A 57,671-nucleotide genomic window follows, 5' to 3' on the forward strand; every position below is an offset into this window, starting at 1 on the left:
GTTCCGGTCCCGGGCCCGGCGCGGGATGCCCCAGTTCTGGGCCCAGACCCGGTGCCGGACCGCCTGGTCCCACCGCCCGACACCACCACGCGGCCCGCCCCGCAGACGCCGAGCACGCCCGCCCCACCTCCCGGCCCCGGTCCCGTCTCCCGCCCCACCGCACCAACCGTTCGCAGGCCCGCGGCGCCTTGAGCCCCGCGGGGAGCGCCCAACCGCTCCGGCGCCCCCGCTGCAGCGGCTCGGCCGCCAAATCCGGGCTGGCGTCCGCCAGATGCTCGGAACTGTGCGGTTCCGGCATCGCCTGACGTCCCACCAGACGAACGAGCAGGCCCTCCTCGACGACCAGGTTGTGCGGTCCGCCGCGCGGGGGCGTGGAGCGTAGTCATGCCTGTGCGGTCCGTACAATCGGTGCTCGCAGCTCCACCGGCGCCGGAGGCTAATCCGGTACGGAGTCGCATCACCGGCGCGATAGGCTCGGTGACACGACTTTCTCGATGTTCAGGCACGTTTCAGGGAGCGGGTGCACACAGTGTCCGGTGGAGAGGTGGCCGGGATCCTGGTGGCCGTCTTCTGGGCGATCCTGGTCTCCTTCCTCGCGGTGGCTCTCGCGAGGCTGGCCCAGACGCTCAGGGCGACCACCAAGCTCGTGGCGGACGTGACCGACCAGGCCGTCCCGCTGCTGGCCGACGCCTCCGCGGCGGTGCGCTCCGCGCAGACCCAGATCGAACGGGTCGACGCGATCGCCTCCGACGTGCAGGAGGTCACCTCCAACGCCTCCGCGCTGTCCACCACCGTCGCCTCCACCTTCGGCGGCCCCCTCGTCAAGGTCGCCGCCTTCGGCTACGGCGTGCGCCGTGCCCTGAGCGGCCGCAAGGACGAGGCGCCCGCCCGGGCGCCGGGGCGCACCGTGATCGTGGGCCGTACCGTCCCGGGCGCGCGCCGCGACCGGCGCAGCCGCGGGACCTCCCGGGGAAAGAGAGACTGACCCAGCGATGTTCCGCCGTACGTTCTGGTTCACCACCGGCGTCGCAGCCGGCGTGTGGGCCACCACCAAGGTCAACCGCAAGCTCAAGCAGCTGACGCCCGAGCACCTCGCCGTCGCCGCGGCGAACAAGGCGCTCGAGGCCGGTGGCCGGCTGAAGGACCGCGCGGTGGACTTCGCGCTCGAGGTCCGCGACAACATGGCCCGGCGCGAGGCCGAACTCGGCGACGCGCTCGGGCTCAACGCCCCCGTCGACCGCGAACTGCCCGCCCCCCGGCACTACGCCGTCATCGAGAACCGCAGCAGACCCCCGTACGCCGAGGGCCTGACGTACAAGACGTACCCGTACAACCGGAATGAGGACCACTGATGGAGTCGGCCGAGATCCGCCGCCGCTGGCTGAGCTTCTTCGAGGAGCGCGGGCACACCGTCGTCCCGTCGGCGTCGCTCATCGCGGACGACCCGACTCTGCTGCTCGTCCCGGCCGGCATGGTGCCCTTCAAGCCCTACTTCCTGGGCGAGGTCAAGCCGCCCTTCCCGCGCGCCACCAGCGTCCAGAAGTGCGTGCGCACGCCGGACATCGAAGAGGTCGGCAAGACCACCCGGCACGGCACGTTCTTCCAGATGTGCGGCAACTTCTCCTTCGGCGACTACTTCAAGGAAGGCGCCATCAAGCTCGCCTGGGAGCTGCTCACCACGCCCCAGGACAAGGGCGGTTACGGCCTTGAGCCCGACCGTCTGTGGATCACCGTGTACGAGGACGACGACGAGGCCGAGCAGATCTGGCGCGACGTCATCGGCGTGCCGGCCGAGCGGATCCAGCGCCTGGGCAAGAAGGACAACTTCTGGGACATGGGCGTCCCCGGCCCGTGCGGCCCCTGCTCCGAGATCAACTACGACCGCGGCCCCGAGTTCGGCCCCGAGGGCGGCCCCGCCGTCAACGACGAGCGGTACGTGGAGATCTGGAACCTCGTCTTCATGCAGTACGTGCGGGGCGAGGGGCCCGGCAAGGACTACCCGATCCTCGGCGAACTGCCCAGCAAGAACATCGACACCGGCCTCGGCCTCGAGCGGCTCGCCATGATTCTGCAGGGCGTGCGGAACATGTACGAGATCGACACCTCGATGGCCGTGATCGAGAAGGCCACCGAGCTGACCGGCGTCCGCTACGGCGACTCCGAGGACTCGGACGTGTCCCTGCGCGTGGTCACCGACCACATGCGCACCGCCACCATGCTCATCGGCGACGGTGTCACCCCGGGCAACGAGGGCCGCGGCTATGTGCTGCGCCGCATCATGCGCCGCGCCATCCGCAACATGCGCCTGCTCGGCGCCACCGGCCCGGTCGTCAAGGACCTGATCGACGTCGTCATCGGCATGATGGGCCAGCAGTACCCGGAGCTGATCACCGACCGCGAGCGCATCGAGAAGGTCGCCCTCGCCGAGGAGAACGCCTTCCTCAAGACCCTCAAGGCCGGCACCAACATCCTCGACACCGCCGTCGCCGAGACCAAGGCCGCCGGCTCCACCGTGCTGCCCGGCGACAAGGCCTTCCTGCTCCACGACACCTGGGGCTTCCCGATCGACCTCACCCTGGAGATGGCCGCCGAGCAGGGCCTGTCCGTGGACGAGGAGGGCTTCCGCCGCCTGATGAAGGAGCAGCGGGAGCGCGCCAAGGCCGACGCCCAGGCCAAGAAGACCGGCCACGCCGACCTCGGCGCCTACCGCGAGATCGCCGACCGGGCCGGCGCCACCGACTTCATCGGCTACACCGACACCGAGGGCGAGTCCACGATCGTGGGCATCCTCGTCGACGGCGTCTCCTCCCCGGCCGCCACCGAGGGCGACGAGGTCGAGGTCGTCCTGGACCGCACCCCGTTCTACGCCGAGGGCGGCGGCCAGATCGGCGACACCGGCCGGATCAAGACCGACGCCGGTGCCGTCATCGAGGTCCGCGACACCCAGAAGCCGGTCCCGGGCGTCTACGTGCACAAGGGCGTCGTCCAGGTCGGCGAGGTCACCGTCGGCGCCAAGGCCCACGCCGCCATCGACGCCCCCCGGCGCAAGGCCATCGCCCGCGCCCACTCGGCCACCCACCTCACCCACCAGGCCCTGCGCGACGCCCTCGGCCCGACGGCCGCCCAGGCCGGTTCGGAGAACCAGCCCGGCCGCTTCCGCTTCGACTTCGGCTCGCCGTCCGCCGTGCCGCAGACGGTGATGCTCGACGTCGAGCAGAAGATCAACGAGGTGCTCGCCCGCGACCTCGACGTCCACGCCGAGATCATGGGCATCGACGAGGCCAAGAAGCAGGGCGCCATCGCCGAGTTCGGCGAGAAGTACGGCGACCGGGTGCGCGTGGTGACCATCGGCGACTTCTCCAAGGAGCTGTGCGGCGGCACCCACGTCCACAACACCGCCCAGCTGGGCCTGGTGAAGCTGCTCGGCGAGTCCTCCATCGGCTCCGGTGTGCGCCGCATCGAGGCCCTCGTCGGCGTCGACGCCTACAGCTTCCTCGCCCGCGAGCACACGGTCGTCAACCAGCTCACCGAACTGCTCAAGGGCCGCCCCGAGGAGCTGCCCGAGAAGGTCTCCGCGATGCTCGGCCGGCTGAAGGACGCCGAGAAGGAGATCGAGAAGTTCCGCGCCGAGAAGGTGCTGCAGGCCGCCGCCGGTCTCGCCGAGTCCGCCAAGGACATCCACGGCGTCGCCGTGGTCACCGGCCAGGTGCCGGACGGCACCACCGCCGACGACCTGCGCAAGCTGGTCCTCGACGTGCGCGGCCGCATCCGGGGCGGACGGGCCGCCGTGGTCGCCCTGTTCACCGTGAACAACGGCAAGCCGCTCACGGTGATCGCCACCAACGAGGCCGCCCGCGAGCGCGGTCTGAAGGCCGGTGAGCTGGTGCGCACCGCCGCCAAGACCCTCGGCGGCGGCGGTGGCGGCAAGCCGGACGTCGCCCAGGGCGGCGGCCAGAACCCGGCCGCCGTCGGCGAGGCCGTCCAGGCCGTCGAGCGCCTGGTCGCGGAGACGGCCAAGTAATGCGCAGGGGACGCCGTCTCGCCGTCGACGTCGGGGACGCCCGCATCGGGGTCGCCTCCTGCGACCCCGACGGGATCCTCGCCACACCGGTCGAGACCGTCCCCGGCCGGGACGTGCCGGCCGCGCACCGGCGCCTGCGGCAACTCGTCGAGGAGTACGAGCCCATCGAGGTCGTGGTCGGTCTCCCTCGCTCCCTCAAGGGGGGCGAGGGCCCGGCCGCCGCCAAGGTGCGCGCCTTCGCCCAGGAGCTGGCCAAGGGCATCGCCCCCGTCCCGGTGCGGCTCGTCGACGAACGTATGACGACCGTCACGGCGAGCCAGGGACTGCGCGCCTCGGGCGTGAAGTCCAAGAAGGGCAGATCGGTCATCGACCAGGCAGCGGCCGTGATCATCCTGCAGCAGGCCCTCGAATCCGAACGGGTGTCAGGCAATGCACCCGGCGAGGGCGTCGAAGTGGTCATCTGATCGCGATACGGTAACGTTCCGCGCGATGCGGCGGTGTTCGAACAGCCGCCGCACAGAGAGAGGCGGAAGACAGCCGCGGTCTTCAGGTGGCCCGGCGGTCACCGCCTCGCGGCTCTAGGGGATCGATGACTGAGTATGGCCGGGGCCAAGGCTCCGAACCGTGGCATCCGGACGACCCGTTGTACGGGGACGGCGGATGGGGAGGGCAGCAGGCCGATCAGGGCTCGCAGGCTCCCTACGCCGGCCAGCCGCAGCAGCATTACCCGCAGCAGTCGCACACGCACCAGCAGTACGGAGACTGGGGCACCGCCGAGCAGAACGGATACGGCGGACACGAGCAGAACGGATACGGCGGACAGCAGTATCCGCAGTACGACCAGCAGTACGCCCACCAGCAGCAGCACCAGCAGCACTACGACACCGGCGGCTGGCACACCGGCACCCACCCGCAGGACCCCTACGCCGCCACGCCGCAGGACCCCTACGGACAGGGCGGCGGCTACCCGGGGCAGCAGTCCGGCTACGGGCAGCAGTCCGACTACTACGGCAGCCCGGAGGCCTACCCTCCGCCCGAGCCGCCCAGCCGCAGGCGCGCCGCCCCCGAACCCGAGCCCGAGCCGCCGACCGACTGGGATCCCGGACCCGACCAGGGCGAACACGCCTTCTTCGCGGGCGGCGGTGACGACGAGGACGACGAGCCGGGCGACCGCCGCCGCCGGGGCGGCAAGGGCGGCAAGGAGAAGAAGCGCCGCAGCGGCTGCGCCTGCCTGGTGGTGGCCCTGGTCCTCGGCGGCGGTCTGGCCGGTGCGGGCTATTACGGCTGGCAGTTCTACCAGGATCGTTTCGGCAGCGCCCCGGACTTCGCGGGCGACGGCAACGGGCAGAAGGTGACCGTCACCATCCCCAAGGGCGCCACCGGCGCGGTCATCGGCCAGCAGCTGAAGAAGGCCGGCGTGGTCAAGAGCGTCGACGCCTTCGTGGCGGCGCAGGCGGGCAACCCCCAGGGCAAGTCCATCCAGGACGGCGTCTACACGCTGGAGAAGCAGATGTCGGCCGCGAGCGCGGTCGAGCTGATGCTCAGCCCGGAGAGCCGCAACAACCTGATCATCCGCGAGGGACTGCGCAACGCGCAGGTCTACGAACTCATCGACAAACGCCTCGAACTCAAAGCGGGCACCACCGCGAAGATCGCCAAGGAGAAGGCGGACCAGCTCGGCCTCCCCGGCTGGGCTAAGGGCCACAAGAACGTCAAGGACCCGCTGGAAGGGTTCCTCTTCCCGTCCAGCTACGGCGTCTCCAAGGGGCAGAAGCCCGAGGACGTCCTCAAGAACATGGTCGAGCAGGCCAACAAGGTCTACGAGAAGCTCGGCGTCGAGGCGAAGGCCAAGGGACTCGGTCTCAAGGACCCCTGGCAGCTCGTCACCGTCGCCAGCCTCGTCCAGGCCGAGGGCACCAGCCACAGCGACTTCCGCAAGATGGCCGAGGTCATCTATAACCGGCTCGAGCCCGGCAACACCGAGACCAACGGCATGCTGGAGTTCGACTCCACGTACAACTACATCAAGAACCAGAGCAAGATCGACCTCTCGCTCTCCGAACTCCGCAACTACGACAACCCGTACAACACGTACTACTACAAGGGCCTGCCGCCCGGCCCCATCGGCAACCCCGGTGAGGAAGCGGTCAAGGGCGCGCTCAACCCGACCGACGACGGCTGGTACTACTTCATCTCGCTCGACGGGAAGACCAGCGAGTTCACCAAGACCAACGCCGAGCACCAGAAGCTGGTCGACAAGTTCAACGCCTCGAGGAAGAACGGATGACCTCACCGCGCCGGGCTGCCGTCCTCGGCTCCCCGATCGCACACTCCCTCTCCCCGGTGCTGCACCGCACCGCCTACGCCGAGCTGGGGCTCGAGGGGTGGACGTACGACCGCTTCGAGGTCGACGAGAAGGCACTGCCCGGATTCTTCGAGACGCTGGGGCCCGAGTGGGCGGGCCTGTCGCTGACCATGCCGCTGAAGCGGGCGGTGATCCCGCTGCTGGACTCGATCAGCGACACCGCCGCCTCGGTCGACGCCGTGAACACCGTCGTCTTCACCGCCGACGGCCGGCGGACCGGGGACAACACCGACATCCCCGGCATGGTGGCCGCCCTGCGCGAGCACGGCATCGACACGGTGGACCGCGCCGCCGTCCTCGGCGCCGGCGCCACCGCCTCCTCCTCCCTCGCCGCCCTCGCCCGGATCTGCACCGGCGAGGTCACCGTCTACGTGCGCAGCGAGGCGCGCGCCGCCGAGATGCGCCGGTGGGCCGAGCGGCTCCAGGTCGAGGTGCGCATCGCCGACTGGGCCGACGCCGAACAGGCCCTGCACGCCCCGCTGGTGATCACCACCACGCCGGCCGGGGTCACCGACCCGCTCGCCCGCGCCGTCCCGGAACGCCCGGCCGCCCTCTTCGACGTCCTCTACGACCCCTGGCCGACCGCCCTCGCCGCCCGCTGGTCGGCGTACGGCGGGGCGGTGATCAGCGGGCTCGACCTGCTGGTGCACCAGGCCGTCCTCCAGGTCGAGCAGATGACGGGACGGTCCCCGGCGCCGCTGGAGGCGATGCGAAAAGCCGGCGAGCGGGCGCTGGCGAACCGCTAAGATCCACTCGCTGTTCCGCAGGGGGCGGAGCAGGGGAGGGGAGCGACGTCCATGTCCACCGCGTCCACCGGCATCGAGCTGGCAGGCTGGAAGACCCAGATCGTCGAGTCACTGCTGGGCTTTCTGCCCGACTGGGTGCAGATCACGGTGTACGCCCTGGTGGCGCTCGCCGTCCTCGCCTACTGGGTCCTGAAGATCAAGCGCAAGATCGCCCAGCGGCGGGCCGCCCGCTCCGGGCAGCCGGTCCCCGCCGCCGCTCAGCCCGGCCAGGGCCGGGGCACTGACTACCTCGGTCCTTACGCCCCGCAGAACGCGCAGCCCGCGCCGCCCGCACCGGCCCAGCAGCAGAGCGGGGCGGACTTCCTCGGCGCCTACGCCCCGCAGCGGCGCCCGCAGGACGGCTGACGCGGGCGTCCGTCCGTCTGATGGACCGGCGACCGGGCACCCGGCCCGGACGTGGGAGGATCGGAGGTGGCGGGCCGGGGCAGCGCGCACCCCGTTCACGCCACAGCCGCGCGCGAGGACGCGCGTGCGCAGGGCAGTACACCGGGCGCGAGCACTGAGGAGCACCGTTGAGCAGGTTGCGCTGGCTGACCGCGGGGGAGTCCCACGGTCCCGCACTCGTCGCGACGCTGGAGGGTCTTCCCGCCGGCGTGCCGATCACCACGGACATGGTGGCGGACCATCTCGCGAGGCGGCGGCTGGGCTACGGTCGCGGTGCCCGGATGAAGTTCGAGCGCGACGAGGTGACCTTCCTCGGCGGCGTACGGCACGGCCTCACCCTCGGCTCCCCGGTCGCGATCATGGTCGGCAACACCGAGTGGCCCAAGTGGGAGCAGGTCATGGCGGCCGACCCCGTGGACCCGGAGGTGCTGGCCGGCCTCGCGCGCAACGCGCCGCTGACCCGCCCCCGGCCCGGCCACGCCGACCTGGCCGGCATGCAGAAGTACGGCTTCGACGAGGCCCGTCCGGTGCTGGAGCGCGCCTCCGCCCGGGAGACGGCGGCCCGGGTCGCGCTGGGCGCGGTCGCCCGCTCGTACCTGAAGGAGACGACCGGCATCGAGATCGTCTCCCACGTGGTCGAGCTGTGCTCGGTCAAGGCACCGCAGGGCGTCTACCCGACCCCGGCCGACGTCGAGAAGCTCGACGCCGACCCGCTGCGCTGCCTGGACGCGGACACCTCGAAGGCGATGGTCGCGGAGGTCGACCAGGCGCACAAGGACGGCGACACGCTCGGCGGCGTGGTCGAGGTGCTGGCCTACGGCGTCCCCGTGGGCCTCGGCTCGCACGTCCACTGGGACCGCAAGCTGGACGCCCGGCTGGCCGGGGCGCTCATGGGCATCCAGGCCATCAAGGGCGTCGAGATCGGCGACGGCTTCGAACTCGCCCGTGTCCCCGGCTCCAAGGCGCACGACGAGATCGTCAACACGCCCGAGGGCATCCGGCGGGTCTCCGGCCGCTCCGGCGGCACCGAGGGCGGCCTGTCCACCGGCGAGCTGCTGCGCGTCCGCGCCGCGATGAAGCCGATCGCCACCGTCCCGCGTGCCCTGAGGACGGTGGACGTCACCACCGGCGAGCCGGCGCAGGCCCACCACCAGCGCTCCGACGTCTCCGCCGTCCCCGCGGCCGGCATCGTCGCCGAGGCCATGGTGGCGCTGGTCCTCGCGGACGCGGTCGCGGAGAAGTTCGGCGGTGACAGCGTCACCGAGACCCGCCGCAACGTCCGCTCCTACCTCGACAACCTGGCCATCCGATGAGCGCACCGCTGATCGTGCTGGTCGGCCCGATGGGCGTGGGCAAGTCCACCGTGGGGCGCATCCTCGCCGAGCGGCTGGGCACCGGCTTCCGGGACACCGACGACGACGTGGTCGCCGCCGAGGGCCGCTCCATCTCCGACATCTTCGTCGACGACGGCGAGCCCGCCTTCCGCGCCCTGGAGAAGCAGGCGGTACGCAGGGCCCTCGCCGAGCACGAGGGCATCCTCGCCCTCGGCGGCGGCGCCGTGCTGGACGCCGACACCCGCGCCCTCCTCGCCGGGCTGCGGGTCGTCTACCTCTCCATGGACGTCGAGGAGGCGGTCAAGCGCACCGGCCTCAACGCCGCCCGCCCCCTGCTCGCGGTCAACCCGCGCAAGCAGTGGCGCGAACTGATGGAGGCCAGGCGGCACCTGTACGAGGAGGTCGCCACCGCCGTCGTCCCCACCGACGGCCGCACCCCCGACGAGGTCGCCCAAGCCGTCCTGGACGCACTGCAGTTGCCCGCACCCACCGGGGGAGCGACCCCCGGGCCCCGGCAGGAGGAAGCCATGCCAGCCCCCGTCACCCGGATCCACGTCGGCGGCACCGCGGGCACCGAACCCTATGACGTCCTGGTCGGCCGTCAACTCCTCGGCGAGCTGGCCGGACTGATCGGCACCAAGGCCAAGCGGGTCGCCGTCATCCACCCCGAGGCGCTCGCCGAGACCGGCGAGGCGCTCCGCGCCGACCTGGCCGGACAGGGCTACGAGACCATCGCCGTCCAGGTGCCCAACGCCGAGGAGGCCAAGACCGCCGAGGTCGCCGCCTACTGCTGGAAGGCGCTCGGCCAGTCCGGCTTCACCCGCACCGACGTCATCGTCGGCGTCGGCGGCGGCGCCACCACCGACCTGGCCGGCTTCGTCGCGGCGACCTGGCTGCGCGGCGTCCGCTGGATCGCCGTCCCCACCACGGTCCTGGCCATGGTGGACGCGGCCGTCGGCGGCAAGACGGGCATCAACACCGCCGAGGGCAAGAACCTCGTCGGCGCCTTCCACCCGCCCGCCGGCGTCCTGTGCGACCTCGCCGCCCTCGACTCCCTCTCGGTCAACGACTACGTCTCCGGCCTCGCCGAGGTCATCAAGGCCGGCTTCATCGCCGACCCGGTGATCCTCGACCTCATCGAGTCCGACCCGCAGGCCGCGCGCACCCCGGCCGGTCCGCACACCGCCGAGCTCATCGAGCGCTCGATCCGGGTGAAGGCCGAGGTGGTCTCCTCCGATCTGAAGGAGTCCGGCCTGCGCGAGATCCTCAACTACGGCCACACCCTGGGCCATGCCATCGAGAAGAACGAGCGCTACAAGTGGCGCCACGGCGCCGCCGTGTCCGTCGGCATGCACTTCGCCGCCGAACTCGGACGCCTGGCCGGCCGCCTGGACGACGCCACGGCCGACCGCCACCGCACGATCCTCGAAGCGGTGGGCCTGCCGCTGCACTACCGCTACGACCAGTGGCCCAAGCTGCTGGAGACGATGAAGGTCGACAAGAAGTCCCGCGGGGACCTGCTGCGTTTCATCGTCCTGGACGGCCTCGCCAAGCCCACGGTGCTGGAGGGTCCCGACCCGGCCGTCCTGCTCGCCGCATACGGCGAGGTCGGCGAGTAATCGACCCCGATCAGCCCGGCATGACGGGCACTCAGGGCCGCCCTCGCCCGTTCACACCATGACGACCGGGGGCGGTACCGTTCGGTACGCAGCGGGGTCACCCCCTGCTGTCAGCGCCCCAACGCCTGTACGAGACGGAGTGGCACCGGATGCAGCATGCAGTGGGTTCTCCGCTGCCGCCGCCCCATCAGCCGGGGCAGGGACCGGCCACCGGCTGGTCACCGGCCGCACACCACCCGGGTCCGCACCAAGGGCCCGCACCCATGCCCGCGCCGCCACAGGCGCCGGGCGGCTGTCCCGTGCCCCCGCCGCCACCCCCCGCGGGTGCTCAGCACCCCTCGGCGCCGCCGCCCGACACCACCGGACATGTGCCGCTGCCCCCGGGCGGCCCCGTCGCCGTACCGAACCCGCCCCAGGCCACCGCGCCGCCCGACCCGACCGCCACCACCATCGCGGTGCTGCTCATAGGCCCCGCCGGTGCGGGCAAGACGAGCGTGGCGAAGTACTGGGCCGACCACCGGCGCGTCCCCACCGCCCACATCAGCCTGGACGACGTGCGCGAATGGGTCCGCTCCGGCTTCGCCGATCCGCAGGCCGGGTGGAACGACAACTCCGAGGCGCAGTACCGGCTGGCCCGCCGCACCTGCGGCTTCGCCGCGCGCAACTTCCTCGCCAACGGCATCTCGTGCATCCTCGACGACGCGGTGTTCCCCGACCGCCCGGTCGTCGGCCTCGGCGGCTGGAAGCGCCACGTGGGCCCCGGGCTGCTCCCGGTCGTCCTTCTCCCCGGACTGGAGATCGTCCTCGAACGCAACGCGGAGCGCACGGGCAACCGCCGGCTGAGCGACGAGGAGGTCGCCCGCATCCACGGCCGCATGGCCGGCTGGTACGGCTCCGGTCTGCCGATCATCGACAACTCCCAGATGGACATACCGGAAACGGCAAAGGTCCTGGACGAGGTCCTGGCCCGGGCCATCGCAAGTCCCCTGAAGTGGTAAGCGCACCCGGCGCGGGTGCGGGCCGGGGGTGGGTGTCGCTCACCGGCGCTGGCGGGGTGCCGCTGCGCCCTCCCTCCCCCACACTCGACTTCGCTCGAGCGGGGGGACCCCCATCGCCCCAGGCGGCACGAAATCCCGCTGCTGGGTCGGCACGACGGCCCCGGCTAGGCGCGCACGACGGCCCCGGCTAGGCGCGCACGACGGCGCGCGCTGGGTGGGCACGGCTGCCCGCAGCGAGGTGGAGCGCGACGGTCCCTGGCTGGGCGGCGCACGAAAGCGCGCAGCTGCGTGGGTGGCGAAGCCGGGATGGAGCCGCCGGCGGTGGTCGGCGTGAGGGGGTGTGGTGGTGGGGCGGAGGGGGCCGCTTACCAGAGCCCCACGCCGGGTGCCTGTGGCAGCGCAGGAAGGGGCGCGACTGCGGCCCCCTCCGTCACGCCGCCGCACCCCCGACCCACCACCCGGCGCCGACCACGCACCCGCAGCCGGGACACCTCCCGCACCCGAACCTGCAGCGCACCCGGGACCCCGCACCCGAACGTGCAGCCGCACCCCCGACCCACCCCACCCCGCTCACCCCCCACTCGGCCCCGCTCGACCGGCGACATTCGGGCGGAGTGCATACGCTCGGTGCATGTCAGAGGTGTACGCGGTCCGCCGTACCCGGCTCCGGGAATGCTGCAATGCGGGCGGCAGCGCGGCGGCGCTGGTGTCCCGGCCCGCCAATGTGCGCTACCTCGCCGGCCCCGCCCCCGAGGGCGCCGTCCTCCTGCTGGGCCGTACCGACGACGTCCTCGTCTGCCCCGGCACACCCGACGACCGTGCCCCCGGCACCCCCGGGTCCCGCCCCGACGAGAACCTCCCCGTCCGCCTCGCCCCCGGCGCCAGCGCCGACCCCGCCCTGACAGCCGCCGCCCTCGCGGCCTCCCAGGGCGCCGACTCCCTCGCCGTCGAGGAGCACCACCTCACCGTCAGCCGCCACCGCGCCATCCGCTCCGCCGCCCCCACCCTCCGCCTCGCCGACATCGGCGGCGCCGTCGAGCAGCTCAGGGTCGTCAAGGACGAGGAGGAGATCTCCTGCCTCCGCATCGGCGCCGAGATCGCCGACCAGGCCCTCGGCGAACTCCTGGAATCCATCCTCGTCGGCCGCACCGAACGCCACCTCGCCCTGGAGCTGGAGCGCCGCCTCGTCGACCACGGCGCCGACGGCCCCGCGTTCCCCACCTCCGTCGGCACCGGACCCAACGCCGGCCGCCGCGGCCACCGCCCCACCGACCGCCGCGTCGAGGAGGGCGACTTCCTCTCCGTCTGCCTGGGCGCCACCTATCGCGGCTACCGCTGCGAGATCGGCCGCACATTCGTCATCGGCACCGCGCCCGCCGACTGGCAGATCGAGCTCTACGACCTCGTCTTCGCCGCCCAGCGCGCCGGCCGGGAGTCCCTGGTGCCCGGCGCGGCCTGCCGCAGCGTGGACCACGCCGCCCGCCAGGTACTGGACTCCGCGGGCTACGCCGACGCCCTCCATCCGCTCACCGGTCACGGTGTGGGACTCGAAATCGACGAGGACCCTCAGCTGGCCCCGTCGGCCATGGGTAAACTGGACGCTTGCGTGCCGGTCACCGTCGAACCGGGGGTCCACCTCCCGGGCCGGGGCGGTGTCCGGATCGATGACACGCTCGTCGTCCGCCCCGAGGCGGATGGCGGACCCGAGCTACTCACCATTACGACCAAGGAGCTGCTCGCGCTCTAGCCCTCACGCTGTGCGCATGTCCGCCCCGGGGTCGTCCACGTCAGTCCAGTCCAGGAGAATCCTCAACCGTGGCTTCCACGAACGACCTCAAGAACGGCATGGTGCTCAAGCTCGAAGGCGGCCAGCTCTGGTCCGTCGTCGAGTTCCAGCACGTCAAGCCCGGCAAGGGCCCGGCCTTCGTGCGCACCAAGCTGAAGAACGTGCTTTCCGGCAAGATCGTCGACAAGACCTTCAACGCCGGTGTCAAGGTCGAAACGGCCACCGTCGACAAGCGTGACATGCAGTTCTCCTACATGGACGGCGACTACTTCGTCTTCATGGACATGGAGACCTACGACCAGCTGCACGTGGACCGCAAGGTCGTCGGCGACGCCGCCAACTTCCTCGTCGAGGGATTCGAGGCCACCGTCGCCCAGCACGACGGCGAGGTGCTCTTCGTCGAGCTCCCGGCCGCCGTCGAGCTGACCGTCGCCGAGACCGAGCCCGGCGTCCAGGGCGACCGCTCCACCGGTGGCACCAAGCCCGCGACGCTGGAGACCGGCCACCAGATCCAGGTCCCGCTCTTCATCACCACCGGTGAGAAGATCAAGGTCGACACCCGTACCAGCGACTACCTCGGCCGGGTGAACAGCTAACCGTGGCTGCCCGCAACACGGCCCGCAAGCGTGCCTTCCAGATCCTCTTCGAGGGCGACCAGCGCGGCGCCGACGTCCGGACCGTGCTCGCCGACTGGGTCCGGCACTCGCGCACCGACCCCCGGCAGCCGCCGGTCAGCGAGTACACGATGCAGCTCGTCGAGGGCTACGCGGACCACGCGAAGCGGATCGACGAGCTGATCTCGCAGTACGCGGTCGGCTGGACGCTGGACCGGATGCCGGTGGTGGACCGCAACATCCTCCGACTCGGCGCCTACGAGCTGATCTGGGTCGACGAGACGCCGGACGCGGTGGTGCTGGACGAGATGGTGCAGCTCGCCAAGGAGTTCTCCACCGACGAGTCGCCCTCGTTCATCAACGGCCTGCTCGGCCGGCTGAAGGAGCTGAAGCCGTCGCTGCGCCGCGAGGCGTGAGCGGCACCGCAGGGCGCACCGCGCACCAGGCACCGCAAGGCGCACCGCGCACGAGCACGACAAAGCCGCCGGGGTGGGCGGAACCGACCGGTTCCGCCCACCCCGGCGGCACGTTTCTGCTCAGGCCCGCGACGACTTACGCGTCCTCGTGCGTGGCCACCGCGCGACGCGCGTCCGCGTCCAGGACGCCCCAGCTGATCAGCTGCTCGGTGAGGACCGAGGGCGACTGGTCGTAGATGACGGCGAGGGTGCGCAGGTCGTCCTGGCGGATCGAGAGCACCTTGCCGTTGTAGTCGCCGCGCTGGGACTGGATCGTCGCCGCGTAGCGCTGCAGCGGGCCCGCCTTCTCGGCCGGCACCGTGGCCAGCCGCTCGAGGTCGAGGACCAGCTTCGGCGGCGGCTCGGCGGCACCGCCAGGGGTCGTGCCCGGCAGCAGCTCCTGCACCGGGACGCCGTAGAAGTCCGCCAGCTCCGCGAGGCGCTGAACGGTCACCGCGCGGTCGCCGCGCTCGTACGAACCGACCACGACCGCCTTCCAGCGTCCCTGGGACTTCTCCTCCACGCCGTGGAGGGAAAGGCCCTGCTGGGTGCGGATCGCCCGGAGCTTCGCCCCGAGCTGTTTGGCGTATTCGCTGGACATATAGCTCCCCGGCACTGGGTCGACGCGGCGGGAGGGGTTCCTGCCGCGCAGCTGGTAACTCACTGTGAGGTTACGCAGAGTTACTCTCGTGCGTCAAGCCGAATGGTCCACACCGACTCTTCCGTGCTAACGAAGATCGCTTACGCCGAACGGGTGATCGCGGCCGCCTCCGGGAGTGACCAGGGGGCCGCCGGGGGTTTCGGGGCGACCTGATACGGTGGGTGACGCAATCCCGACGTCCTTTAAGGTCCGTCCCGTGAGGCGGAGAAGGAGGTCCGTTTCGTATGGACAAGCAGCAGGACCCGTCGTCCGATGCGCAACCTGCCGCACGAGCCGTACTCGAGGCTCCTGACATCGCGCGCGTCCTGACCCGCATCGCCCACGAGATCGTCGAACGCGCCAAGGGCGCCGACGACGTGGTGCTCCTCGGCATCCCCACCCGCGGCGTCTTCCTCGCCCAGCGGCTCGCCGCCAAGCTCGAGCAGATCACCGAGCGCAAGGTCCCGGTCGGCTCGCTCGACATCACCATGTACCGCGACGACCTGCGCATGCACCCGCCGCGTGCGCTGGCCCGCACCGACATCCCCGGTGACGGCATCGACGGCCGTCTGGTCGTCCTCGTCGACGACGTGCTCTTCTCCGGCCGCACCATCCGCGCCGCCCTCGACGCGCTCAACGACATCGGCCGCCCCCGCGCGGTGCAGCTCGCCGTGCTCGTCGACCGCGGCCACCGTGAACTGCCCATCCGCGCCGACTACGTCGGCAAGAACCTCCCCACGTCGCTGCGGGAGACGGTCAAGGTCCAGCTCGCCGAGGAGGACGGTCGCGACACCGTGCTGCTCGGTGCCAAGCGGACCGGTCAGTAGCCAGCAGAACAGCAGAGCCGGCACCGCGTGCCCCGGTGTGCCCGCGTACGACCGCCCGGCTGTCCGCCCAGGCCCGGTTCTGCCCTGGTTCTGCTCCGGTTCTTCCTGAATCTCCCGAATGAACTGCCTTACGGAGCCTGACAGATGCAGCGTCATCTCATCTCGGCCGCCGACCTCACCCGCGACGACGCCGTCCTGATCCTCGACACCGCCGAGGAGATGGCCCGGGTCGCGGACCGGCCCATCAAGAAACTGCCCACCCTGCGCGGCCGCACCGTGGTCAACCTCTTCTTCGAGGACTCCACCCGCACCCGGATCTCCTTCGAGGCCGCCGAGAAGCGGCTGTCCGCCGACGTCATCAACTTCTCCGCCAAGGGCTCCAGCGTCTCCAAGGGCGAGTCGCTGAAGGACACCGCGCAGACCCTGGAGGCGATGGGCGTCGACGCCGTGGTCATCCGGCACGGAGCCTCCGGCGCCCCCTACCGCCTGGCCACCTCCGGCTGGATCGACGCCCATGTCATCAACGCCGGCGACGGCACCCACCAGCACCCCACCCAGGCGCTGCTCGACGCCTTCACCATGCGGCGCCGGCTGATCGGCCCGGACGCCGGGATCGGCCAGGACCTCTCCGGCCGCCGCATCACCATCGTCGGGGACGTCCTGCACAGCCGGGTCGCCCGCTCCAACGTCGACCTGCTGCACACCCTCGGCGCCGAGGTCACCCTGGTCGCCCCGCCCACCCTGCTGCCGGTCGGCGTCGACACCTGGCCCTGCGAGGTCTCCTACGACCTCGACTCCACGCTGCCCAAGTCGGACGCCGTGATGATGCTGCGCGTCCAGCGCGAGCGGATGAACGCCGCGTTCTTCCCCACCGAGCGCGAGTACTCCCGCCGCTACGGCCTCGACGGCGACCGCATGGCGCGGATGCCCGAGCACGCCGTCGTGATGCACCCCGGCCCGATGGTCCGCGGCATGGAGATCACCGCCGAGGTCGCCGACTCCCCCCGCTGCACCGTGACCGAGCAGGTCACCAACGGTGTCTCCATCCGGATGGCCGTCCTCTACCTGCTGCTGGGCGGCAACGAGCCCGCCGTCACCCCCGCCCGTACCACCGAGGAGAAGTAAGACAGATGAGCAAGACCCTGATCCGTGGTGCGAAGGTGCTCGGCGGCGAGGCGCGGGACGTCCTGATCGACGGCGAGACCATCGCCGAGGTCGGCACCGGGCTGTCCGCCGAGGGCGCCGAGGTGGTCGAGGCCGGCGGCAAGGTGCTGCTCCCCGGCCTGGTCGACCTGCACACCCATCTGCGCGAGCCCGGCCGCGAGGACTCCGAGACGGTCCTCACCGGCACCCGCGCGGCGGCGAGCGGCGGCTACACCTCCGTGTTCGCCATGGCCAACACGTTCCCCGTCGCCGACACCGCCGGCGTGGTCGAGCAGGTGTGGCGGCTCGGCAGGGAGCACGGCTACTGCGACGTGCAGCCGATCGGCGCCGTCACCGTCGGCCTGGAGGGGCAGAAGCTCGCCGAGCTGGGCGCCATGCACGAGTCGGCCGCCGCGGTCACCGTCTTCTCCGACGACGGCAAGTGCGTCCACGACGCCGTGATCATGCGGCGCGCGCTGGAGTACGTGAAGGCCTTCGGCGGGGTGATCGCCCAGCACGCGCAGGAGCCGCGGCTGACCGAGGGCGCCCAGATGAACGAGGGGGTCGTCTCCGCCGAGCTGGGTCTCGGCGGCTGGCCGGCCGTCGCCGAGGAGTCGATCATCGCCCGGGACGTGCTGCTCGCCGACCACGTCGGCTCCCGCGTCCACATCTGTCACCTGTCGACCGCCGGGTCCGTGGAGATCGTCCGCTGGGCCAAGTCCCGCGGTATCGACGTCACCGCCGAGGTCACCCCGCACCACCTGCTGCTCACCGACGAGCTGGTGCGCACCTACAACCCGGTCTACAAGGTCAACCCGCCGCTGCGCACCGAGCGCGACGTGATGGCGCTGCGCGAGGCGCTGGCCGACGGCACCATCGACATCGTCGCCACCGACCACGCCCCGCACCCGCACGAGGACAAGGACTGCGAGTGGGCCGCGGCCGCCATGGGCATGGTGGGCCTGGAGACCGCGCTGTCGGTGGTCCAGGAGACCATGGTCGACACCGGCCTGCTGGACTGGGCCGGTGTCGCCGACCGCATGTCCTTCACGCCCGCGCGCATCGGACGGGCCGAGGGCCACGGCCGGCCCGTCTCGGCAGGTGAGCCGGCCAACCTCACCCTCGTCGACACCGCCTACCGTGGCCCGGTGGACCCCGCGGGCTTCGCCTCACGCAGCCGCAACACCCCCTATGAGGGACGTGAGCTGCCGGGCCGTGTCACCCACACCTGGCTGCGGGGCAAGGCCACGCTCGTCGACGGGAAGCTCACGTGACACCTCTGATCCTGCTGGCCGCCGAGAAGGAATCGGCGGAAGTGACCGACTGGGCCGCCCGCATCGGCTGGGTCGTCGGCCTCGCCCTGTTCGTCGCGCTCGTCTACTGGCTGATGCGCGAGGGCTGGAAGTGGCGCGGCACGCTCCAGAGCGACCTGCCGGAGCTGCACAGCGCGCCGGACGAGCCCGGTCCGGCCAGACTGAGCATGAGCGGCCGCTATCACGGCTCCACCACCGCGGGGCAGTGGCTCGACCGCATCGTGGCGCACGGCCTGGGCACTCGCAGCCGGGCCGAGCTCACGCTCACCGACGCGGGACTGGACGTCGTGCGCCCCGGCGCGCAGGACTTCTTCATCCCGGCTCACGCGCTGCGCGGCGCCCGGCTCGACAAGGGCATCGCCGGCAAGGTCCTCACCGAGGGCGGCCTGCTGGTGGTGACCTGGGAGCACGGCGAGCGGCTGATCGACTCCGGCTTCCGCTCCGACCACGCCGCCGAACACACCGAGTGGGTCGGCACCCTCAATTCCATGACCGAGACCAACAGCACGGAAGGCGCCGAACGATGACGACCTCCACCAGGGGAGCGGCCTCGCACAGGCACACTGCTCCCGCCGTACTCGTCCTCGAGGACGGCCGGATGTTCCGCGGCCGTGCCTACGGGGCCGTGGGGGTGACCTTCGGCGAAGCCGTGTTCTCCACCGGGATGACCGGCTACCAGGAGACCCTCACCGACCCCTCGTACCACCGCCAGGTGGTCGTGATGACCGCCCCGCACATCGGCAACACCGGGGTCAACGACGAGGACATGGAGTCCCGGAAGATCTGGGTCTCCGGCTATGTCGTGCGTGACCCCGCACGCGTCCCCTCCAGCTGGCGCTCCCGCCGCACCCTCGACGACGAGCTGCGCGCCCAGGGCGTCGTCGGCATCTGCGGCATCGACACCCGCGCCCTCACCCGCCATCTGCGCGAGCGCGGCGCCATGCGCGTCGGCATCTTCTCCGGCGAGGCGCTGCCCGACGCGGGCACCATGCTCGCCGAGGTGCGCCAGGCCCCCGAGATGAAGGGCGCCGACCTCTCCGCCGAGGTGTCCACCACCGAGCCGTACGTGGTGCCCGCGATCGGCGAGAAGAAGTACACGGTCGCCGCCGTCGACCTCGGCATCAAGGGCATGACCCCGCACCGCATGGCCGAGCGCGGCATCGAGGTGCACGTCCTGCCCGCCACGGCGAGCGTCGAGGACGTCTACGCCGTCGATCCGGACGGGGTGTTCTTCTCCAACGGCCCCGGCGACCCGGCCACCGCCGACCACCCCGTCGCGGTCATGCAGGCCGTGCTGGAGCGCGGCACCCCGCTGTTCGGCATCTGCTTCGGCAACCAGATCCTCGGCCGCGCCCTCGGCTTCGGCACCTACAAGCTGAAGTACGGCCACCGCGGCATCAACCAGCCCGTGCAGGACCGCACCACCGGCAAGGTGGAGGTCACCGCGCACAACCACGGCTTCGCCGTCGACGCCCCGCTCGACAAGGTCTCCGAGACCCCCTACGGCCGCGTGGAGGTCTCCCACGTCTGCCTCAACGACAACGTGGTGGAGGGCCTCAGGCTGCTCGACAAGCCGGCCTTCAGCGTCCAGTACCACCCCGAAGCGGCAGCGGGCCCGCACGACGCCGCCTACCTGTTCGACCGCTTCGTCAACCTGATGGAGGGCCAGCGTGCCTAAGCGCACCGATATCCAGTCCGTCCTGGTCATCGGCTCCGGCCCGATCGTCATCGGCCAGGCCGCCGAGTTCGACTACTCCGGCACCCAGGCGTGCCGGGTGCTCAAGGCCGAGGGCCTGCGCGTCATTCTGGTCAACTCCAACCCGGCGACGATCATGACGGACCCGGAGATCGCCGACGCCACCTACGTCGAGCCGATCACCCCCGAGTTCGTCGAGAAGATCATCGCCAAGGAGCGTCCCGACGCCCTGCTGCCCACCCTGGGCGGCCAGACGGCCCTGAACACCGCGATCTCCCTCCACGAGAACGGCGTCCTGGAGAAGTACGGCGTCGAGCTGATCGGCGCCAATGTGGCGGCGATCCGCAAGGGCGAGGACCGCGACGAGTTCAAGGAGGTCGTCGAGGCGGTCCGCAGGAAGACCGGCCACGGCGAGTCCGCCCGCTCCTACATCTGCCACTCCATGGACGACGTCCTCAAGGGCGTCGAGGAGCTCGGCGGCTACCCGGTCGTGGTCCGGCCCTCCTTCACCATGGGCGGCGCCGGCTCCGGCTTCGCGCACGACGAGGAGGAACTGCGCCGCATCGCCGGCCAGGGCCTCGCCCTGTCGCCGACCACCGAGGTGCTCCTGGAGGAGTCCATCCTCGGCTGGAAGGAGTACGAGCTGGAGCTGATGCGCGACAAGCACGACAACGTCGTGGTCGTCTGCTCCATCGAGAACTTCGACCCCATGGGCGTGCACACCGGTGACTCGATCACCGTGGCGCCGGCGATGACCCTCACCGACCGCGAGTACCAGATCCTGCGCGACATCGGCATCGCCGTGATCCGCGAGGTCGGCGTCGACACCGGCGGCTGCAACATCCAGTTCGCGGTCAACCCGGCCGACGGCCGCGTCATCGTGATCGAGATGAACCCGCGCGTGTCGCGCTCCTCGGCGCTCGCCTCCAAGGCGACCGGCTTCCCCATCGCCAAGATCGCCGCCAAGCTCGCCGTCGGCTACACCCTCGACGAGATCCCCAACGACATCACCCAGGAGACCCCGGCCTCCTTCGAGCCGACCCTGGACTACGTGGTCGTCAAGGCGCCCCGCTTCGCCTTCGAGAAGTTCCCCAGCGCCGACTCCACGCTGACCACCACCATGAAGTCGGTCGGCGAGGCCATGGCCATCGGCCGCAACTTCACCGAGGCCTTCCAGAAGGCGCTGCGCTCGCTGGAGAAGAAGGGCAGCCAGTTCACCTTCACCGGCGACCCCGGCGACAAGGACGAGCTGCTCCGGGAGTGCCGGCGCCCGACCGACGGCCGCGTCAACACCGTGATGCAGGCCATCCGCGCCGGCGCCACCCCCGAGGAGATCTTCGAGCACACCAGGATCGACCCCTGGTTCGTCGACCAGCTCTTCCTGATCAAGGAGATCGCCGACGAGCTCGCCGAGGCGGCCGAGCTGACCCCGGAGCTGCTCGCCGAGGCCAAGCGGCACGGCTTCTCCGACCAGCAGATCGGCGAGATCCGCGGCCTGCGCGAGGACGTGGTCCGCGAGGTCCGGCACGCCCTCGGCATCCGCCCGGTCTACAAGACGGTCGACACCTGCGCCGCCGAGTTCGCCGCGCGGACCCCGTACTTCTACTCGTCCTACGACGAGGAGACCGAGGTCGCACCGCGCGAGAAGCCGGCCGTGATCATCCTGGGCTCCGGCCCGAACCGCATCGGCCAGGGCATCGAGTTCGACTACTCCTGCGTCCACGCCTCCTTCGCGCTGAGCGACGCCGGGTACGAGACCGTGATGGTCAACTGCAACCCGGAGACCGTCTCCACCGACTACGACACCTCCGACCGCCTGTACTTCGAGCCGCTCACGCTCGAGGACGTGCTGGAGGTCGTCCACGCCGAGCAGCAGGCGGGGCCGGTCGCCGGGGTGATCGTCCAGCTCGGCGGGCAGACCCCGCTCGGCCTGTCCCAGGCGCTCAAGGACAACGGGGTGCCGATCGTCGGCACCCCGCCCGAGGCCATCCACGCCGCCGAGGACCGCGGCGCCTTCGGCCGGGTCCTGAAGGAGGCCGGCCTGCCGGCCCCGAAGCACGGCACCGCGACCACCTTCGCCGAGGCCAAGGCCATCGCCGACGAGATCGGCTACCCGGTCCTCGTCCGTCCCTCCTACGTGCTGGGCGGACGCGGCATGGAGATCGTCTACGACGAGGCGCGGCTGGAGGCGTACATCGCCGAGTCGACCGAGATCAGCCCGTCCCGGCCGGTCCTGGTCGACCGGTTCCTCGACGACGCGATAGAGATCGACGTGGACGCGCTCTACGACGGCCACGAGCTGTACCTCGGCGGCGTCATGGAGCACATCGAGGAGGCCGGCATCCACTCCGGCGACTCGGCGTGCGCGCTGCCCCCGATCACCCTTGGCGGCTTCGACATCAAGCGGCTGCGCGCCTCCACCGAGGCCATCGCCCGCGGCGTCGGCGTGCGGGGACTGATCAACATCCAGTTCGCGATGGCCGGCGACATCCTCTACGTCCTCGAGGCCAATCCGCGCGCCTCGCGCACCGTGCCCTTCACCTCGAAGGCGACCGCGGTGCCGCTGGCCAAGGCCGCCGCCCGGATCTCGCTCGGCGCCACCATCGCCGAGCTGCGCGCCGAGGGGCTGCTCCCGGCGACGGGCGACGGCGGCGAGCTGCCGCTGGACGCGCCGATCTCCGTGAAGGAGGCCGTGATGCCCTGGTCCCGCTTCCGGGACATCCACGGCCGCGGGGTGGACACCGTGCTCGGTCCGGAGATGCGCTCCACCGGCGAGGTCATGGGCATCGACAACGTCTTCGGCACGGCGTACGCCAAGTCGCAGGCGGGCGCCTACGGGCCGCTGCCGACGAAGGGACGGGCGTTCATCTCGGTCGCCAACCGCGACAAGCGCTCGATGATCTTCCCGGCGCGCGAGCTGGTGGCGCACGGGTTCGAGCTGCTCGCGACCTCCGGCACGGCCGAGGTGCTCAAGCGCAACGGCATCAACGCCAAGGTGGTGCGCAAGCACTCCGAGGGCCCCGGCCCCGGCGGCGAGAAGACCATCGTGCAGCTCATCCACGACGGCGAGGTCGACCTGATCGTCAACACCCCGTACGGCACCGGCGGCCGCCTCGACGGCTACGACATCCGCACGGCGGCGGTGGCCCGCTCGGTGCCCTGCCTGACGACGGTCCAGGCGCTGGCGGCGGCGGTCCAGGGCATCGACGCCCTGAACCGCGGTGAGGTCAGCGTCCGCTCGCTGCAGGAGCACGCCGAGCACCTCATCGCGGCCCGCGACTAGCGCTCCGCGAAAGGCCGTGTCCACAGCCGCGGTCCGGTTGTGGCTGGTCGCGCAGTAACCCGCGCCCCCCCCGGGCGTGGACCCTTAGCCGCCGATGAGGGGGGGACGCCGGAAGCGGCGTCCCCCCTCAGTGTGAGGACTCGAGATGTATCAGCTCTTCTTCCGCCTGGTCTTCCGGCACATGGACCCCGAGCAGGCCCACCAGCTGGCCTTCCGCTGGATCCGCCTGGTGGCCCGCGTGCCGGTGCTGCGGACCTTCGTCGCCGCCGTGCTGGCGCCCCGCTACCGGGAGCTGCGCACCGAGGCCCTGGGGCTGCGGCTGCACAGCCCCTTCGGCCTCGCCGCGGGCTTCGACAAGAACGCCGTCGGCATCGACGGCCTGGCCATGACCGGCTTCGACCACGTCGAGGTCGGCACCGTCACCGGGAAACCGCAGCCCGGCAACCCCAAGAAGCGGCTGTTCCGCCTGGTCGAGGACCGGGCCCTGATCAACCGCATGGGCTTCAACAATGAGGGCTCGCTGCGGGTCGCCGCCCGCCTCGCCTCCCGCCGGCCCGTCTTCAAGACGGTCGTCGGCGTCAACATCGGCAAGACCAAGGCCGTGCCCGAGGAGGAGGCCGTCTCCGACTACGTGAAGTCCGCCGAGCGCCTGGCGCCGTACGCGGACTACCTGGTCGTCAACGTCTCCTCGCCGAACACCCCGGGCCTGCGGAACCTTCAGGCCGTCGATCAGCTGCGGCCGCTGCTGACCGCGGTCCGCGAGGCCGCCGACCGCAGCGTGCCGGGCCGCCGGGTCCCGCTGCTGGTCAAGATCGCCCCCGATCTCGCCGACGAGGACATCGACGCCGTCGCCGACCTCGCCGTCGGCCTCGGCCTGGACGGGATCATCGCCACCAACACCACCATCGCGCGCGAGGGACTCGGGCTGCGCTCCGACCCCGCGCTGGTGAAGGAGACCGGCGGCCTGTCCGGTGCCCCGCTGAAGGGGCGCTCCCTGCAGGTGCTGCGGCGCCTGTACGCCCGTGTGGGCGACCGGATCACCCTGGTCGGGGTCGGCGGTATCGAGAACGCCGAGGACGCCTGGCAGCGGATCCTGGCCGGGGCCACGCTGGTCCAGGGGTACACCGGGTTCGTCTACCAGGGCCCCTTCTGGGCACGCTCGATCCACAAGGGGCTCGCCGCGCGGCTGCGCACCAGCCCGTACGCCACGCTCGCCGACGCGGTGGGCGCCGACGTGAGGACCTCCCGATGAGCGGACTCCAGCCCTTCGGCGCCCGGCTGCGCCGCGCCATGGACGAACGCGGACCGCTGTGCGTGGGCATCGACCCGCACGCCTCCCTGCTGGCCGAGTGGGGCCTGAACGACGACGTGGCGGGCCTGGAGCGGTTCAGCCGTATAGTCGTCGAGGCGGTGGCGGACCGGGTCGCGGTCCTGAAGCCGCAGAGCGCCTTCTTCGAGCGCTTCGGCTCGCGCGGCGTGGCCGTGCTGGAGAAGACCGTGCAAGAGGCGCGGGAGGCCGGCGCGCTGGTGGTGATGGACGCCAAGCGCGGCGACATCGGCTCCACCATGGCCGCCTACGCCGAGTCCTTCCTGCGCAAGGACGCGCCGCTGTTCTCCGACGCGCTCACCGTCTCGCCGTACCTCGGCTACGGCTCGCTCAGCCCGGCCGTCGCCCTGGCCCGGGAGAGCGGCACGGGCCTGTTCGTGCTGGCCCTGACCTCCAATCCGGAGGGCGGCGAGGTGCAGCACGCGATCCGGCAGGACGGGCGGACCGTCGGCGCCACCATGCTCGGGCACCTGGCGGCCGAGAACGCGGGGGAGGAGCCGCTGGGGTCCTTCGGCGCGGTGGTCGGCGCCACGCTGGGTGACCTGTCGTCGTACGACCTGGACATCAACGGCCCGCTGCTGGCGCCCGGCATCGGGGCCCAGGGGGCGAAGGCGGCCGATCTTCCGGCGGTCTTCGGCGCCGCGGTGCGCAATGTGGTGCCGAACGTCAGCCGGGGAGTGTTGCGCCACGGTCCCCGCATGGTTGCGCTGCGTGACGCCGCGGACCGGTTCGCGGACGAGATCAGGGCCGCGGTGGGCGCGGTCTGAGCCTCTCACACGGCTCACGGAGGGCCGCTCAGGTATGGATACCTTCACAAATCCGGGGCAATATGTCCTCAATGTCCGTCCTGCCGGAGGCTGACCAGGACTTTTCCGCTGTTCTCGCTGACTCTTGCGGAGTTGACCGCTAGTCTCCGACGAGAGAACGGGCAAGCGTGTTGCTCGTGGCTCCCCAGGTGTGGGGCGACTAGGTTCCTCACCGGTCCGTATCCGACAGTTCGACATCCGAGGTGACGTAGGCGTGGCTCTTCCGCCCCTTACCCCTGAACAGCGCGCAGCCGCGCTCGAAAAGGCCGCCGCGGCTCGCCGGGAGCGGGCCGAGGTCAAGAATCGACTCAAGCACTCCGGCGCCTCTCTTCACGAGGTCATCAAGCAGGGCCAGGAGAACGACGTCATCGGCAAGATGAAGGTCTCCGCCCTGCTCGAGTCGCTGCCGGGCGTGGGCAAGGTCCGCGCCAAGCAGATCATGGAGCGACTGGGCATCTCCGAGAGCCGCCGCGTCCGGGGTCTCGGGTCCAACCAGATCGCCTCCCTGGAGCGTGAGTTCGGCGGCAACGGGTCCTGATTCCCGGGCACCCCGGCTTTGCTGGAATAATCGCCGCATGGCTGCAACACCCCGGGGGACGTCCCCCGTGCCCCCGGACGATCGTCCGCGACTGACCGTGCTCTCCGGCCCCTCGGGGGTCGGCAAGAGCACGGTCGTCGCTCATCTGCGCAAGGAGCACCCCGAGATCTGGCTCTCGGTGTCGGCGACGACCCGCAAGCCCCGTCCCGGTGAGCAGCACGGTGTCCACTACTTCTTCGTCACCGACGAGGAGATGGACAAGCTGATCGCCAACGGTGAGCTGCTGGAGTGGGCCGAGTTCGCCGGCAACCGCTACGGCACGCCCCGGGCGGCCGTGATCGAGCACCTGGAGGCGGGCGTGCCCGTCCTGCTGGAGATCGATCTCCAGGGCGCCCGGCAGGTGCGCGAGTCCATGGCCGACGCACAGCTGGTCTTCCTGGCTCCGCCCTCCTGGGAGGAGCTGGTGCGCAGGCTCACCGGGCGGGGCACCGAGCCGCCGGAGGTGATCGAGCGCCGGCTCGAGGCCGCCAGGACGGAGCTGGCGGCCGAGCCGGAGTTCGACGTCACCCTGGTCAACACCTCCGTCGAGGACGTCGCCCATGAGCTGCTAGCCTTGATGAACGTCGTGTGATCGTTGCCGAATCGTCGTCGGCGGTCACCGAGACCGAATCCCCATCCATCGGAAGGTAGAGCGTGTCCTCTTCCATCTCCGCGCCCGAGGGCATCATCAACCCGCCGATCGACGAGCTCCTCGAGGCCACCGACTCGAAGTACAGCCTCGTGATCTACGCGGCCAAGCGGGCCCGTCAGATCAACGCGTACTACTCGCAGCTCGGCGAGGGTCTCCTCGAGTACGTCGGTCCCCTCGTCGACACCCACGTCCACGAGAAGCCGCTCTCGATCGCCCTGCGCGAGATCAACGCGGGACTGCTGACCTCCGAGGCCGTCGAGGGCCCCGGTCAGTAAGTCGTATCAGCTGGTCTTCGCTGACTTTTCCACAGGCCCGGCAGCACGTCTGCCGGGCCTGTGGTGTCTCATGGGTGGTGGTCGCACATTTCCGAGGTCCGGGGAGAGACGGTGGACAAGCCGAGGGTCGTTCTGGGAGTCAGCGGCGGCATCGCCGCGTACAAGGCGTGCGAGCTGCTCCGCAGGCTGACGGAGTCCGGACACGACGTCCGCGTCGTGCCCACGGCCTCCGCGCTGAAGTTCGTCGGGGCCGCCACCTGGTCCGCGCTCTCCGGCAACCCCGTGGCGACCGAGGTCTGGGACGACGTGCACGAGGTGCCGCATGTGCGCATCGGCCAGCAGGCCGACCTCGTGGTGGTCGCCCCGGCCACCGCCGACATGCTGGCCAAGGCGGCGCACGGCCTCGCCGACGATCTGCTCACCAACACCCTGCTCACCGCCCGGTGCCCGGTCGTGTTCGCCCCCGCCATGCACACCGAGATGTGGGAGCACCCGGCCACCCAGGACAACGTGGCCACCCTGCGCGCCCGCGGCGCCGTCGTGATCGAGCCGGCCGTCGGCCGCCTCACCGGCGTGGACACCGGCAAGGGCCGGCTGCCCGAGCCCGCCGAGATCTTCGAGGTGTGCCGCCGGGTGCTGGCCCGCGGCGTCACCGGGCCCGACCTCAAGGGCCGGCACGTCGTGGTCAGCGCCGGGGGCACCCGCGAGCCCCTGGACCCCGTCCGCTTCCTCGGCAACCGCTCCTCCGGCAAGCAGGGCTACGCCCTCGCCCGCACCGCAGCCGCCCGGGGCGCCCGGGTCACCCTGATCGCCGCCAACACCGCCCTGCCCGACCCGGCCGGCGTGGACGTGGTGCCCGTGGGCACCGCCGTGCAGCTGCGCGAGGAGGTGCTGCGGGCCGCAGCCGACGCCGACGCCGTGGTCATGGCCGCGGCCGTCGCCGACTTCCGCCCCGCCGCCTACGCCACCGGCAAGATCAAGAAGAGGGACGACCAGGAGCCCGCCCCCATCACCCTGGTCCGCAACCCCGACATCCTCGCCGAGATCTCCGCCGACCGGCCCCGCCCCGGACAGGTGATCGTCGGCTTCGCCGCCGAGACCGACGACGTCCTCGCCAACGGCCGCAGCAAGCTCAAGCGCAAGGGCTGCGACCTGCTCGTGGTGAACGAGGTGGGGGAGCGCCGCACCTTCGGCTCCGAGGAGAACGAGGCCGTGATCCTGGGCGCCGACGGCAGCGAGACCCCGGTCGCCCACGGCCCCAAGGAGGCCCTGGCCGACACGGTGTGGGACCTGGTGGCCGAACGTCTCGGATGAGCCCGGGTACGCCGTCCGGGCGTCCGAAACCACGCTCACCGGGGCGTGGCGCCTCTGGTCAACACCACCCGTTGCTGGGCACAATGCCCGTGCCGCAGGTCACAGCGCTCCCGAGAGGCGAGACGGGGGCGCCCCTGACCTTGCGCGACCCGTAAACTGTGCACGGACGGCGCCGGGTGCAGCCCCCGCCGTCCGCCAATGATCAGCCAGCAGCCGCTGCAACCCCAGGGAGCGTTGTGTCCCGTCGTCTCTTCACCTCGGAGTCCGTGACCGAGGGTCACCCCGACAAGATCGCTGACCAGATCAGCGACACCATCCTCGACGCGTTGCTCCGCGACGACCCGACCTCCCGGGTCGCCGTCGAGACTCTGATCACCACCGGTCTCGTGCACGTGGCCGGCGAGGTCACCACCAAGACGTACGCGGACATCGCGACGCTCGTCCGCAACAAGATCCTCGAGATCGGCTACGACTCCTCGAAGAAGGGCTTCGACGGCGCCTCCTGCGGTGTGTCGGTGTCCATCGGGGCGCAGTCCCCGGACATCGCGCAGGGTGTCGACGCGGCCTACGAGGCCCGCGTCGAGGGCGACGACGACGAGCTGGACCGGCAGGGCGCGGGCGACCAGGGCCTGATGTTCGGCTACGCCACCGACGAGACGCCCACCCTGATGCCGCTGCCGATCTTCCTGGCGCACCGCCTGTCCAAGCGGCTGTCCGACGTGCGCAAGAACGGCACCATCCCCTACCTGCGCCCGGACGGCAAGACGCAGGTCACCATCGAGTACGACGGCGACAAGGCGGTCCGCCTGGACACCGTGGTGGTCTCCTCGCAGCACGCCTCCGACATCGACCTGGACTCGCTGCTGGCGCCCGACATCCGCGAGTTCGTCGTGGAGCCGGAGCTGAAGGCGCTGCTGGACGACGGGATCAAGCTCGACACCGAGAACTACCGTCTGCTGGTCAACCCCACCGGCCGTTTCGAGATCGGCGGCCCGATGGGTGACGCGGGCCTGACCGGCCGCAAGATCATCATCGACACCTACGGCGGTATGGCCCGGCACGGCGGGGGTGCCTTCTCCGGCAAGGACCCGTCCAAGGTCGACCGCTCCGCCGCGTACGCCATGCGCTGGGTGGCCAAGAACGTGGTGGCCGCCGGGCTGGCCTCGCGCTGCGAGGTGCAGGTGGCGTACGCGATCGGCAAGGCCGAGCCGGTGGGTCTGTTCGTCGAGACCTTCGGCACCGAGAAGGTCGACACCGAGCGGATCGAGCAGGCCATCGACGAGGTCTTCGACCTCCGTCCGGCGGCGATCATCCGCGACCTGAACCTGCTGCGCCCGATCTACGCCCAGACCGCCGCGTACGGTCACTTCGGCCGTGAGCTGCCCGACTTCACCTGGGAGCGCACCGACCGCGTCGACGCGCTGCGCCAGGCGGCCGGGCTGTAAGGCCCGCGGGCAGCAGCCGAGCGTCTCACCGAGGCCCGGCGTCCCTTCGAGGGGCGCCGGGCCTCGGCGCTTCTCACGGGGCCGCACATGCCGTGGCCGGCTGAGGCGAGGGCGCCCTGCGCCGGCGGTGCGATGGGCGCGGATACTTCCGGGGAAGTCCCCTCGCAGGTTCGAATCCTGCTGCCGGTCCTGGACCGGTATGGCCGAGCGGCCCGAGGCAGAAGCGCCTCACGGCGTTCGTTGTCCGCATCCGGCCGGGTCTCGGGCCGGCGCCGCTGTCACTGCCGTTTGGTAAGAATGCAAGCGTGAGCAGCGAGAACGGACAGGCGGACGGCAGGGGCGAGCCCGCGCCGCCCGAGCAGCTCGCGCTCATCCGGGAGAGCGTGCGCAAGGCGAAGGAGCCCCGGGCCAAGCCGCGCACCTGGCGTGGCGCCAAGCTGGCCCCGCACCTGCCCGTCGCCCGGGTGCTCGTCGACAAGGGCGTGCTCCATCTCGACCGGTACTTCGACTACGCCGTCCCCGAGGAACTCGACGCCGACGCCCAGCCGGGCGTGCGGGTGCGGGTCCGTTTCGGTGCCGGACGGCACCGGGTGCGCGAGGGACGCCGTGAGGGCGGGGGACTGATCGACGGGTTCCTCGTGGAGCGGCTCGCCGAGTCCGACTACTCGGGACCCCTCGCGGCACTGGCCCAGGTGGTCTCGCCCGAGCCGGTGCTCGACGCCGAGCTGCTGGGGCTGGCCCGCGCCGTAGCCGACCGGTACGCCGGAAGCCTCGCCGATGTGCTGCAGCTCGCCGTGCCCCCGCGCAACGCCCGCGCCGAGCGGCGTCCCTCGCCGGAGCCGCTGCCCCCGCCCCCGGCGCCCTCCGCGGGGTCCTGGGCGCGCTACGAGCAGGGACCCGCGTTCCTGGAGGCGCTGGCGGCCGGAGGCGCCCCACGGGCCGTGTGGCAGGCCCTGCCCGGGCCGCAGTGGAGCGAGGAACTGGCCCGTGCCGTCGCCGCCACGCTGGCCTCGGGACGGGGCGCCCTGGTCGTCCTGCCGGACTACCGCGCCGTCGCCCGCGTGGACGCGGCGCTCACCGCGCTGCTCGGCGAGGGCCGGCACGCGGTGCTCACCGCCGACGCCGGCCCCGAGAAGCGGTACGCGCAGTGGCTGGCCGTCCGCCGGGGCGCGGTGCGGGCCGTGGTGGGCACCCGGGCGGCGATGTTCGCGCCCGTGCGGGATCTCGGTCTGGTGGCCGTCTGGGACGACGGCGACGACAGCCACAGTGAGCAGCACGCCCCGCAGCCGCACGCCCGGGAGGTGCTGCTGCTGCGCGCCGCCCAGGACAAGTGCGGCTTCCTGCTGGGCGGTTGGAGCTGCACGGTGGAAGCCGCGCAGCTGGTGGAGACCGGCTGGGCCCGGCCGCTGACCGCCGGGCGGGACCGGGTGCGGGCCGCGGCCCCGCTGGTGCGGACCGTGAGCGATGCGGACCTCGCCCGGGACGAGGCGGCACGCGCCGCCCGCCTGCCGACCCTCGCCTGGCAGGTCGCACGGGAGGGCCTGAAGCACGGCCCGGTGCTGGTGCAGGTGCCCCGGCGCGGGTATGTCCCGCGGCTGGCCTGCGCCACCTGCCGGGCGCCGGCCCGGTGCCGGCACTGCTCGGGTCCGCTTCAGGCGCAGGCGTCCGGCTCCGCCGATCTGCGGTGCGGCTGGTGCGGGCGCGAGGAGGGCGGCTGGCACTGCCCCGGGTGCGGCGGCTTCCGCCTGCGGGCCCAGGTCGTGGGGGCACGGCGCACCGCCGAGGAACTGGGGCGGGCCTTTCCCGCGGTGCCGGTGCGCACCTCGGGGCGCGAGCATGTGCTGGACACGGTGCCGGGGACGCCCGCGCTGGTGGTCAGCACGCCGGGCGCCGAACCGGTCGCCGAGGGCGGCTACGCGGCGGCCCTGCTGCTGGACGGCTGGGCCATGCTCAACCGGCCCGACCTGAGGGCCGGGGAGGACGCGCTGCGCCGCTGGATCGGCGCGGCGGCGCTCGTGCGTCCGCAGCCGGCGGGCGGCACCGTGGTGGTCGTCGCCGAGCCGAACCTGCGGCCCGTGCAGGCGCTGGTGCGATGGGACCCGGTCGGCCACGCCGTGCGGGAACTCGCCGACCGGGCGGAGCTGCGCTTCCCGCCGGTGTCGCGGATGGCGGCGGTCTCCGGACCCCCGCAGGCGGTGGCGGGTTTCCTGCGTGCCGTCGAACTCCCGCAGGAGGCCGAGGTGTTGGGGCCGGTCCCGCTGCCGGTCACCCCCGTCGGGATGCCGCGCCGGCCCGGTGCGCCGCCGCCCGGCGAGCACTGGGAGCGGGCGCTGGTCCGGGTGCCGCCGGGCCGGGGAGCCGCACTGGCCGCCGCCCTGAAGACGGCTCAGGCGGCCCGCATGGCACGGGGGAACGACGATCCGGTGTGGGTACGGATCGACCCGCCGGACATCGGCTGAGACGCGGGGGAGCGGGGCCCGGCCGTTCCTGTGCGTGCAGTCCTGCTCGGTGAGGTTCCCGCCGCGTAGTCGCGTGAAGGGAACGCCCTCCCGGCGTCGCGTGAAGGGAACGCCCTCCCGGCGTCGCGTGAAGGGAACGCCCTCCCGGCGTCGCGTGAAGGGAACGCCCTCCCGGCGTCGCGTGAAGGGAACGCCCTCCCGGCGGCGGTGCGGCCGGGAGGGCGGGGGAGTTGGTGGTGGGTCAGCCGTTGCGCGGGGCGGGGAACGACGAGGGGCGTGAGTCGTCGCGCAGCGCGGGGCTGCCCGCGGTCGGCTGGGTGGGCATGGAGCGGGCGGCGGGAACCGTCGGCACGGTGGACACACCGGCGCCGACATTGACCGTGCGGGGGGTCGACGGTTCCGGGGTGCGGTCGGACTCCGCGGCGGAGGGGGTCCGCGCCGCGGCGCGGCGGGAGCCGTAACGGCGGTGCACGGCCTGCTTGGTGACGCCGAGTGCGGAACCCACCGCGTCCCACGAGAAGCCGAGCGAGCGGTCGAAGTCCACGGCCGCGGTGACCAGCGTCTCGACGCTGTCCCTGAGTTCCTGGGCGAGGCGGACGGTCGGGGCGGGCGCGCGTCCGTAGACGACGAAGCCCGTGGAGGGTCCGGAGCGGCGGGGGCGGTAGACATTGCCCAGCTGGGCGGTGAGCGTGCGCAGTGCGTCCACCTGCCGGCGGACCCGCTCGATGTCCCGCACCAGCAAGTGCAGGCTGGCCCGAGCCTGGGCGTCGTGGGTTGCGTGGTCGGCCATGAACAAGCCTCTCGAACCGGCGTTGAAAGGGATGAGCCCCGAGGGGCTCGATGTGGTCAACTCTTTCTTGACCAACGCGTTTCCGCTCCCCGGGTCACGGGGTGGGGGCGTGGCGGCATATGCGGGCGCTGCCTTCTCCGCCGGCCGCGCCGCCCGGTCCCGCGCGCATCTCCCGGCCGCCGGACGCCGGTCCAGAAGCGCGTCCGGCGACGGTGTCGGTGCGGTCCGCGCCCGCTCGCCCCATAGACTTGTGCGTTGCCCACCGACCCCGCCCGAGAGGCCCTGCCCAGCCCATGAAGCTCGTCTTCGCCGGTACCCCCGAGGTCGCCGTTCCCGCACTGGACGCCCTGCTCGCCTCCGAACGGCACGAGGTGGCCGCCGTCGTCACCCGGCCCGACGCCCCGGCGGGGCGCGGACGGAGGCTGGTCGCCTCTCCCGTCGCCGAGCGCGCCCAGGAGGCCGGCATCGAGGTGCTGAAGCCGGTCAGGCCGCGCGACCCGGAGTTCCTGGAGCGGCTGAAGGAGATCGGGCCCGACTGCTGCCCCGTCGTCGCCTATGGCGCCCTGCTGCCCAGGGAGGCGCTCGACATCCCCACCCACGGCTGGGTCAATCTGCACTTCTCCCTGCTGCCCGCCTGGCGCGGCGCGGCGCCCGTGCAGCACGCGCTGATGGCGGGCGACGAGATCACCGGCGCCACCACCTTCCTCATCGAGGAGGGCCTCGACTCCGGTCCGGTGTACGGCACCGTCACCGAGGAGATCCGCCCCACCGACACCAGCGGCGACCTGCTCACCCGGCTCGCCTTCGCAGGCGCCGGGCTGCTCGCCGCGACCATGGACGGCATCGAGGACGGCACCCTGAAGGCCGTACCGCAGCCCGCCGAGGGCGTCAGCCACGCCCCCAAGGTCACCGTCGAGGACGCCCACGTCGACTGGCGCGCCCCGGCGCTGCGCGTCGACCGGGTGGTGCGCGGCTGCACGCCCGCCCCCGGCGCCTGGACGACCTTCCGCGGCGAGCGGCTCAAGCTCATCCAGGTGCGTCCCGCGCCGGAGCGCACCGACCTCGCCCCCGGCGAGATCGCCGCCGGCAAGAACGACGTGTACGTCGGCACCGGTTCGCACGCCGTGGAACTGCTCTGGGTGCAGGCGCAGGGCAAGAAGCCGATGCGGGCGGCGGACTGGGCGCGCGGGGTGCGCATCGCCCCCGGGGAGCGCGTCGGCGGCTGAGGCCGCGGCGGTCCGCCGGGCGCCGACCCCGTAGGCTGGAGTGCGCACTTCGACCCACATCCGGAGCACCTTTTCGTGAGCGACCAGCCCCGTCGGCCCCGCAGGCCCGCCAAGCCCTACCGCCGGCCCAAGAAGGACCCCGTCCGCATCCTCGCCTTCGAGGCCCTGCGAGCCGTGGACGAGCGGGACGCCTACGCCAACCTGGTGCTGCCGCCGCTGCTGCGCAAGGCGCGCGAGAAGGGCGACTTCGACGGGCGGGACGCGGCCCTCGCCACCGAGCTGGTGTACGGGACGCTGCGCCGGCAGGGCACCTACGACGCGATCATCGCGGACTGCGTCGACCGCCCGCTGCGCGAGGTCGACCCGCCGGTGCTGGACGTGCTCAGCCTGGGCGCCCACCAGCTCCTCGGCACACGGATCCCCACCCATGCCGCCGTGTCGGCCACCGTGGAGCTGGCCCGGGTGGTGCTCGGCGACGGCCGCGCCAAGTTCGTCAACGCGGTGCTTCGCAAGGTTGCCCGGCACGATCTCGACGGCTGGCTGGAGCGGGTCGCGCCGCCCTACGAGGAGGACCCCGAGGACCATCTCGCCGTCGTCCACTCCCACCCGCGCTGGGTGGTCTCCGCGCTCTGGGACTCCCTGGGCGGCGGGCGCGACGGGATCGAGCAACTGCTGCGCGCCGACAACGAACGGCCGGAGGTGACGCTGGTCGCCCGGCCCGGACGCGCCACCACCGAGGAACTGCTCGCCGAGGAGGCCGCGCAGCCGGGCCGCTGGTCCCCGTACGCGGTGCGGCTGACCGAGGGCGGTGAGCCCGGTGCCGTGCCCGCCGTGGCCGAGGGGCGGGCCGGGGTGCAGGACGAGGGCAGCCAGCTCGTCGCGCTCGCGCTGGCCGGTGCCCCGGTGGAGGGGCGCGACCGGCTGTGGCTGGACGGCTGCGCCGGACCCGGCGGCAAGGCCGCGCTGCTCGGGGCGCTCGCCGCCGAGCGGGGCGCGATGCTGCTCGCCTCGGAGAAGCAGCCGCACCGCGCCGGCCTGGTCGCCCGCGCGCTGTCCGGCAACCCCGGCCCCTACCAGGTCGTCGCCGCCGACGCGACCCGCCCGGCCTGGCGGCCCGGCAGCTTCGACCGGGTGCTCGTCGACGTGCCCTGCACCGGGCTGGGTGCGCTGCGCCGCCGCCCGGAGGCCCGCTGGCGCCGCCGCCCGGAGGACCTGGACGGATTCGCGCCGCTCCAGCGGGGGCTGCTGCGCACCGCGCTGGAGTCGGTGCGCGTCGGCGGCGTGGTCGGCTACGCCACCTGCTCGCCCCACCTCGCCGAGACCCGCGCGGTCGTCTCCGACCTGCTCAAGCAGTTCCCGGAGACCGAGCTGCTCGACGCCCGGCCGCTGCTGCCGGGCGTGCCGGACCTGGGCGAGGGCCCCGACGTACAGCTGTGGCCGCATCTGCACGGCACCGATGCGATGTACCTGGCACTCATCCGCCGCACGGGCTGACGGCGCGTCCGAGGGGAGGCGGCGGACGGTGCTCATCCGGGGGAGCGGGTGNNCCGACCGCCGTCAGGGGCCGTGCGCCTCCGGCTCACAGGGCGCTGACGGTCGCCGTCGGCGTCCACGCCTCCGGCTCACCCGCCCTGACGAGGGCTGCTGACGTCGGAGCCTCCGGCTTGCGCGCTGCTGACGAGGGCCGCCGGTGTCCGAGCCCCCGGCTTGCGCGCTGCCGACGAGGGCCGCCGGCGTCCGAGCCCCCGGCTCACCCGCTGCGGACGAGCGCCGCTGACGTCCGTCCGCCCCCCGGCCCACGCGCGGCCGCCGACGCTCCCGCTCATCCGCCGCCGGCGTCCACCCGAGGCGGATGCACCTCGCCGCCGCCGTCCTCGCGGGCCAGGCGGTGGGGCCACCACACCTTCGGGCCCACGTCCAGGAACAGCGAGGTGACCAGCACCGAGCGCACGACGAAGGTGTCCAGCAGCACGCCCAGGGCGACCGCGAAGCCGATCTCGGCGAAGGCGACCATGGGCAGGGTGCCGAGCGCCGCGAAGGTGCCCGCGAGGACCAGGCCCGCCGAGGTGATCACCGCGCCGGTGGTGGCCAGACCGGTGACCACGCCCTGCCGGGTGCCCTGCCGGGCGGCCTCCTCGCGGATGCGGGTGGTCAGGAAGATGTTGTAGTCGATGCCGAGGGCCACCAGGAACACGAAGACGAACAGCGGGAAGTCGGTCGACTCGCCCGCGTAGTCGAACACGTACCGGAAGGCCAGCGCGCTCAGCCCGAGCGCCGCCGTGAACGACAGGATCACCGTCGCGATCAGCAGCAGCGGAGCGATCAGGGCGCGCAGCAGGCTGCACAGGATCAGCAGCACGACCACCAGGACCAACGGGATGATCACGACGTTGTCGCGGGTGGTCGCCGCCTCCATGTCGAGCAGCGCCGCCGTGCCGCCGCCCACCTTGGCGTCGGCGCCCGGCACCGCGTGCACGGCGTCCCGGACCCGTTCGACCGTCTCCTTCGCCGCCTCGCTGTCCGACGGCGCGGTCATGGTCGCCTCGAACAGCACCTTGCCCTCGAACGAGGGTTTCGCGCCCGGCGGCAGCCCCAGCGACTGCGGGACGACGCCCTCCGTCGCGGCGACCGCGCGGCCCACCTGCTCGGCCTGGGCCTGGTTGCTGACGATCACCAGCGGATCGCCGCTGCCGGCCGGGAAGTAGCGCGCGGAGACCTGCTGACCGGTGATCGAGTCCGGGGTGTCGGTGAAGGAGTCCGCGTTGCTGATGCCCTCCGCGCGGAGCTGCATGAGCCCCAGCGAGCAGATCGTCAGCACCACCGCGGTGACCGCCCAGACCGTGCGCGGGCGCTGGGCGATGCGGCGGCCCATCCGGGCCCACACGCCCCGCTCGGTCGGGTCCGGGTCGCCGTTGTGCGGGATCACCGGCCAGAACATCCACCGGCCGAAGATCACCAGCAGGGCCGGGAACAGCGACAGCATCGCCAGCAGGGCGACGGCCACGCCGATCGCGGCGACCGGTCCCAGACCGCTCGTGGAGTTCATCTCCGCCGCCAGCAGCACCAGCATGCTCAGCACCACGGTGGCGCCGGAGGCGATCACCGCCGGACCCGCCCGGTGCAGGGCCAGCGCCATCGCCTCGTGCCGGTCCTCGTGGCGGCGCAGCTCCTCCCGGTAGCGGGCGACCAGCAGCAGCCCGTAGTCGGTGCCGGCGCCGAACACCAGCACGGTGAGGATGCCGGCGCTCTGCCCGTTGACCGTCAGGCCCCCGTACTCCGCCAGGAAGTAGATCAGCGCCTGCGCCGTGAACAGCGCGGAGATCACCGACACCAGCGGCACCAGCAGCAGGGTGGGGCTGCGGTAGGTGACGAGCAGCATGACGATGACGACGCCCATCGCCGCGAACAGCAGGGTGGAGTCGATGCCCTCGAAGGCCTCGGAGAAGTCCGCGGAGGTGCCGCCAGGGCCCGTGACATGGACGGCGAGCCCGCCGGTGCTGGAGCCCACCTCCTCCCGGATGGAGTCGACGGCGGGCGCGATCCGCTCCCAGCCCTTCTCGTCCATGGTGATCGGCACGAAGACCTGCGCCGCCCGCGGATCCGTCTGCCGGTCGAAGACCGGGCCGCGCGTCTGGTCGCCGATGATCCCGTGCGCGCGCAGCTCCTTCAGATGCGTCACGTCCTCGGCGATCCGCTCCCGGTCCGCCGCGGTCAGCCCGCTGTCCCGCGCGTAGATCACGATCGCGGGGATCTGCTCCGGCCGGAAGTCCTCGGAGATCTCCAGCACCTGCGTCGACTCGGCCGACCCGGGCAGCCAGGAGGCCGCGTCGTTGTCCTGCGCGTCGGTCAGCTTCTGGGCGAACGGCGCCATCAGGAACAGCACCACCACCCAGAACCCCAGCACCAGCCACTTCGTCCGCCGCCCGCACACCAGGTGACCGACACCCCGGCTCCCTGTCATCGCCACCTCCGCGGCAACGCCGAGTGCGGGGCGCGGGGAACTGCGCGACGCGCCCCGGCCGGCCCCGGGGGATGTACGCCTGGGCCGACGTCCCACCGTCCCCGCCCGGGACCCCCGCACGCAACCCCCCGGGCGCATGGCACGCTTGAGGCATGCCCGTGCAGATCAACCCCAGCATCCTGTCCGCCGACTTCGCCAACCTCGCCGCCGAGGCGGAGGCGGTGCGAGGGGCCGACTGGCTCCACGTCGACGTCATGGACAACCATTTCGTCCCCAACCTCACCCTCGGCGTACCGGTCGTGGAGTCGCTCGCCCGGGCGACGGACACTCCGCTGGACTGCCATCTGATGATCGAGGCCCCTGATCGGTGGGCGCCCCAGTACGTCGAGGCGGGGGCCGGGTCCGTCACCTTCCATGTCGAGGCCGCCGCCGCGCCGGTCCGGCTCGCCCGGGAGATCCGGGCCAAGGGCGCCCGCGCGTCCATGGCGCTCAAGCCGGCCACGCCCATCGAGCCGTACGAGGACCTGCTCCCCGAGCTCGACATGCTGCTGGTCATGACCGTCGAGCCGGGCTTCGGGGGACAGGCCTTTCTCGACATCATGCTTCCCAAGATTCGCCGCACCCGCGAGTTGATCAACAAGCACGGGCTGGAGCTGTGGCTCCAGGTCGACGGCGGGGTGTCGGCGTCCACCATCGAGCAGTGCGCCGACGCCGGCGCCGATGTCTTCGTCGCAGGCAGCGCCGTGTACGGCGCGTCGGACCCGGCCGAGGCGGTACGTGCACTGCGCAACCAGGCCGAGGCCGCCACCGCCAAGGCGTCCTGGGCATGCGGCCACTGAGCATCGGGAATGTGAACGGCTCCCAGCAGGGCTGATCAAGCGCGCCGGATCTGCAAGGATGAACGGCGAATCCAGAGTGTGAACAGCAGTGAGGAGATCGCCGTGTCGGGTATGTCGGCGGGCCGGTCAGCCATGCGGATGGGACCCGCTGAGCTGGTGCAGGCGGCGGCCATGGCCCGCCGCTTCTACCTCGAGGGCAAGTCCAAGATCCAGATCGCCGAGGAGTTCGGCGTCAGCCGGTTCAAGGTGGCCCGGGTTCTGGAGACCGCCCTCGAACGGGATCTCGTACGGATCGAGATCCGTGTGCCGGCCGAACTGGACGCCGAGCGCTCCGACGCGCTCCGCGCCCGCTACGGCCTCAGGCACGCCGTCGTGGTCGAGTCCCCGGCCGAGGCCGAGGAGACACCCGACCCCGAGAACCTGGGAGAGGTGGCCGCCGACCTGCTCGGCGAGCTGGTCAACGAAGGGGATGTGCTGGGTCTGGCCTGGGGCCGGTCCACCATCCACATGGCGGCGGCCCTGGACCGGCTGCCGCCCTGCACGGTGGTGCAGCTGACGGGCGTGTACGACGCCGGGACGGCCGAGCGCGGCTCGGTGGAGGCGGTACGGCGCGCGGCGCAGGTCTCGGGCGGCGACGCGCACCCCATCTACGCGCCGATGCTGCTGCCGGACGCGGCCACCGCGGCCGCGCTGCGCAATCAGACGGGGATCGCGCGGGCCTTCGAGTACTTCGACAAGGTCACCGTCGCCTGTGTCTCCATCGGGTCCTGGGAGCCGGGCATCTCCACGGTGCACGACATGCTCAGCGACGAGGAGCGGGCCCACTACGCCTCCCTCGGGGTCGCCGCCGAGATGTCCGCGCACCTCTTCGACGCGGAGGGGCGCCGGGTCGGCCGGGACCTGCAGGAGCGGTGCATCACGGTCAAGGCCGACCAGCTCCGCCGCATCCCGGAGGTCGTCGCGATCGCGGGCGGCCAGCGCAAGGGGCCCGCGATCGACGCGGTGCTGCGCTCGGGGCTGGTCACCAGCCTGGTGACGGACACCTCGGCCGCCGACTACCTGATGACCACCGGTGCGCCGCCCAAGCCGGCGCTCAACCGGGCCGACCCGGACGGGATCTGACAACGCGCGTGCGGCACCGGCAGGCGGAGAGGGGCAGGGCGTGACCCGGGACCCGGCGGGGCGGACCGTCATCACCCTCGACCTCGGAGGGGTGACGGACAAGGCGGGCCTGATGGACCGCTGCGCCGAGACGCTCCGCCTGCCCGACTGGTTCGGGCGCAACTGGGACGCCCTCGCCGACTCCCTGGCCGACCGCACGGTGTGGCCCGCGGAGGCGCTCGAGCGGGGCTTGCTGCTCGTCGTGCGCGGCTGGCGGGAGTACGCCGGGGCGCACCCCGACGAGTGGCAGGTCGCCGAGGAAATCTTCGCCGAGGCCACGGACCGCACCGCCGGCCTTTTCATCACCTTGGGCCCCGGCTGACCCGCACCCCCCGATCGCCGGACCCCGTGTCAGGCCGGCCCGCCCGCCGCTCGCCGCCGGTGGTCGGCGGCCACGCCTGCTTGGCTCGTCCTGCGGGTCTTCACCCGCGGCCCGGCGCCCGCGCCCGCTTGGCTCGTCTGTGGAGGGTCACCATCGTTCCGGCGGACGCCGGCACGGTTCGTCCCGCGGTTCGCCGCTGGTGGCCGGGCGGCACGCCCGCTCGGGCCGTTCCACGGCTTGTCGCGCGCGGCCCGCACGTCGGCCCCGTCCGTCCCTTGGGTCCCCGCGGTCCGGCGGCCGCGCCCGCCCGGCTCGTATGCGGCGGGTCACGTCGTCGTGGCCGTCACCGTCGTCCTGGTCAGGCGCCTGCACGGTTCATTCAGCGGCTTGCGCACGTGGTTCGGCGGACGCGTCGGCCAGGCCTGTTCCGTGGCTTGTCACCGTCGTCCCGGCGGGCGCGCCCGCGCGGGTCCGTCCCGCGGAGCGTCGCCCCGAACCAGCCGACCCGCAGGCTCGCACCCGTCAGCCCGCGCGTGGCTCGCCGCCCCAGCCCAGGGGGCGGGCCACCCGGCCCGGCAGGGCCGTGCCGGCCCCGGAGCAGGGCGTCTGGACGTTTCTCCAAGGAGGGGCTGACCTGCTCGGACGATTCGCCCGGGGCTGTGGGGGGCTGCCCCATGGGAGAATGAAGTACGTGCTCTTTTCCTCCCCCTGGCTGACCTGCCCGGGGGCCGCCTCTGATCGACTGGGATGTGCAGCACGTGCGTTTCCTCAATGACATCCAGCCCCCGTACGACCTGACGTACGACGACGTCTTCATGGTGCCGAACCGCTCCGCGGTCGGTTCCCGGCAGGGCGTGGACCTCAGGTCCCCGGACGGCACGGGCACCACCATCCCGCTCGTGGTCGCCAACATGACCGCCATCGCCGGCCGCCGCATGGCCGAGACGGTGGCCCGGCGCGGCGGCCTGGTGGTCATCCCGCAGGACATCCCGATCGAGGTCGTCACCGAGGTGGTGGCCTGGGTCAAGAGCCGCCATCTGGTGCTCGACACGCCCATCGTGCTGGCCCCTCACCAGACCGTCGCCGACGCTCTCGCCCTGCTGCCCAAGCGCGCGCACAACGCCGGCGTGGTGGTGGACGACAACCACCGGCCGGTCGGCGTGGTCACCGACCGGGACCTCACCGGCGTGGACCGCTTCACGCAGCTCAGCGAGGTCATGTCCCGCGACCTGCTGCTGATCGACGCCGGCATGGACCCGCGCGAGGCGTTCAACACCCTCGACGGTGCCAACCGGCGCTACGCCCCCGCCGTGGACGCGAGCGGCCGTCTGGCGGGCATCCTGACCCGCAAGGGCGCCCTGCGCGCCACCCTGTACACGCCGGCCACCGACGCGCAGGGCAGGCTCCGCATCGCCGCCGCCGTCGGGATCAACGGCGACGTGGCGGGCAAGGCCAGGCAACTGCTGGAGGCCGGCGTCGACACGCTCGTCATCGACACCGCGCACGGCCACCAGGAGACGATGATCAACGCGCTCAAGCTGGTCCGCGACCTCGACCCGCAGGTCCCGGTCGTGGCCGGCAACGTGGTCGCCGCCCCGGGCGTGCGCGACCTGATCGAGGCGGGCGCGGACATCGTCAAGGTCGGTGTGGGCCCCGGCGCCATGTGCACCACCCGCATGATGACCGGCGTCGGCCGGCCCCAGTTCTCCGCGGTGCTGGAGTGCGCCGCCGAGGCGAGGAAGTACGGCAAGCACGTGTGGGCCGACGGCGGCGTCCGGCACCCGCGCGACGTGGCGATGGCGCTCGCGGCCGGTGCGTCCAACGTGATGATCGGCTCCTGGTTCGCCGGGACCTACGAGTCCCCGGGCGACCTTCAGCACGACGCCGACGGCCGTCCGTACAAGGAGTCCTTCGGCATGGCCTCCGCGCGCGCGGTGCGCAACCGCACCTCGGACGAGTCGGCCTACGACCGCGCCCGCAAGGCGCTGTTCGAGGAGGGCATCTCGACCTCCCGGATGTTCCTCGACCCGGAGCGCCCGGGCGTGGAGGACCTGATCGACTCGATCATCGCGGGCGTCCGCTCCGCCTGCACCTACGCCGGCGCCGCGACCCTGGAGGAGTTCGCCGAGAAGGCGGTCGTCGGCATCCAGAGCGCCGCCGGCTACGCCGAGGGCAAGCCGCTGCACGCCAGCTGGAACTGATCACCGCGCGCCCTTTCGAGGCCCTCGGCACCCCATGCAGGCGGGGAGGCCGGGGGCCTTCGGCATACGGAGCGAAAAGCCTGGTCCAGGGGCCTGCGTGCAACGGTCGAAAGCTCCCGTGCAACGAAATTCCGGCCTGCCCCGAGGAACGCAATGATCTTGCGGGGGCTTGCAAGGTTGCTGCATTTCAGGAGCAACGTCCTAGCTCATAGGGTTACGCGCTGTACGTGTGTGGCGGGGACCCCGCTCGACGGGTTCCCGCTGTCGCGGGCTCCGTCGGTCCCGGCCGCGCAGATCCTGAAGTGACAAGGAGTCAGCGCGTGCTCGATCAAGGCGCACCCTCACAGAGCAGCAGTACCACCGCCCCACCGTCCTCGGGTCCCGGTGCGCGCCTGATGCGTCGCAAGCCCGTGGAACGCCTGGTCGCGGAAGGCGGCCAGGGCGAGGGCGGCAGCCTGCGCCGCTCCCTCGGGCTGTGGCAGCTCACCATGATCAGTATCGGTGCCACCCTCGGCACCGGCATCTTCGTCGTCCTCGGTGACGCCGTCCCGGAGGCGGGCCCCGCCGTCACTCTGTCCTTCGTGATCGCCGGCCTGACGGCCCTGTTCTCGGCGCTGTCGTACGCGGAACTGGCGGGCAGCATCCCGGTCGCGGGCTCCTCGTACTCGTATGCGTACGCAACCATGGGCGAGCTCGTCGCCTGGGTCTGCGGCTGGTGCCTGGTGCTGGAGTACGGCGTCTCGGTGGCCGCAGTCGCCGTCGGCTGGGGCGAGTACCTCAACGAGCTGCTGGACGGCACCATCGGCGTCACCGTCCCCGCCGCGCTGTCCTCCGCGCCCGGCGAGGGCGGCATCATCAACCTGCCCGCGCTGATCGTGGTGCTGCTGGCGATGGTGTTCCTGCTCGGCGGAGTCCGGGAGTCGGCGCGCGCCAACACCATCATGGTCGCGGTGAAGATAGCCGCCCTGCTGCTGTTCTGCGCGGTCGGCTTCATGGGCTTCAAGTCCGGCAACTACGCCGACTTCATGCCACTCGGCATGGCGGGCGTGAGCGCCGCCGGCGCCACCCTGTTCTTCTCGTACATCGGTTTCGACGCCGCCTCCACCGCCGGTGAGGAGGCGAAGAACCCGAAGAAGGACCTGCCGCGGGCGATCATGCTGTCGCTGATCATCGTGACCGCGCTGTACGTGCTGGTCGCGGCCGTCGCCGTCGGCGCCTGGCACTGGACGAAGTTCGAGGGCTCCGACGCATCCCTCGCCGCGATCATGCACGACGTCAGCGGCCAGAGCTTCTGGGGCACCCTGCTCGCCCTCGGCGCGGTCATCTCCATCGCGAGCGTGGTGCTCACCGTGCTCTACGGCCAGACCCGCGTCCTCTTCGCGATGTCCCGCGACGGCCTGATGCCCAAGTCGCTGGGCAAGGTGCACCACACCACCGGCGCGCCGCGTCTCAACACGGTGATCGTGTCCCTGTTCTGCGGTGTCCTCGCCGCGCTGATCCCGCTCGGCAAGCTGGTCGACGCCACCAGCATCGGCACGCTCTTCGCCTTCGCGCTGGTCAACATCGCCGTGGTGGTGCTGCGTTACCGGCGCCCGGAGCTGGAGCGGACGTTCAAGGTGCCGTTCGGTCCGCTGCTGCCGGTGCTGGGCTTCGGCTTCTGCGCGTACAACATGTTCAGCCTCGACACCGTGACCTGGGTGGTCTTCGCATTCTGGATGGCCGCCGGTCTCGTGTTCTACTTCTCGTACGGCTACCGCCGTTCCCGGCTCGCAACGCTTGAGAAGTGAACGTCCCACAGTGCTGAACGATCTCGACGAACGCATCGTGCACGCCCTCGCCGAGGACGCCCGCCGTTCCTACGCGGACATCGGCCACCTCGTCGGTCTCTCCGCGCCCGCCGTCAAACGGCGCGTGGACCGGCTGCGGGCCACCGGAGCCATCACCGGCTTCACCGTCCGCGTGGACCCGGCCGCCCTCGGCTGGGAGACCGAGGGGTTCGTCGAGATCTACTGCCGCAGCAACACCTCGCCGGAGACCATCCAGCGGGGCCTGGAGCGCTACCAGGAGGTCGTGGCCGCGTCCACCGTCACGGGGGACGCGGACGCGGTCGCCCAGGTCTTCGCCTCCGACATGCGGCACTTCGAGCGGGTCCTGGAACGCATCGCCGGGGAGCCGTTCGTGGAGCGGACCAAGTCCGTGCTGGTGCTCTCGCCCCTGCTGCGCCGGTTCTCCTCCGGCTCGCCGACCTGAGGAGACGACGGTCCGGGGCCGGGTCGTCCGAGCCGGTGGCGGCGGGGACACGGACGTACGACCGCCGCGCCGGTGAAGGCGGGGTGCGGCGAGTTCCCCGGAGGGAGTTCCCGCGGGGCCGTATCGGTCGTAGCCTGATCACATGCCGCAAACCGTGCATTCCGGGCATCCAGGGCGCGTTGGTCGAGCGAAGGTGCGGGCGCGGGCGCCGGCCGATGCCGGTACCCCCGTGTTCGTCGACTCCTCCGGCCGCCGGGCACGGATGATCCGCCGCGGCGGATACGGGCTCGCCGGCCTCGCGGCCGCGTATCTGGCGGTGCTGGGGCTCAGCGTGATGGGCGCGACGCCGTTCGCCCCGGGCGCGATGCTTCCGCCCCTCCCCGAGACCGGCTCCGACGCACCGGGCCGGGACGGCTCGGGCGCCGCACCCTGGATGCCCGGCGACGAACTGGTGCCGGGCCTGCAGCAGGGCCCCGGCGCCGACTCCGCTCCCGGGGTCCCGCCCGGACCGCTCATCGTTCCGCCCGGCGCGTCCGTGCCACTGCTCCTGATGCCGTCGGGCGAACCGGGAGCCGCGCCCCTGGCGCCGGCCGGCGCCGCGGAGATTCCGCTGCTCGCCCCGCTGCTCGCCGCTCCGGGCGCCACCCCGGCGGCACCCGGATCCCCGGACGCGGCGCCGTCACCGGAGGAGCCCGCGCCCCCCGACGGGCCGTCCGCTCCCGCCACACCGGCGCCCGGCGACCCGTCCACCGGCCCCGAACCCCCGGCCGCCCCGGACCCCGGCGACGACCCGCCCGCCCCGCCCGCACCGGAACCGCCCTCTCCGGAACCTCCGGCACCCGAGCCTCCCGCCCCCCAGCCGCCCGCGCCCGAGCCGCCGACCCCCGAGCCCGAGGCCCCCACGCCGCCGTCCGCCCCGCCGGACGACACGCCGGCGCCCGACACCGAGGCGCCTTCCGCAGACCCGAGCGCCCCTGAGTCCTCCGATCCGCCGGCGGCCGAGGCGTCCTGATGCGCCGGCGCCCCCGGCCGCCCGACGGCCGCCCACCGGAGGAGCCCGGCCCGCGGCGGACCCGGGCACCCCTGCCGCACCGGCACCGCTTCCGCGTCCTCGTCCCGCTCGTCCTGCTCGCCTTCGTCGCCTCCGTGCTGCTGGTCGAGGGCCTGACCACCCGGGGCTTCGCCGGTGACCAGGACCGCCGCGCCCCGCACTCCGCCCGCGGCGTCCCCCGCGAGGTCACCGGCGGCGGTCCCGTCGTCGACGTCACCGACGGCGTCCCGCGCGACTACCGGGCACCCGCCCGTACGGTCGTGCTGACCTTCGACGACGGCCCCGACCCCACCTGGACCCCCCGGGTGCGGGCGGTGCTCGACCGCCACGACGTCCCCGGCACCTTCTTCGTCACCGGCCAGCAGGCCGTGCGCCACCCCGGAGTGCTGCGGCAGCTGATCCGTTCCGGCCACGAGATCGGCGTGCACACCTTCTCCCACCGCGACCTGGCCACCCAGTCCACCGGCGCCGTCGACCGGGAACTGGCCCTGACCCAGCTGGCCCTGGCCGGCGCCGGAGGCGTCACCAGCTCGCTGATGCGGATGCCGTACTCCTCGACCACCTCCGCGCTCCACGGCCCCGACTGGGCGGTGGCGAAGCGGCTCGCCGGCAAGGGCTACGTGCTGGCCTTCATCGACCAGGACACCCAGGACTGGCGCCGCCCGGGTGCCCGGGCGATCGCGGACGCGGCCGTGCCCGGGGATCCGGACCGGGGCACCATCGTCCTGCTGCACGACGCGGGCGGCGACCGGTCCCAGACGGTCGAGGCGCTCGAGATCCTCGTGCCCCGGCTCAAGGACCAGGGCTACCGCTTCACCACCCTCGCGGACGTCGTCGGCGCCCGGAGCCTCAACCGCCCGGTCGGGACCGAGGAGCTGTGGCAGGGGCGGGTCTTCGTGGTGGCGGTCACCGTGTCGGCCGCGACCGTCTCGGTCCTCGGCACGCTGCTGCTGGTGGTCGGCGTGCTGGTGCTCGGCCGGGCCCTGCTGCTGATCGTCCTGGCCCGGCACCATGCGCGCCGCCGCCCCGGGCCCCGGCGCGGACCGCCCGTCACCCGGCCGGTCAGCGTGGTCATCCCCGCCTACAACGAGCGGATGTGCATCGCCAAGACGGTCCGCTCCCTCGCCGCCAGCGACCATCCGGTCGAGATCATCGTGGTGGACGACGGCTCCGACGACGGCACCGCCGACATCGCCGAGGCACTGGCCCTGCCGTCCGTCACGGTCGTGCGCACACCCAATGGCGGCAAGCCCGCCGCGCTCAACACCGGCATCCGGCTCGCCTCCCACGACCTGATCGTCATGCTGGACGCCGACACCGTCTTCGCCCCCTCCACCGTCCGCCGCCTCGTCCAGCCGTTCGCCGACCCGGCCGTCGGCGCCACCGCGGGCAACGCCAAGGTCGGCAACCGGCGGCGCCTGCTCGGCCGCTGGCAGCACATCGAGTACGTGATGGGCTTCGCGCTCGAACGCCGCGTGTACGACCTGCTGCGCTGCATGCCCACCATCCCCGGCGCGGTGGGGGCGTTCCGCGCCGAGGCCCTGCGCGACGCCGGACTGCTCAGCGCCGACACCCTCGCCGAGGACACCGACCTCACCATGGCCCTGCACCGGGCCGGCTGGGAGGTCCGCTATGTGCCGGACGCCCTGGCGTGGACCGAGGCCCCGCACACCCTGCGCGAGCTGTGGCGCCAGCGCTACCGCTGGAGCTACGGCACCATGCAGGCCGCGTGGAAACACCGGCACGCGCTTGTCGAGCGCGGCCACGCGGGCCACTTCGGCCGGATCGGGCTGCCGCTGCTGGCCGTCTTCCAGATCCTCACACCGCTGCTCGCCCCGCTGATCGACGTCCTGACCGTCTACGGCCTGGTCTTCGGCGACCCCGTGCGTACCATGCTGGCCTGGACCGGCGTGCTGGCCGTGCAGACCCTCAGCGCGGCCTACGCCTTCCGCCTCGACGGAGAGCCGCTCCGGCCGCTGTGGGCCCTGCCCCTGCAACAGGTCGCCTACCGCCAGGTGATGTACCTGGTGCTGCTCCAGGCATGCCTCACCGCGGTCAACGGATACCGGCTGCCCTGGCAGCGGCTCAGGCACAGCGGGGACGTCCTGCTGCCGCCGCAGCCGTCACCGCGCGGTCCCTGAGCACCTCCCGCCCGGTGCCGCCGGCGTCTACCATCGGTGACATGATCCGGCGACATTGATCCACCCGCCCTGCCTCCCGAGGGCCGCCTCGGCCGCCGTGCGCCCGAAGCGTCCGGTGACCGAACCGCCCCCTTGGGAAGGCCTCATGACTCTCACGCCCGCGCGCGTGCCCGGTCTCCGCGTCCGGCGGCTGACCAGCACGTTGTACGCTTACGCGTTCCTCGAAGACTTCGTCCTGCTCTACCCGGTCTACGCGCTGCTGTTCAGCGACGCCGGGCTCGCCGTCTGGCAGATCTCCTCGCTGTTCGCCCTGTGGTCGCTGACCGCCGTGCTCCTCGAGGTGCCCTCCGGCGCCTGGGCCGACGCGGTCTCCCGCCGGATGCTGCTGTGGCTCGGCCCGCTGCTCACCGCCGCCGGCTTCGCCCTGTGGGTGCTCTGGCCGTCCTACGGCGCCTTCGCGCTGGGCTTCGTGCTGTGGGGCACCGGCGGGGCCCTGGCCTCCGGCGCGCTGGAGGCGCTGGTCTACGACGAACTGGAGCACCTCGGCGCCGCCGGCCGCTACGCCCGGGTGATGGGCCGGGCCCGCGCGGCCGGACTGATCGCCGTGATGGCGGCGATGGGACTGGCGGGACCGGTCCTCGCCCTGGGCGGACACACCGCCGTGGGTGCCGCCAGCGTGCTGGTGTGCCTGGCCACCGCGGCCACCGCCACCCGCCTCCCCGAGCACCGCACCCCGGCGGCCGGGCACCAGGGCTGGACGGCGACCCTGCGCGCCGGGCTCGCCGAGGCCCGCGCCGACCGCTCGGTGCGCGGCGCGCTGCTGCTCGTCCCGGCCGTGGGCGGGGTGTGGGGCGCCCTCGACGAGTACACGCCGCTGCTGGTGCGCGAGACGGGAGTCGCCGACGCGGCGGTGCCCTACCTTCTTCTGCTGATCTGGGCGGGCGCCACCGCAGGGAGCCTGCTGGCGGACCGGGGCGAGCGCCTGGGCACCCGCGGGCTCGCCGCGCTGCTGGCCGGCGCGGGACTTGCTCTCGCCGCCGGTGCGGCGACCGGCAGCCCGGCCGGACTGCTGCTGATCGCCCTCGCCTTCGGCGGCTTCCAGGCGGCGAACGTGCTGGCCGACGTGCGGCTGCAGCGGCGCATCGAGGACAGCGGGCGGGCCACCCTCACCTCGGTCGCCGGGCTGGGCACCGAAATCGCCACGATCACGGTGTACGGCGGATACGCGCTGGTCGCCGCATCCGGCGACCACGGCACGGCCTTCACCGTCTTCGCCCTGCCGTATCTGATGACGGCGGTGCTGCTGGTGCTGCTGAGGCCATTGCGGTCCGGGCGGCGCATCCCGTAGGTTGTCCGCCGATTCCTACCGGCGGGTAACGCCGGGTGGTCACCGGATGGCCGCCCGACGCCCACAGCCTTCGGGGGAGATGTATGCGCCGGATCTTCGGCCGTCCCGCCACGGTCCGCTCGCGAATCGTGGCCCTCGCCCTCGCGCCGGCCCTCGCGCTGCTGGCCCTGTGGAGCTTCGTCATGGTGTCCGTCACCGGCGAACTGCGCGCGCTGATCCGCCTCGAGAGCGTCTACGAGGAGTTCGGCACGCCGGTGGACACCGCCGTCGGGCAGATCCAGATCGAACGCAGGCTCGCCGCGGCCTTCCTGGGCGGCACGGAACGCGCCGCGGGCCCCGCGCTCATGGAGCAGCAGCGCCGCACCGACCGCGCGCTGACCGCCATGCGGGACGCCATCCGCGACGGCGACCGCGACCGGCTCTCCGAGCGGCAGCGGCAGTCCCTCGACGCCATGGCCGCCAGGAGCGTCGACCTGGAGAGGCTGCGCCAGCGCGTGCTCTCCCGCGAGCTGACCTGGGACCGGGCGGTCGAGGAGTACAGCGCCCTGGTGGAACCCGGCTTCGACGTCCAGTCCTCCCTCACCGCGCTGCAGGCGGGGCAGCTCGCCCGGGAGGCGCAGGTCGTCATCGAGCTGGTGCGGGTGAGGGAGTTCGTCTCCCGTGAGGACGCCCTGGTCGCCGGGGCCCGGGCCGCCGGCGGGCTCACCGACCGGCAGTACGACACCCTCACCGCGACCATCGAGGACCGGCGGGTCTTCGAGCGCACCTATGTGCCCGACCTGCCGGCCGACTCGCGGTCGCTGTTCGAGGAGTTCCAGCGCGGGGAGCTGTACGCCGCGCTGACCCGGGGCGAGAACGCGCTGCTGCGGGCCGGCCCCGACCGGGCCGGTGAGGCCGTCGCCGCCGCATCCTGGCGCACCACCACCGACCGGGCCGTCAAGCGCTACATGGAGCTGTGCACCGAGTCCGCCCGCAACTCCGCCGAACGCGGACGGCAGTTCGCCCACCGGGAGCTGGCCAAGGCGGCCGTGGTCGGCGCGCTGGGACTCGCGGTGATGGGCCTGTCGCTGTGGTGGGCGGTGCGCGGCGCCCGCCGCATCTCCCGCCGCCTCGAACGGCTGCGGGACGCCGCCGACCTGCTCACCACCCGGCAACTTCCCGACGTGATGGCCCGGTTGAGCGCGGGGGAGGAGGTGGACGCGGCCGCCGAGGCACCGCCGCTCGACGACTCGGAGGAGCGCCCGGACGAGATCGGCCAGGTCGGCCGCTCCTTCAACGCCGCCCGGCTCGCCGCCGTGGAGGCCGCCGTCCACCAGGCCACCCTGCGGCGCGGGCTGTTCGCCGCCCTGCTCACCATCGCCCGCCGCAACCAGACCCTGGTCCACCGCCAGCTGAAGCTGGTCGACACCCTGGAGCGGCGCACCGACGACCCCGACGTGCTGGAGCAGCTCTTCCGTATCGACCACCTCACCACCCGGATGCGCCGCCACGCGGAGAACCTGATCATCCTCTCCGGAGCCGCCCCCGGACGCCGCTGGCGCCGCCCGGTGCCGGTCGCCGACGTCGTGGCCTCCGCGGTGGGGGAGATCGAGCACTACACGCGCGTGGAGGTCCCGCCGATGGACCGGGTGGGGATCGCCGCGGACGCGGTCGCCGACGTCATCCACCTCCTCGCCGAGCTGCTGGAGAACGCCACCGCCTTCTCGCCCCCGCACACCCGGGTGACCCTGCGCACCGGCCCGGAGGGCGACGGCTTCGTGCTGCGCATCGACGACCGGGGACTCGGACTCGGCCGCGGACGCGCCCACGAGGCCCACCGCATCCTCGAGAGCCCCGACGACTTCGACCCCGCCCGGCACGACCGGCTCGGCCTGTACGTGGTCGGCAAGCTCGCCGCCCGCCACGCCATCCGGGTCTCCCTGGAGGAGTCCCCGTACGGCGGGACGACCGCCGTCGTACGGCTGCCGGCGGGCCTGCTCGCCGAGCTCGAGCCGGCCGGCACCGAGGAGACCGGCCGGACACCGGACGTGCCCGCGCAGCCGTGAGCGACGACGAGCACTGGTACGAGGACGAGACCGGCTCGCTGGTGCGCCCCTACACCGTCACCCACGGGCGCACCCGGCCACGAGGACCCGCCGTCGACCTGCTCGCGCAGGTCACCGCGCTGGACGGGGAGCCCGGCCCCGGCGTCGACCACGCCCGCGCCGGCCTGCTCGGCCTGCTGCGCCGCCGCGGCCCCCGGCCGGTGGTCGAACTCGCCGCGGACTCCGGCCTGCCGCTCACCGTCCTGCGCGTCCTGCTCGCCGACCTCGCGTAGGCCGGCCTGATCCGCGTCACCCCGCCGCATCCCACCCCGGGACCGGCGGCCGACCCGGCCCTCCTGCAGGAGATCCTCGCCCGCCTGCGTGAACTGTGAGGGGGCAGCGGCAGGCGGGGTGCTGCCCTCAGACCTCGTCGTGGTCCCGCCCGGCCGGAGACGCGACGGCGGCCGCGGTGACCTCCCGCTCGGGACGGTCCTCGTGGGGGCCGGAGGCGACGGCGGCGCCCGTGGTGACGGCGGTGAGCAGCAGCGCGGTGCAGAGCAGGACGGTCGTGGTACGGCGGCGCTTCATGGAGATCCTTCCAGTGGAGGGGAACCGGTGCACCGAACGCCCACCACCCTTCCGGCGCCGCGGCCCGCAGGGCATCGCGCTCCGGGCGGAAGGCGCTCCGCCGGGCGGCGGAGGACCCGGTGACGCGCCTGCGACCTGCGAAGGAGCCGTCCGGTCCGCCCCACGGGACCCCGCATCCGGCCCGCGCAACGAATCGACGCGAACCCCGTGGTGCACGCAACGAACCGCTCACCGGCGCGCAACGGCTTCTCCTTGTCCGGCAAAGCCGCCCGACCGTACTTTCTTTCTGACCCCGCAAACCCCCGCGTACCGGTGAGGAAGACCCATGCGTACCGCCCTGCTCCAGAGCTCCGGACGTCCCGGAGCCGTTGCCGAGAACCTCAAGGTCCTCGGCGAGGCCGCGGACCGTGCCGCGGCCGCGGGCGCCGGGCTGCTGGTCACCTCCGAGATGTTCCTCACCGGGTACGCCATCGGCGACGACATCGCCCGCCTCGCCGAGCCCGCCGACGGCGACGCCGCCGACGCGGTCGCCGAGATCGCGGCCCGGCACGGGCTGGCGATCGCCTACGCCTACCCCGAGCGGGACGGCGAGGCCGTCTACAACTCCGTGCAGCTGATCTCCGCCGACGGCACCCGGCTGGCGAACTACCGCAAGACGCACCTCTTCGGCTGCTTGGAGCGCGACCACTTCACCCCGGGCGAGCAGCAGGTCGTCCAGGCCGAGCTGAACGGCCTCACCGTCGGCCTGCTGATCTGCTACGACGTGGAGTTCCCGGAGAACGTCCGGGCCCACGCCCTCGCCGGGACCGACCTGCTGCTGGTGCCCACCGCCCAGATGCACCCCTTCCAGTTCGTCGCCGAGTCGGTGGTGCCGGTGCGGGCCTTCGAGAACCAGATGTACGTCGCCTACGTCAACCGGGTCGGCCCCGAGGGCGAGTTCGAGTTCGTGGGCCTGTCCGTCCTCGCCGGGCCCGACGGCGTCGCCCGCACCCGCGCCGGCCGCACCGAGGAACTCCTCCTCGCCGACGCCGACCCCGTCCTGCTCACCGCCTCCCGCGAGCAGAACCCGTACCTGAAGGACCGCCGCCCCGGCCTGTACCGGTCCCTCGCCTGAACCTCCCCCTCTTCTCGAACTTCTCGAACGTCACCTGCAAGGAGTCCGTACCCCATGACGTCCACGGTGCCCAACGCCGTCGAGCACACCGACGAGCAGCAGCCGCCGATCACCATGTTCGGCCCGGACTTCCCCTACGCCTACGACGACTACCTCGCCCACCCGGCGGGTCTCGGGCAGATACCCGCGACCGAGCACGGCACCGAGGTGGCGATCATCGGCGGCGGTCTGTCCGGCATCGTCGCGGCGTACGAGCTGATGAAGATGGGCCTCAAGCCCGTCGTCTACGAGGCCGACCAGATCGGCGGCCGGCTGCGCACTGTCGGCTTCGACGGCTGCGACCCCGAGCTCACCGCCGAGATGGGCGCGATGCGCTTCCCGCCGTCCTCCACCGCCCTCCAGCACTACATCGACCTGGTGGGCCTGAAGACCCGTCCGTTCCCCAACCCGCTGGCGGACGCGACCCCGTCGACCGTGATCGACCTCAAGGGCGAGACCCACTACGCCGAGACCATCGACGACCTGCCGCAGGTCTACCGGGACGTCGCCGAGGCGTGGAACAAGTGCCTGGAGGAGGGCGCCGACTTCTCCGACATGAACCGGGCCATCCGCGAGCGCGACGTCAAGCGCATCCGGGAGATCTGGTCCCGGCTGGTGGAGAAGCTCGACAACCAGACCTTCTACGGCTTCCTCTGCGACTCCGAGGCCTTCAAGTCCTTCCGGCACCGCGAGATCTTCGGCCAGGTCGGCTTCGGCACCGGCGGCTGGGACACCGACTTCCCCAACTCCATCCTGGAGATCCTCCGCGTCGTCTACACCGAGGCCGACGACCACCACCGGGGCATCGTCGGCGGTTCCCAGCAGCTGCCGCTGCGCCTGTGGGAGCGCGAGCCGGAGAAGATCGTCCACTGGCCTTACGGCACCTCGCTGAAGTCGCTGCACGCCGACGGCAAGCCCCGCCCGGCCGTGACCCGGCTGCACCGCACCGCCGGCAACCGGATCACCGTGACGGACGCGAACGGCGACATCCGGACCTACAGGGCGGCCATCTTCACCGCCCAGTCCTGGATGCTGCTGTCCAAGATCGACTGCGATGACTCGCTCTTCCCGATCGACCACTGGACCGCGATCGAGCGCACCCACTACATGGAGTCCTCGAAGCTCTTCGTGCCGGTGGACCGGCCGTTCTGGCTGGACAAGGCCGTCGACGACAGGGGAAATCCGACGGGCCGGGACGTCATGTCGATGACGCTCACCGACCGCATGACCCGCGGCACCTACCTGCTGGACAACGGCCCGGACAAGCCCGCCGTGATCTGCCTGTCCTACACCTGGTGCGACGACAGCCTGAAGTGGCTGCCGCTGTCCGCGAACGAGCGGATGGAGGTCATGCTGAAGTCGCTCGGCGAGATCTACCCCAAGGTCGACATCCGCAAGCACATCATCGGCAGCCCGGTGACCGTCTCCTGGGAGAACGAGCCCTACTTCATGGGCGCGTTCAAGGCCAACCTGCCCGGGCACTACCGCTACCAGCGGCGCCTGTTCACCCACTTCATGCAGGACCGCCTGCCCGAGGACAAGCGGGGCATCTTCCTCGCCGGCGACGACATCTCCTGGACGGCCGGCTGGGCCGAGGGCGCCGTGCAGACCGCGCTCAACGCCGTCTGGGGCGTGATGCACCACTTCGGCGGCGAGACCGACCCGTCCAACCCCGGCCCGGGCGACCTCTACGACGAGATCGCGCCCGTGGAGCTCCCCGAGGACTGAGCCCTCGAGGACGGGACGGGCCGTTCAGTCCGGCAGCGGAGTGAGCAGGATGCGGCCCGCGAAGCCGACCGCCGTGTCCAGCCGGACGGTGAACTCCTCGGCCACGTCCGGCAGATCCCGCAGCGCCCACAGGGCCCGGGCCGCCGTCCATGCGGCGTCCCGGGCCCTTTCCAGGCTCCAGGCACCGAGCAGATGGGTCAGCGGATCGGCGATCTGCAGCACGTCCGGGCCCGGCATCAGCTCCTCGCGGATCCGCTCCTCCAGCGCCACCAGCATCTCGCCCACCTGGTCGAACTCGTCCTCCAGCTGGACGGGTTCGCAGCCGAGCGTACGGCAGCTGTCCACCACGGCGAGCGCCAGATCGTGGCCGATATGCGCATTGATGCCCGCCAGCGCGAACTGCAGCGGACGTACGCCGGGATGGCGGCGGAACTGCAGCAGCGGGCGCCAGCAGGCCGGCGGGCTCCGGTCCTCGGACACCGGGTCGACGGCGTCCAGATAGCGGCGGGCGAACAGCTCGTCCAGGGTGATCGCCGCCCGCGGGTCGGCGAACCTGCCCGCGTCGATGTGCCGGTCCACCTCCTCGGTCACGGCGAGGTAGACGCGGTTGAACACGGCGACCCCGTCCCGTTCGGGCAGGGCGGCGTCCAGGGCGCGCATACGGGAGACGACCCTGTCCACGGGGGTGAGGACTTGCTCGGGTTGCGCCATAGGCGCAGAGTCCCACCTTTAGGGTGGAGACAGTGGCGGCGGGCCCGGCGCTTCCCCGGAACGGGGGAACGCGCCCGCCGCGGGGGAGGGGAGCAGTACGGTGTCAGGCTTGCGTGCGCAGCGCCTGGCCGCGCGGAAGGCCGAGCGCAGACGCGCCGCCCGGCGCGGCACGATGGTCGCGGCGGCCTCCGTCGTGGTCGCCGTCGGCGCCACGGCGGGGATGGTGTCCGCCCTGGGGGAGGGGCGCGGTTCCGACGAGGCGCGGCCCGAGGTGACCTCATCGCCGCTGCTGGTCCCGCCCCCGCACCAGCCGTCCGCCTCCCCGACGCCCTCCGCCTCGCCCTCGCCCAAGGCCTCGAAGAAGAAGGCGAGCCCCGGGCCGAGCCCCAGGAAGACCGAGCGGAAGCCGCGTTCGGCGCCCGTCTCCACCCGGCTGTATCTGCACCCGCAGTCCCGGGTCCTGGACTGGGTGCGGGCCAACCCCGGTGATCCGAGGCAGCCGGTCATCAAGGACCGCATAGCGAACCAGCCCGCGGCGGTCTGGTTCGCCGACTACTCGCCGGGCACCGTCACCTCCCGGGTCCGCTCGGTCACCGCGGGCGGCGCCGCCCAGGGCCGGGTGCCGGTGCTCGTGCCGTACGCGATACCGGACCGCGACTGCGGCGGCCACTCCCAGGGCGGGGCACCGGACCTCGGCGCCTACGACGCCTGGATCGACAAGTTCGCCGCCGGGCTGGGCAGCGGCGAGGTCATCGTCATCCTCGAACCCGACTCCGTCGCCCAGGCCGAGTGCCTCTCCGCCGGCCGGCGCGCCGACCGCTTCGCCTCGCTCGCCCGCGCCGGACGTGTGATCAAGAGCGCCAATCCGCGGGCGCGGGTCTACTACGACGCCGGGCACTCCGGCTGGAACTCCCCGGCCGAGCAGGCCGGCTGGCTGCGGCAGGCCGGAGCCGCCTCCACCGCCTCCTCCGACGGCATCTTCAGCAACGTCTCCAACTTCCACGGCACCGCCGACGAGATCGCCCACAACCGGGCGGTGCTCGCCGCGCTCGGCGGCCCGTCGAGCCTCGGCGCGGTCATCGACACCAGCCGCAACGGCGCGGGTGCCCCGCCGGCCGGCGAGTGGTGCGACCCGGCGGGCCGCAAGGTCGGCCGCGCCCCGACGCTCAGCACCGGCGAGTCGCGCATCGACGCCTACCTGTGGGTGAAGCTGCCCGGCGAGTCCGACGGCTGCCGGGGAGCGCCGGGCACCTTCACCCCGTCGTACGCCTACGAGCTGGCGCGCTGAGAGCCGCTCTCGTCGTAGGTGCTGGTGCCCTCGTCGAGCAGGGGGCGCTGCTGCTTGAGGTGGGCGGGCGCGAAGGCGCGCAGCGCGTGGTAGCCGGTGATGACGACGACGGTGCCCAGCGCGATGCCGCTCAGCGAGAAGGTGTCGGTGATCTCCAGGGAGACGTTGCCGACGCCGATGATGATGCCCGCGGCGGCCGGCACCAGGTTCAGCGGATTGCGCAGATCCACCTCGGCGTTGATCCAGATCTGGGCGCCGAGCAGGCCGATCATGCCGTAGAGGATGACGGTGATCCCGCCGAGCACCCCGCCGGGGATCGCCGCCACGACCGCGCCGAACTTGGGGCACAGGCCGAACAGCAGGGCGAAGCAGGCCGCGGCCCAGTAGGCGGCCGTGGAGTAGACGCGGGTCGCGGCCATCACGCCGATGTTCTCGGAGTAGGTGGTGGTGGGCGGGCCGCCGACCGCCGTGGAGAGGACCGAGCCGACGCCGTCGGCGGAGATGGCGGTGCCCAGCTTGTCGTCCAGCGGGTCGCCGGTCATCTCGCCGACCGCCTTGACGTGTCCGGCGTTCTCCGCGATCAGCGCGATGACCACCGGCAGCGCGACCAGGATCGCCGACCACTCGAAGGACGGGGCGTGCACCGAGGGCAGCCCGATCCAGTCGGCCTGGCCGACCGCGGAGAGGTCCAGACGCCAGTGGTCGGTGACCTTGCCGCTGCCGTCCACCGAGTGGATCGTCCCGAAGATC

The 57,671-nt window shown here is 72.4% G+C and carries 49 protein-coding genes (1 of these 49 running past the window's edge); 43 read left to right on the forward strand and 6 right to left on the reverse strand.

The features are described from left to right. Positions 1–529 precede the first annotated feature (529 nt). The 13 genes from ABD207_RS05785 to nusB all read left to right on the forward strand — a co-directional run bounded on the left by ABD207_RS05785 (position 530) and on the right by nusB (position 14,343). On the forward strand, positions 530–985 hold the full coding sequence (locus tag ABD207_RS05785; protein ID WP_167990679.1) for a DUF948 domain-containing protein: 456 nt from the start codon (positions 530–532) through the stop codon (positions 983–985). 7 nt (positions 986–992) lie between these two features. Continuing rightward, positions 993–1,352, forward strand: coding sequence for a hypothetical protein (locus tag ABD207_RS05790; RefSeq protein WP_344002173.1), 360 nt, complete (start codon positions 993–995; stop codon positions 1,350–1,352). Then, entirely contained in the window at positions 1,352–4,021 is a 2,670-nt protein-coding gene (gene alaS, locus ABD207_RS05795) for an alanine--tRNA ligase (RefSeq protein WP_344010555.1), read from the forward strand. The genes ABD207_RS05790 and alaS overlap by 1 nt, the downstream gene beginning before the upstream one ends. Next, complete coding sequence (ruvX, locus tag ABD207_RS05800) at positions 4,021–4,485, forward strand: Holliday junction resolvase RuvX (protein ID WP_344002167.1); 465 nt, start codon at positions 4,021–4,023, stop codon at positions 4,483–4,485. The genes alaS and ruvX overlap by 1 nt, the downstream gene beginning before the upstream one ends. A gap of 125 nt (positions 4,486–4,610) precedes the next feature. After that, positions 4,611–6,308 carry an endolytic transglycosylase MltG gene (gene mltG, locus ABD207_RS05805; protein ID WP_344010557.1) on the forward strand — a complete coding sequence of 566 codons (1,698 nt, stop codon included), beginning with the start codon at positions 4,611–4,613 and terminating at the stop codon, positions 6,306–6,308. Beyond that, positions 6,305–7,132, forward strand: coding sequence for a shikimate dehydrogenase (locus ABD207_RS05810; RefSeq protein WP_344010558.1), 828 nt, complete (start codon positions 6,305–6,307; stop codon positions 7,130–7,132). Before mltG ends, ABD207_RS05810 begins: the two co-directional genes overlap by 4 nt. A gap of 51 nt (positions 7,133–7,183) precedes the next feature. After that, on the forward strand, positions 7,184–7,537 hold the full coding sequence (locus tag ABD207_RS05815) for a hypothetical protein (protein WP_344010560.1): 354 nt from the start codon (positions 7,184–7,186) through the stop codon (positions 7,535–7,537). Positions 7,538–7,704: 167 nt separating this feature from the next. After that, the gene (gene aroC, locus ABD207_RS05820; RefSeq protein ID WP_344010562.1) at positions 7,705–8,889 is read left to right on the forward strand and encodes a chorismate synthase; all 1,185 of its coding nucleotides are present in this window, start codon (positions 7,705–7,707) and stop codon (positions 8,887–8,889) included. Continuing rightward, the gene (gene aroB / locus ABD207_RS05825) at positions 8,886–10,529 is read left to right on the forward strand and encodes a 3-dehydroquinate synthase (protein WP_344010564.1); all 1,644 of its coding nucleotides are present in this window, start codon (positions 8,886–8,888) and stop codon (positions 10,527–10,529) included. Before aroC ends, aroB begins: the two co-directional genes overlap by 4 nt. Before the next feature lie 149 nt (positions 10,530–10,678). Further along, the gene (locus ABD207_RS05830) at positions 10,679–11,527 is read left to right on the forward strand and encodes a Pro-rich N-terminal domain-containing protein (protein WP_344010566.1); all 849 of its coding nucleotides are present in this window, start codon (positions 10,679–10,681) and stop codon (positions 11,525–11,527) included. Between the two features lie 631 nt (positions 11,528–12,158). Then, the gene (locus ABD207_RS05835) at positions 12,159–13,274 is read left to right on the forward strand and encodes an aminopeptidase P family protein (RefSeq protein WP_344010568.1); all 1,116 of its coding nucleotides are present in this window, start codon (positions 12,159–12,161) and stop codon (positions 13,272–13,274) included. Between the two features lie 68 nt (positions 13,275–13,342). Next, complete coding sequence (gene efp / locus ABD207_RS05840) at positions 13,343–13,909, forward strand: elongation factor P (protein ID WP_167990694.1); 567 nt, start codon at positions 13,343–13,345, stop codon at positions 13,907–13,909. Positions 13,910–13,911: 2 nt separating this feature from the next. Then, positions 13,912–14,343 carry a transcription antitermination factor NusB gene (gene nusB / locus ABD207_RS05845; protein WP_344010570.1) on the forward strand — a complete coding sequence of 144 codons (432 nt, stop codon included), beginning with the start codon at positions 13,912–13,914 and terminating at the stop codon, positions 14,341–14,343. 136 nt (positions 14,344–14,479) lie between these two features. On the opposite strand, the gene bldD is transcribed toward nusB, so the two are convergent. Further along, a complete protein-coding gene (gene bldD / locus ABD207_RS05850; protein WP_020938842.1) occupies positions 14,480–14,983 on the reverse strand; it encodes a transcriptional regulator BldD in 504 nt (167 codons plus the stop codon). Positions 14,984–15,267: 284 nt separating this feature from the next. On the opposite strand from bldD, the gene pyrR reads away from it, so the two are divergent. From pyrR to ABD207_RS05920, 14 genes are all read left to right on the forward strand, one after another. Beyond that, on the forward strand, positions 15,268–15,849 hold the full coding sequence (gene pyrR, locus ABD207_RS05855) for a bifunctional pyr operon transcriptional regulator/uracil phosphoribosyltransferase PyrR (RefSeq protein ID WP_344010573.1): 582 nt from the start codon (positions 15,268–15,270) through the stop codon (positions 15,847–15,849). A gap of 144 nt (positions 15,850–15,993) precedes the next feature. Further along, a complete protein-coding gene (locus ABD207_RS05860; protein WP_167990699.1) occupies positions 15,994–16,974 on the forward strand; it encodes an aspartate carbamoyltransferase catalytic subunit in 981 nt (326 codons plus the stop codon). 5 nt (positions 16,975–16,979) lie between these two features. Beyond that, positions 16,980–18,266, forward strand: coding sequence for a dihydroorotase (locus ABD207_RS05865; protein WP_344010576.1), 1,287 nt, complete (start codon positions 16,980–16,982; stop codon positions 18,264–18,266). After that, positions 18,263–18,832, forward strand: a complete 570-nt coding sequence (locus ABD207_RS05870) for a PH-like domain-containing protein (protein WP_344010577.1) — start codon at positions 18,263–18,265, stop codon at positions 18,830–18,832. Before ABD207_RS05865 ends, ABD207_RS05870 begins: the two co-directional genes overlap by 4 nt. Beyond that, entirely contained in the window at positions 18,829–19,983 is a 1,155-nt protein-coding gene (gene carA, locus ABD207_RS05875; protein ID WP_344010580.1) for a glutamine-hydrolyzing carbamoyl-phosphate synthase small subunit, read from the forward strand. Before ABD207_RS05870 ends, carA begins: the two co-directional genes overlap by 4 nt. After that, positions 19,976–23,284 (forward strand): carbamoyl-phosphate synthase large subunit, encoded by a 3,309-nt coding sequence (gene carB, locus ABD207_RS05880; protein ID WP_344010582.1) that lies wholly within the window; start codon positions 19,976–19,978, stop codon positions 23,282–23,284. Before carA ends, carB begins: the two co-directional genes overlap by 8 nt. A 145-nt stretch (positions 23,285–23,429) precedes the next feature. Then, complete coding sequence (locus tag ABD207_RS05885; RefSeq protein WP_344010583.1) at positions 23,430–24,536, forward strand: quinone-dependent dihydroorotate dehydrogenase; 1,107 nt, start codon at positions 23,430–23,432, stop codon at positions 24,534–24,536. After that, entirely contained in the window at positions 24,533–25,378 is an 846-nt protein-coding gene (gene pyrF, locus ABD207_RS05890) for an orotidine-5'-phosphate decarboxylase (RefSeq protein WP_344010585.1), read from the forward strand. The genes ABD207_RS05885 and pyrF overlap by 4 nt, the downstream gene beginning before the upstream one ends. Positions 25,379–25,631: 253 nt before the next feature. Further along, positions 25,632–25,955, forward strand: a complete 324-nt coding sequence (locus ABD207_RS05895) for an integration host factor (protein ID WP_344002112.1) — start codon at positions 25,632–25,634, stop codon at positions 25,953–25,955. Between the two features lie 37 nt (positions 25,956–25,992). Continuing rightward, positions 25,993–26,586, forward strand: coding sequence for a guanylate kinase (gene gmk, locus ABD207_RS05900; protein WP_344010587.1), 594 nt, complete (start codon positions 25,993–25,995; stop codon positions 26,584–26,586). Positions 26,587–26,648: 62 nt separating this feature from the next. Further along, a complete protein-coding gene (gene rpoZ, locus ABD207_RS05905) occupies positions 26,649–26,921 on the forward strand; it encodes a DNA-directed RNA polymerase subunit omega (protein WP_004933985.1) in 273 nt (90 codons plus the stop codon). 111 nt (positions 26,922–27,032) lie between these two features. Next, positions 27,033–28,235 carry a bifunctional phosphopantothenoylcysteine decarboxylase/phosphopantothenate--cysteine ligase CoaBC gene (gene coaBC / locus ABD207_RS05910; RefSeq protein ID WP_344010589.1) on the forward strand — a complete coding sequence of 401 codons (1,203 nt, stop codon included), beginning with the start codon at positions 27,033–27,035 and terminating at the stop codon, positions 28,233–28,235. A gap of 236 nt (positions 28,236–28,471) precedes the next feature. Continuing rightward, a complete protein-coding gene (metK, locus tag ABD207_RS05915) occupies positions 28,472–29,680 on the forward strand; it encodes a methionine adenosyltransferase (protein WP_344010590.1) in 1,209 nt (402 codons plus the stop codon). Positions 29,681–29,985: 305 nt separating this feature from the next. Continuing rightward, a complete protein-coding gene (locus ABD207_RS05920) occupies positions 29,986–32,139 on the forward strand; it encodes a primosomal protein N' (RefSeq protein ID WP_344010591.1) in 2,154 nt (717 codons plus the stop codon). 241 nt (positions 32,140–32,380) lie between these two features. On the opposite strand, the gene ABD207_RS05925 is transcribed toward ABD207_RS05920, so the two are convergent. Continuing rightward, entirely contained in the window at positions 32,381–32,929 is a 549-nt protein-coding gene (locus ABD207_RS05925) for a hypothetical protein (RefSeq protein WP_344010592.1), read from the reverse strand. 293 nt (positions 32,930–33,222) lie between these two features. Here ABD207_RS05925 and fmt point away from each other — a divergent pair, with 293 nt between their 5' ends. Together fmt and ABD207_RS05935 are read left to right on the forward strand one after the other, a co-directional pair. Further along, positions 33,223–34,155, forward strand: coding sequence for a methionyl-tRNA formyltransferase (gene fmt, locus ABD207_RS05930; RefSeq protein WP_344010594.1), 933 nt, complete (start codon positions 33,223–33,225; stop codon positions 34,153–34,155). A 75-nt stretch (positions 34,156–34,230) separates the two neighbouring features. Further along, positions 34,231–35,649, forward strand: a complete 1,419-nt coding sequence (locus tag ABD207_RS05935) for an RsmB/NOP family class I SAM-dependent RNA methyltransferase (protein ID WP_344010595.1) — start codon at positions 34,231–34,233, stop codon at positions 35,647–35,649. A gap of 328 nt (positions 35,650–35,977) precedes the next feature. On the opposite strand, the gene ABD207_RS05940 is transcribed toward ABD207_RS05935, so the two are convergent. After that, on the reverse strand, positions 35,978–38,116 hold the full coding sequence (locus ABD207_RS05940) for an MMPL family transporter (protein WP_344010597.1): 2,139 nt from the start codon (positions 38,114–38,116) through the stop codon (positions 35,978–35,980). 152 nt (positions 38,117–38,268) lie between these two features. Between ABD207_RS05940 and rpe the strand changes: the two genes are divergently transcribed. The 11 genes from rpe to ABD207_RS05995 all read left to right on the forward strand — a co-directional run bounded on the left by rpe (position 38,269) and on the right by ABD207_RS05995 (position 51,746). Beyond that, positions 38,269–38,955: a ribulose-phosphate 3-epimerase gene (rpe, locus tag ABD207_RS05945; protein ID WP_344010599.1), complete on the forward strand. Its 687-nt coding sequence runs from the start codon at positions 38,269–38,271 to the stop codon at positions 38,953–38,955. 78 nt (positions 38,956–39,033) lie between these two features. Continuing rightward, positions 39,034–40,077, forward strand: coding sequence for a sugar-binding transcriptional regulator (locus ABD207_RS05950; protein WP_344007821.1), 1,044 nt, complete (start codon positions 39,034–39,036; stop codon positions 40,075–40,077). Between the two features lie 40 nt (positions 40,078–40,117). Next, the gene (locus ABD207_RS05955) at positions 40,118–40,438 is read left to right on the forward strand and encodes a barstar family protein (protein ID WP_344010601.1); all 321 of its coding nucleotides are present in this window, start codon (positions 40,118–40,120) and stop codon (positions 40,436–40,438) included. Positions 40,439–41,196: 758 nt separating this feature from the next. Next, positions 41,197–42,639: a GuaB1 family IMP dehydrogenase-related protein gene (locus tag ABD207_RS05960; RefSeq protein WP_344010603.1), complete on the forward strand. Its 1,443-nt coding sequence runs from the start codon at positions 41,197–41,199 to the stop codon at positions 42,637–42,639. Between the two features lie 320 nt (positions 42,640–42,959). Then, entirely contained in the window at positions 42,960–44,426 is a 1,467-nt protein-coding gene (locus tag ABD207_RS05965) for an amino acid permease (protein WP_344010605.1), read from the forward strand. 10 nt (positions 44,427–44,436) lie between these two features. Then, the gene (locus tag ABD207_RS05970; protein WP_344010607.1) at positions 44,437–44,889 is read left to right on the forward strand and encodes an Lrp/AsnC family transcriptional regulator; all 453 of its coding nucleotides are present in this window, start codon (positions 44,437–44,439) and stop codon (positions 44,887–44,889) included. 229 nt (positions 44,890–45,118) lie between these two features. Further along, on the forward strand, positions 45,119–45,901 hold the full coding sequence (locus ABD207_RS05975) for a hypothetical protein (RefSeq protein ID WP_344010609.1): 783 nt from the start codon (positions 45,119–45,121) through the stop codon (positions 45,899–45,901). After that, entirely contained in the window at positions 45,901–48,081 is a 2,181-nt protein-coding gene (locus ABD207_RS05980) for a bifunctional polysaccharide deacetylase/glycosyltransferase family 2 protein (RefSeq protein ID WP_344010611.1), read from the forward strand. Before ABD207_RS05975 ends, ABD207_RS05980 begins: the two co-directional genes overlap by 1 nt. 145 nt (positions 48,082–48,226) lie before the next feature. Further along, positions 48,227–49,429, forward strand: coding sequence for an MFS transporter (locus tag ABD207_RS05985; protein WP_344010613.1), 1,203 nt, complete (start codon positions 48,227–48,229; stop codon positions 49,427–49,429). A gap of 83 nt (positions 49,430–49,512) precedes the next feature. Beyond that, the gene (locus tag ABD207_RS05990; protein WP_344010615.1) at positions 49,513–51,474 is read left to right on the forward strand and encodes a sensor histidine kinase; all 1,962 of its coding nucleotides are present in this window, start codon (positions 49,513–49,515) and stop codon (positions 51,472–51,474) included. After that, a complete protein-coding gene (locus ABD207_RS05995) occupies positions 51,471–51,746 on the forward strand; it encodes a DUF742 domain-containing protein (RefSeq protein WP_344010617.1) in 276 nt (91 codons plus the stop codon). The genes ABD207_RS05990 and ABD207_RS05995 overlap by 4 nt, the downstream gene beginning before the upstream one ends. A gap of 127 nt (positions 51,747–51,873) precedes the next feature. Here the strand turns inward: ABD207_RS05995 and ABD207_RS06000 are convergent, their stop codons facing one another. Continuing rightward, positions 51,874–52,041, reverse strand: a complete 168-nt coding sequence (locus ABD207_RS06000; RefSeq protein ID WP_344010619.1) for a hypothetical protein — start codon at positions 52,039–52,041, stop codon at positions 51,874–51,876. A 325-nt stretch (positions 52,042–52,366) separates the two neighbouring features. On the opposite strand from ABD207_RS06000, the gene ABD207_RS06005 reads away from it, so the two are divergent. Both ABD207_RS06005 and ABD207_RS06010 read left to right on the forward strand, forming a co-directional pair. Continuing rightward, on the forward strand, positions 52,367–53,155 hold the full coding sequence (locus tag ABD207_RS06005; RefSeq protein ID WP_344010621.1) for a carbon-nitrogen hydrolase family protein: 789 nt from the start codon (positions 52,367–52,369) through the stop codon (positions 53,153–53,155). 54 nt (positions 53,156–53,209) lie between these two features. Then, positions 53,210–54,922 (forward strand): flavin monoamine oxidase family protein, encoded by a 1,713-nt coding sequence (locus ABD207_RS06010; RefSeq protein WP_344010622.1) that lies wholly within the window; start codon positions 53,210–53,212, stop codon positions 54,920–54,922. A 24-nt stretch (positions 54,923–54,946) separates the two neighbouring features. Here the strand turns inward: ABD207_RS06010 and ABD207_RS06015 are convergent, their stop codons facing one another. Beyond that, complete coding sequence (locus ABD207_RS06015) at positions 54,947–55,633, reverse strand: DUF5995 family protein (RefSeq protein ID WP_344010623.1); 687 nt, start codon at positions 55,631–55,633, stop codon at positions 54,947–54,949. Between the two features lie 172 nt (positions 55,634–55,805). On the opposite strand from ABD207_RS06015, the gene ABD207_RS06020 reads away from it, so the two are divergent. Beyond that, positions 55,806–56,921, forward strand: a complete 1,116-nt coding sequence (locus ABD207_RS06020; RefSeq protein ID WP_344010701.1) for a glycoside hydrolase family 6 protein — start codon at positions 55,806–55,808, stop codon at positions 56,919–56,921. Here the strand turns inward: ABD207_RS06020 and ABD207_RS06025 are convergent. Next, positions 56,903–57,671, reverse strand: partial view of a uracil-xanthine permease family protein gene (locus ABD207_RS06025; RefSeq protein WP_344010624.1) — the 3' portion only. The gene runs 626 nt beyond the window's last position; the window shows 769 of its 1,395 coding nt (coding positions 627–1,395); its start codon lies off the right edge, out of view; its stop codon occupies positions 56,903–56,905. The two genes, ABD207_RS06020 and ABD207_RS06025, sit on opposite strands and share 19 nt — an antisense overlap.

This window comes from Streptomyces thermospinosisporus (assembly GCF_039526425.1).
GTDB lineage: Bacteria > Actinomycetota > Actinomycetes > Streptomycetales > Streptomycetaceae > Streptomyces > Streptomyces thermocarboxydovorans.

Bases quoted from the DNA above. Each gene is read 5' to 3' on its own strand.
- ABD207_RS05790 (WP_344002173.1), top strand. From the start codon at position 993: ATGTTCCGCCGTACGTTCTGGTTCACCACCGGCGTCGCAGCCGGCGTG.
- ABD207_RS05810 (WP_344010558.1), top strand. From the start codon at position 6,305: ATGACCTCACCGCGCCGGGCTGCCGTCCTCGGCTCCCCGATCGCACAC.
- ABD207_RS06010 (WP_344010622.1), top strand. From the start codon at position 53,210: ATGACGTCCACGGTGCCCAACGCCGTCGAGCACACCGACGAGCAGCAG.
- fmt (WP_344010594.1), top strand. From the start codon at position 33,223: ATGAAGCTCGTCTTCGCCGGTACCCCCGAGGTCGCCGTTCCCGCACTG.
- ABD207_RS05865 (WP_344010576.1), top strand. From the start codon at position 16,980: ATGAGCAAGACCCTGATCCGTGGTGCGAAGGTGCTCGGCGGCGAGGCG.
- ABD207_RS06005 (WP_344010621.1), top strand. From the start codon at position 52,367: ATGCGTACCGCCCTGCTCCAGAGCTCCGGACGTCCCGGAGCCGTTGCC.
- rpe (WP_344010599.1), top strand. From the start codon at position 38,269: ATGCCCGTGCAGATCAACCCCAGCATCCTGTCCGCCGACTTCGCCAAC.
- bldD (WP_020938842.1), bottom strand. From the start codon at position 14,983: ATGTCCAGCGAATACGCCAAACAGCTCGGGGCGAAGCTCCGGGCGATC.
- gmk (WP_344010587.1), top strand. From the start codon at position 25,993: ATGGCTGCAACACCCCGGGGGACGTCCCCCGTGCCCCCGGACGATCGT.
- ABD207_RS05990 (WP_344010615.1), top strand. From the start codon at position 49,513: ATGCGCCGGATCTTCGGCCGTCCCGCCACGGTCCGCTCGCGAATCGTG.
- ABD207_RS05815 (WP_344010560.1), top strand. From the start codon at position 7,184: ATGTCCACCGCGTCCACCGGCATCGAGCTGGCAGGCTGGAAGACCCAG.
- ABD207_RS06020 (WP_344010701.1), top strand. From the start codon at position 55,806: ATGGTCGCGGCGGCCTCCGTCGTGGTCGCCGTCGGCGCCACGGCGGGG.
- alaS (WP_344010555.1), top strand. From the start codon at position 1,352: ATGGAGTCGGCCGAGATCCGCCGCCGCTGGCTGAGCTTCTTCGAGGAG.
- ABD207_RS05835 (WP_344010568.1), top strand. From the start codon at position 12,159: ATGTCAGAGGTGTACGCGGTCCGCCGTACCCGGCTCCGGGAATGCTGC.
- ABD207_RS05925 (WP_344010592.1), bottom strand. From the start codon at position 32,929: ATGGCCGACCACGCAACCCACGACGCCCAGGCTCGGGCCAGCCTGCAC.
- ABD207_RS06000 (WP_344010619.1), bottom strand. From the start codon at position 52,041: ATGAAGCGCCGCCGTACCACGACCGTCCTGCTCTGCACCGCGCTGCTG.
- ABD207_RS06015 (WP_344010623.1), bottom strand. From the start codon at position 55,633: ATGGCGCAACCCGAGCAAGTCCTCACCCCCGTGGACAGGGTCGTCTCC.
- ABD207_RS05980 (WP_344010611.1), top strand. From the start codon at position 45,901: ATGCGCCGGCGCCCCCGGCCGCCCGACGGCCGCCCACCGGAGGAGCCC.
- ABD207_RS05860 (WP_167990699.1), top strand. From the start codon at position 15,994: ATGCAGCGTCATCTCATCTCGGCCGCCGACCTCACCCGCGACGACGCC.
- ABD207_RS05830 (WP_344010566.1), top strand. From the start codon at position 10,679: ATGCAGCATGCAGTGGGTTCTCCGCTGCCGCCGCCCCATCAGCCGGGG.
- ABD207_RS05940 (WP_344010597.1), bottom strand. From the start codon at position 38,116: ATGACAGGGAGCCGGGGTGTCGGTCACCTGGTGTGCGGGCGGCGGACG.
- aroB (WP_344010564.1), top strand. From the start codon at position 8,886: ATGAGCGCACCGCTGATCGTGCTGGTCGGCCCGATGGGCGTGGGCAAG.
- ruvX (WP_344002167.1), top strand. From the start codon at position 4,021: ATGCGCAGGGGACGCCGTCTCGCCGTCGACGTCGGGGACGCCCGCATC.
- ABD207_RS05885 (WP_344010583.1), top strand. From the start codon at position 23,430: ATGTATCAGCTCTTCTTCCGCCTGGTCTTCCGGCACATGGACCCCGAG.
- ABD207_RS05985 (WP_344010613.1), top strand. From the start codon at position 48,227: ATGACTCTCACGCCCGCGCGCGTGCCCGGTCTCCGCGTCCGGCGGCTG.
- mltG (WP_344010557.1), top strand. From the start codon at position 4,611: ATGACTGAGTATGGCCGGGGCCAAGGCTCCGAACCGTGGCATCCGGAC.
- pyrF (WP_344010585.1), top strand. From the start codon at position 24,533: ATGAGCGGACTCCAGCCCTTCGGCGCCCGGCTGCGCCGCGCCATGGAC.
- pyrR (WP_344010573.1), top strand. From the start codon at position 15,268: ATGGACAAGCAGCAGGACCCGTCGTCCGATGCGCAACCTGCCGCACGA.
- carA (WP_344010580.1), top strand. From the start codon at position 18,829: ATGACGACCTCCACCAGGGGAGCGGCCTCGCACAGGCACACTGCTCCC.